Source organism: Microbacterium sp. 2MCAF23 (genome assembly GCF_052115565.1).
Classification (GTDB): Bacteria; Actinomycetota; Actinomycetes; order Actinomycetales; family Microbacteriaceae; genus Microbacterium.
Genome location: NZ_JBFRGY010000011.1, coordinates 1 through 57,671, shown reverse-complemented (window position 1 = coordinate 57,671; position 57,671 = coordinate 1). Strand labels below are relative to the sequence as shown.

The 57,671-nt window shown below is 70.3% G+C and carries 45 protein-coding genes and 1 pseudogene (1 of these 46 running past the window's edge); 28 read left to right on the top strand and 18 right to left on the bottom strand.

Annotation, left to right across the window (positions count from 1 at the left end; translation table 11 throughout):
• Together AB4078_RS12135 and AB4078_RS12130 are read right to left on the bottom strand one after the other, a co-directional pair.
• A protein-coding gene (locus AB4078_RS12135; protein WP_441977345.1) for an XdhC family protein crosses the window boundary here: on the bottom strand, positions 1 to 351 show its beginning. 963 nt of this gene lie to the left of the window's left edge; only the first 351 of its 1,314 coding nucleotides appear in the window; it begins with the start codon at positions 349 to 351; the stop codon falls past the left edge of the window.
• 336 nt (positions 352 to 687) lie between these two features.
• Positions 688 to 1,452 carry a class I SAM-dependent methyltransferase gene (locus tag AB4078_RS12130; protein ID WP_441977344.1) on the bottom strand — a complete coding sequence of 255 codons (765 nt, stop codon included), beginning with the start codon at positions 1,450 to 1,452 and terminating at the stop codon, positions 688 to 690.
• Between the two features lie 161 nt (positions 1,453 to 1,613).
• Between AB4078_RS12130 and AB4078_RS12125 the strand changes: the two genes are divergently transcribed.
• The 4 genes from AB4078_RS12125 (at position 1,614) to AB4078_RS12110 (ending at position 3,565) form a co-directional block, all read left to right on the top strand.
• Positions 1,614 to 2,327 (top strand): response regulator transcription factor, encoded by a 714-nt coding sequence (locus tag AB4078_RS12125; protein ID WP_440733122.1) that lies wholly within the window; start codon positions 1,614 to 1,616, stop codon positions 2,325 to 2,327.
• Entirely contained in the window at positions 2,324 to 2,614 is a 291-nt protein-coding gene (locus AB4078_RS12120; RefSeq protein ID WP_440733123.1) for a hypothetical protein, read from the top strand. The genes AB4078_RS12125 and AB4078_RS12120 overlap by 4 nt, the downstream gene beginning before the upstream one ends.
• Before the next feature lie 7 nt (positions 2,615 to 2,621).
• The gene (locus AB4078_RS12115) at positions 2,622 to 2,948 is read left to right on the top strand and encodes a DUF7882 family protein (protein ID WP_440733124.1); all 327 of its coding nucleotides are present in this window, start codon (positions 2,622 to 2,624) and stop codon (positions 2,946 to 2,948) included.
• 113 nt (positions 2,949 to 3,061) lie between these two features.
• Positions 3,062 to 3,565: a tetratricopeptide repeat protein gene (locus tag AB4078_RS12110; RefSeq protein ID WP_440733125.1), complete on the top strand. Its 504-nt coding sequence runs from the start codon at positions 3,062 to 3,064 to the stop codon at positions 3,563 to 3,565.
• A gap of 32 nt (positions 3,566 to 3,597) precedes the next feature.
• Here the strand turns inward: AB4078_RS12110 and xdhC are convergent, their stop codons facing one another.
• The 5 genes from xdhC to AB4078_RS12085 form a co-directional block, all read right to left on the bottom strand.
• Entirely contained in the window at positions 3,598 to 4,425 is an 828-nt protein-coding gene (gene xdhC / locus AB4078_RS12105; protein ID WP_441977343.1) for a xanthine dehydrogenase accessory protein XdhC, read from the bottom strand.
• Positions 4,426 to 4,502: 77 nt separating this feature from the next.
• Positions 4,503 to 6,905: a xanthine dehydrogenase molybdopterin binding subunit gene (xdhB, locus tag AB4078_RS12100; RefSeq protein ID WP_441977342.1), complete on the bottom strand. Its 2,403-nt coding sequence runs from the start codon at positions 6,903 to 6,905 to the stop codon at positions 4,503 to 4,505.
• On the bottom strand, positions 6,902 to 8,413 hold the full coding sequence (locus AB4078_RS12095) for a xanthine dehydrogenase small subunit (RefSeq protein ID WP_441977341.1): 1,512 nt from the start codon (positions 8,411 to 8,413) through the stop codon (positions 6,902 to 6,904). The genes xdhB and AB4078_RS12095 overlap by 4 nt, the downstream gene beginning before the upstream one ends.
• 279 nt (positions 8,414 to 8,692) lie before the next feature.
• Positions 8,693 to 9,448, bottom strand: a complete 756-nt coding sequence (locus AB4078_RS12090; protein WP_440733129.1) for an IclR family transcriptional regulator — start codon at positions 9,446 to 9,448, stop codon at positions 8,693 to 8,695.
• An 84-nt stretch (positions 9,449 to 9,532) separates the two neighbouring features.
• Complete coding sequence (locus AB4078_RS12085) at positions 9,533 to 10,435, bottom strand: aldose 1-epimerase family protein (RefSeq protein ID WP_441977340.1); 903 nt, start codon at positions 10,433 to 10,435, stop codon at positions 9,533 to 9,535.
• 281 nt (positions 10,436 to 10,716) lie between these two features.
• On the opposite strand from AB4078_RS12085, the gene AB4078_RS12080 reads away from it, so the two are divergent.
• A complete protein-coding gene (locus AB4078_RS12080; RefSeq protein WP_441977339.1) occupies positions 10,717 to 12,939 on the top strand; it encodes a DEAD/DEAH box helicase in 2,223 nt (740 codons plus the stop codon).
• Positions 12,940 to 13,058: 119 nt separating this feature from the next.
• Here the strand turns inward: AB4078_RS12080 and AB4078_RS12075 are convergent, their stop codons facing one another.
• Complete coding sequence (locus AB4078_RS12075) at positions 13,059 to 13,535, bottom strand: GNAT family N-acetyltransferase (protein ID WP_441977338.1); 477 nt, start codon at positions 13,533 to 13,535, stop codon at positions 13,059 to 13,061.
• Between the two features lie 241 nt (positions 13,536 to 13,776).
• On the opposite strand from AB4078_RS12075, the gene AB4078_RS12070 reads away from it, so the two are divergent.
• Positions 13,777 to 14,610, top strand: a complete 834-nt coding sequence (locus AB4078_RS12070; RefSeq protein WP_440733133.1) for a phospholipase — start codon at positions 13,777 to 13,779, stop codon at positions 14,608 to 14,610.
• An 82-nt stretch (positions 14,611 to 14,692) separates the two neighbouring features.
• Here AB4078_RS12070 and AB4078_RS12065 read toward each other — a convergent pair whose 3' ends face one another.
• The gene (locus tag AB4078_RS12065; protein ID WP_441977337.1) at positions 14,693 to 15,733 is read right to left on the bottom strand and encodes an Rv2578c family radical SAM protein; all 1,041 of its coding nucleotides are present in this window, start codon (positions 15,731 to 15,733) and stop codon (positions 14,693 to 14,695) included.
• Positions 15,734 to 15,830: 97 nt separating this feature from the next.
• Between AB4078_RS12065 and AB4078_RS12060 the strand changes: the two genes are divergently transcribed.
• From AB4078_RS12060 to AB4078_RS12030, 7 genes are all read left to right on the top strand, one after another.
• Positions 15,831 to 16,790, top strand: a complete 960-nt coding sequence (locus tag AB4078_RS12060) for a M15 family metallopeptidase (protein WP_441977336.1) — start codon at positions 15,831 to 15,833, stop codon at positions 16,788 to 16,790.
• A gap of 209 nt (positions 16,791 to 16,999) precedes the next feature.
• Complete coding sequence (locus AB4078_RS12055; RefSeq protein ID WP_441977335.1) at positions 17,000 to 18,163, top strand: acyl-CoA dehydrogenase family protein; 1,164 nt, start codon at positions 17,000 to 17,002, stop codon at positions 18,161 to 18,163.
• Positions 18,164 to 18,315: 152 nt separating this feature from the next.
• Positions 18,316 to 18,765, top strand: a complete 450-nt coding sequence (locus AB4078_RS12050) for a hypothetical protein (RefSeq protein ID WP_441977334.1) — start codon at positions 18,316 to 18,318, stop codon at positions 18,763 to 18,765.
• 195 nt (positions 18,766 to 18,960) lie between these two features.
• Positions 18,961 to 19,317 (top strand): PadR family transcriptional regulator, encoded by a 357-nt coding sequence (locus tag AB4078_RS12045; protein WP_440733138.1) that lies wholly within the window; start codon positions 18,961 to 18,963, stop codon positions 19,315 to 19,317.
• Position 19,318: 1 nt separating this feature from the next.
• A complete protein-coding gene (locus AB4078_RS12040) occupies positions 19,319 to 19,684 on the top strand; it encodes a DUF1048 domain-containing protein (RefSeq protein WP_440733139.1) in 366 nt (121 codons plus the stop codon).
• A 2-nt stretch (positions 19,685 to 19,686) separates the two neighbouring features.
• Positions 19,687 to 20,505, top strand: a complete 819-nt coding sequence (locus AB4078_RS12035) for an ABC transporter ATP-binding protein (RefSeq protein ID WP_441977333.1) — start codon at positions 19,687 to 19,689, stop codon at positions 20,503 to 20,505.
• Positions 20,502 to 21,266, top strand: coding sequence for an ABC transporter permease (locus AB4078_RS12030; protein ID WP_378804823.1), 765 nt, complete (start codon positions 20,502 to 20,504; stop codon positions 21,264 to 21,266). The genes AB4078_RS12035 and AB4078_RS12030 overlap by 4 nt, the downstream gene beginning before the upstream one ends.
• A gap of 99 nt (positions 21,267 to 21,365) precedes the next feature.
• On the opposite strand, the gene AB4078_RS12025 is transcribed toward AB4078_RS12030, so the two are convergent.
• The 6 genes and pseudogenes from AB4078_RS12025 to AB4078_RS12000 form a co-directional block, all read right to left on the bottom strand.
• Positions 21,366 to 22,241 carry a siderophore-interacting protein gene (locus tag AB4078_RS12025; RefSeq protein ID WP_441977332.1) on the bottom strand — a complete coding sequence of 292 codons (876 nt, stop codon included), beginning with the start codon at positions 22,239 to 22,241 and terminating at the stop codon, positions 21,366 to 21,368.
• An 85-nt stretch (positions 22,242 to 22,326) separates the two neighbouring features.
• Positions 22,327 to 23,067, bottom strand: a complete 741-nt coding sequence (locus tag AB4078_RS12020) for an energy-coupling factor transporter transmembrane component T family protein (protein ID WP_441977536.1) — start codon at positions 23,065 to 23,067, stop codon at positions 22,327 to 22,329.
• A gap of 516 nt (positions 23,068 to 23,583) precedes the next feature.
• A pseudogene (locus AB4078_RS12015) lies at positions 23,584 to 25,062 on the bottom strand (ABC transporter ATP-binding protein); the annotation flags it as partial.
• Between the two features lie 132 nt (positions 25,063 to 25,194).
• On the bottom strand, positions 25,195 to 25,737 hold the full coding sequence (locus AB4078_RS12010; protein ID WP_441977331.1) for an ECF transporter S component: 543 nt from the start codon (positions 25,735 to 25,737) through the stop codon (positions 25,195 to 25,197).
• Between the two features lie 51 nt (positions 25,738 to 25,788).
• The gene (locus tag AB4078_RS12005; RefSeq protein ID WP_440733145.1) at positions 25,789 to 26,730 is read right to left on the bottom strand and encodes a pirin family protein; all 942 of its coding nucleotides are present in this window, start codon (positions 26,728 to 26,730) and stop codon (positions 25,789 to 25,791) included.
• Positions 26,727 to 27,035: a GNAT family N-acetyltransferase gene (locus AB4078_RS12000; RefSeq protein WP_441977330.1), complete on the bottom strand. Its 309-nt coding sequence runs from the start codon at positions 27,033 to 27,035 to the stop codon at positions 26,727 to 26,729. The genes AB4078_RS12005 and AB4078_RS12000 overlap by 4 nt, the downstream gene beginning before the upstream one ends.
• Positions 27,036 to 27,308: 273 nt before the next feature.
• Between AB4078_RS12000 and recQ the strand changes: the two genes are divergently transcribed.
• The 3 genes from recQ to AB4078_RS11985 all read left to right on the top strand — a co-directional run bounded on the left by recQ (position 27,309) and on the right by AB4078_RS11985 (position 34,586).
• Positions 27,309 to 29,354, top strand: a complete 2,046-nt coding sequence (gene recQ / locus AB4078_RS11995) for a DNA helicase RecQ (RefSeq protein ID WP_441977329.1) — start codon at positions 27,309 to 27,311, stop codon at positions 29,352 to 29,354.
• Positions 29,355 to 29,629: 275 nt separating this feature from the next.
• Positions 29,630 to 32,317, top strand: a complete 2,688-nt coding sequence (locus AB4078_RS11990) for an aminotransferase class I/II-fold pyridoxal phosphate-dependent enzyme (RefSeq protein WP_441977328.1) — start codon at positions 29,630 to 29,632, stop codon at positions 32,315 to 32,317.
• Between the two features lie 196 nt (positions 32,318 to 32,513).
• Positions 32,514 to 34,586 carry an acyl-CoA dehydrogenase family protein gene (locus AB4078_RS11985; protein WP_441977327.1) on the top strand — a complete coding sequence of 691 codons (2,073 nt, stop codon included), beginning with the start codon at positions 32,514 to 32,516 and terminating at the stop codon, positions 34,584 to 34,586.
• A gap of 69 nt (positions 34,587 to 34,655) precedes the next feature.
• Here the strand turns inward: AB4078_RS11985 and AB4078_RS11980 are convergent, their stop codons facing one another.
• Both AB4078_RS11980 and AB4078_RS11975 read right to left on the bottom strand, forming a co-directional pair.
• Positions 34,656 to 35,615, bottom strand: a complete 960-nt coding sequence (locus AB4078_RS11980) for a nucleoside hydrolase (RefSeq protein ID WP_441977326.1) — start codon at positions 35,613 to 35,615, stop codon at positions 34,656 to 34,658.
• A gap of 42 nt (positions 35,616 to 35,657) precedes the next feature.
• On the bottom strand, positions 35,658 to 37,046 hold the full coding sequence (locus AB4078_RS11975) for an MFS transporter (RefSeq protein WP_440733153.1): 1,389 nt from the start codon (positions 37,044 to 37,046) through the stop codon (positions 35,658 to 35,660).
• 161 nt (positions 37,047 to 37,207) lie between these two features.
• On the opposite strand from AB4078_RS11975, the gene AB4078_RS11970 reads away from it, so the two are divergent.
• Genes AB4078_RS11970 through AB4078_RS11960 form a run of 3 tightly spaced genes read left to right on the top strand, consistent with a single transcriptional unit; the run spans position 37,208 to position 39,481 of the window.
• The gene (locus tag AB4078_RS11970) at positions 37,208 to 37,987 is read left to right on the top strand and encodes a GntR family transcriptional regulator (RefSeq protein ID WP_440733154.1); all 780 of its coding nucleotides are present in this window, start codon (positions 37,208 to 37,210) and stop codon (positions 37,985 to 37,987) included.
• A gap of 49 nt (positions 37,988 to 38,036) precedes the next feature.
• Positions 38,037 to 38,879: a PfkB family carbohydrate kinase gene (locus tag AB4078_RS11965; RefSeq protein WP_441977325.1), complete on the top strand. Its 843-nt coding sequence runs from the start codon at positions 38,037 to 38,039 to the stop codon at positions 38,877 to 38,879.
• Between the two features lie 35 nt (positions 38,880 to 38,914).
• Positions 38,915 to 39,481, top strand: coding sequence for a DNA-3-methyladenine glycosylase I (locus AB4078_RS11960; protein ID WP_440733156.1), 567 nt, complete (start codon positions 38,915 to 38,917; stop codon positions 39,479 to 39,481).
• 21 nt (positions 39,482 to 39,502) lie between these two features.
• Here AB4078_RS11960 and AB4078_RS11955 read toward each other — a convergent pair whose 3' ends face one another.
• Complete coding sequence (locus tag AB4078_RS11955) at positions 39,503 to 40,036, bottom strand: hypothetical protein (protein ID WP_441977324.1); 534 nt, start codon at positions 40,034 to 40,036, stop codon at positions 39,503 to 39,505.
• A gap of 209 nt (positions 40,037 to 40,245) precedes the next feature.
• On the opposite strand from AB4078_RS11955, the gene AB4078_RS11950 reads away from it, so the two are divergent.
• The 9 genes from AB4078_RS11950 to AB4078_RS11910 all read left to right on the top strand — a co-directional run bounded on the left by AB4078_RS11950 (position 40,246) and on the right by AB4078_RS11910 (position 57,430).
• On the top strand, positions 40,246 to 46,329 hold the full coding sequence (locus tag AB4078_RS11950) for an Ig-like domain-containing protein (RefSeq protein WP_441977323.1): 6,084 nt from the start codon (positions 40,246 to 40,248) through the stop codon (positions 46,327 to 46,329).
• A gap of 68 nt (positions 46,330 to 46,397) precedes the next feature.
• Positions 46,398 to 47,369, top strand: coding sequence for an AAA family ATPase (locus tag AB4078_RS11945; protein WP_441977322.1), 972 nt, complete (start codon positions 46,398 to 46,400; stop codon positions 47,367 to 47,369).
• 44 nt (positions 47,370 to 47,413) lie between these two features.
• Positions 47,414 to 48,682: a DUF58 domain-containing protein gene (locus AB4078_RS11940; protein ID WP_441977321.1), complete on the top strand. Its 1,269-nt coding sequence runs from the start codon at positions 47,414 to 47,416 to the stop codon at positions 48,680 to 48,682.
• A complete protein-coding gene (locus tag AB4078_RS11935) occupies positions 48,679 to 51,180 on the top strand; it encodes a transglutaminase-like domain-containing protein (protein ID WP_441977320.1) in 2,502 nt (833 codons plus the stop codon). Before AB4078_RS11940 ends, AB4078_RS11935 begins: the two co-directional genes overlap by 4 nt.
• On the top strand, positions 51,177 to 52,571 hold the full coding sequence (locus AB4078_RS11930) for an RDD family protein (RefSeq protein WP_441977319.1): 1,395 nt from the start codon (positions 51,177 to 51,179) through the stop codon (positions 52,569 to 52,571). Before AB4078_RS11935 ends, AB4078_RS11930 begins: the two co-directional genes overlap by 4 nt.
• On the top strand, positions 52,568 to 53,407 hold the full coding sequence (locus AB4078_RS11925; RefSeq protein ID WP_441977318.1) for a PP2C family protein-serine/threonine phosphatase: 840 nt from the start codon (positions 52,568 to 52,570) through the stop codon (positions 53,405 to 53,407). The genes AB4078_RS11930 and AB4078_RS11925 overlap by 4 nt, the downstream gene beginning before the upstream one ends.
• Positions 53,407 to 54,960: an FHA domain-containing protein gene (locus tag AB4078_RS11920; RefSeq protein ID WP_441977317.1), complete on the top strand. Its 1,554-nt coding sequence runs from the start codon at positions 53,407 to 53,409 to the stop codon at positions 54,958 to 54,960. The genes AB4078_RS11925 and AB4078_RS11920 overlap by 1 nt, the downstream gene beginning before the upstream one ends.
• Complete coding sequence (locus AB4078_RS11915; protein ID WP_441977316.1) at positions 54,957 to 56,687, top strand: serine/threonine-protein kinase; 1,731 nt, start codon at positions 54,957 to 54,959, stop codon at positions 56,685 to 56,687. The genes AB4078_RS11920 and AB4078_RS11915 overlap by 4 nt, the downstream gene beginning before the upstream one ends.
• Entirely contained in the window at positions 56,675 to 57,430 is a 756-nt protein-coding gene (locus AB4078_RS11910; RefSeq protein WP_441977315.1) for a hypothetical protein, read from the top strand. Before AB4078_RS11915 ends, AB4078_RS11910 begins: the two co-directional genes overlap by 13 nt.
• The last annotated feature ends 241 nt before the right edge of the window (positions 57,431 to 57,671 follow it).

Sequence of the window (57,671 nt, the reverse complement as noted above, 5' to 3'; positions counted from 1 at the left end):
GACCAGGTGCGTGCGGAACCGCGGGTCGACCGCGCCCAGCGTGCGCAGCGGCTGCACGAGCACGCGCACGTCGCCGCCGCACATCAGGCCGATCGACATGCCGTCATCGTCGGGGTAGCCGAAGGAGTGCAGCTCGGTCGCGCCGGACTCCAGGCACGTGAGCGCAGCATCGACGACGGCACCCTCGACGCAGCCGCCCGAGATGGACCCGATCGTGCGGCCGTCGTCGCGCACCGCCATAGACGTGCCGGCAGGGCGCGGGACGGATCCGGACACCTCGACGACCGTCGCGATCGCCCAGCGGTCCGGCTCGGTGAAGCACTCGCCGTATTCGTGAATGCGATCCAGCATGGGGCACCTCCCTCATCCAGGTGCCGGCCATCGGCTCCTGATCAGGCGGTGCATCGGGATGGTGCGGGAGGGGCCTGCACGGGGAGGAACTCCGGGTCACGATCCACGACGTCGCCGCCTGGGATGCCCGGTAGATGGTTCACTGTCGTAACCCGCCTAGGCCTGCGATGATTCTACGTCCCCGAGGCCCATCGTGCAAGACAAAAGTCCGCAATGCGGATTCAAGTTTCCGCTGTACGAACTTCGGCGATGCCTGGGGTCGGCGCGCCCGCCCGCTCGCACGGTGCGGTGTCGAACCTCGACCTCTGCGAACTGTGCGCCCGCGGTGCGGTGCGGTCAGATCCGCCGACCGCTGATGCTCATGGCGCAGCCGAAGAAGTGCCGGCGCACCTCGATGCGCAGGCCGGCCTCCGCACGGAACGCCTCGACGGCACGGGAACCGTCGCCGAAGCCGGCGAGATAGCGGTGCAGCATCCGGTACTCCGTCGGGTTCGAGAGCAGCAGGATCCCTGCAAGCGGCACGATGCAGCGCAGGTACGTCCGGTAGAGCATCCGCAGCGGTCCGCAGTCGGGCTCGGTGACATCGATGAAGGCGAAGGATCCGCCCGGCTGCAGCACTCGCGCGACCTCGGACGCCAGGCGCTCCAGCTGTGCGGCGTCGAACGTCTTCAGACCGTACGCGCTGACCACGACATCGACGGAGGCGTCCTTCGTCGACCCCGCCAGGGCGTCCTCCTGCCGCAGCCGCACACGCCCCCCGAAGCGGCCGCGACTGCGCGCCTCCGCCTGCGCCATCATCTGCGCCGAGAAGTCGACCGCGGTGATCTCCGCCTGCGGGAGCCGGCGCTCGATCTCGGCCCAGGTCTCGCCCCGTCCGCTCATCAGGTCGAGTACGCGACGGGGGGATCCGCTGGCGTGTACCAGGCCGAGCAGCTGTCGTCGCCACAGCGTCGAGAATCCCAGGGACAGGGCGATGTTCATCCGGTCGTAGGAGGCGGCCATGCGGTCGAACAGCTGGCGCACGTCCTCGGGATCGAAGAGCGGATCGGCGGGCGCGGGGCTGGTCGTCGCGCTCGTGGTGCTCTCCAGGATCTCGGTCATGGGTTGACGATACAACAGGAACTGAACATGTTCAATAATGACGAGGGTCGATTACACCCCTAGGGGTGAAGACAGCCGCCCGACCGATGAATAGCGTTGAGAGCGTTCAAGGCAGCGACTGGATCGTCTGACCGATCCCTCACGAGGAAGCGAGAGTGGAGATGAATCCTCTCCCGGTCGGAGATTCGAAGGCGTTGCGGGTCGCTCTGGTGAACGACTACGAAGTCGTCGTCCGCGGACTCGCCGCGATGCTGCACGCCTATCAGGACGTCGTCCAGGTCGTCGAGCTGGATCTGAACAAACCGGTCGCGGAAGTCGTCGACGTCGCCCTGTACGACACCTTCGCGTCGACGCAGGGTGACCGCGCCGATGTCCACGACCTCGCGGCGAATCCGCGAGTCGGGCGAGTCGTGGTGTACTCGTGGAACCTCGATGACGTGTTGATCAATGCCGCGATCACCAACGGTGCCGGCGGCTACGTGTCCAAGGGCGTCCCCGCGAGCCAGCTGGTCACCGCCCTGCAGCAGATCTGCGCCGGGGGCCCGCAGGTCTGGGTGGGCACGCAGGGGAGGCCCGCGATCACGGTGGGCGACTGGCCCGGCCGCGAGGAAGGGCTCACCGCCCGGGAATCCGAAGTCCTGGCGCTCATCACCCAGGGCCTGTCGAACGCGAAGATCGCCGACCGCACCCACCTGTCGATCAACTCGGTCAAGACATACATCCGATCCGCGTATCGGCGTATCGGTGCGACGTCCCGCACGGAAGCGGTCCTCTGGGGTGTGGAGCACGGCTTCCGGCCCGACCGGATGCGAGTCCGCCACCCGGAGGTCCCGTCATCGGACGACGGTGCCGAAGACGACGGGAGCGTCGCATGATGACGGCCGAGCTGCTCGAGCTGCACCAGATCACCGGGACGGAGTGGGTCATCCTCGACCGCCGCTACCCGGCTGATGACCCGCGGGCGACGGTCGCGAGCATCCTGCGGGCGGCCGACGGCGAGTGCGAGGTCACCTGGCTGGTCGACGTCGCGCTGCCCACCAGGTACGTCTGCCCGGCGAACGTCGTCGAAGACCTTCGCCGTGCGGTCACGCGCAGCGCGAAGCCGATCCCGATCCCTCATTTCGCGCCGGTCGGGATGCACCCTGCGCGGCGCTCGGGATAGGCGCCACGTGGGAACCATCTACTACGGCGGGTCGGCATCCCCGATCCACATCGAGGACCGCGCCCTTGCGCATCTCAAGATCGTGATCGCGACCAAGCTGCGCCGGGGCGAGAGCTTCACCGTGTCCTGGCCGCACTCGGAGGATCAGCCACCGGGGCGCAGCACGATCTGGTTGAACCCGGCTGTCGAGCTGAGGTTCGTCTTCGAGGAGCCCGAAGCACCCGAGCTGAGCCGGGACTATCTCGCGCAGCTGGCGAACTCCGCGAACTCATCGGGCGGCATACAGCTCACCGCCGAGGATGTCGGTCTCTGCGTGTGCTCGTCGCACCCGTGACGAAAGGAAGGGCGCCTGTCGATGATCTGCCGGTCGGATCCGGTGGCGCACGTGCCGGCGGGGAGACCGAGGGGAAGGCATCCGAGACGGCTAGCGTGGACGGAGGAGGACCCATGATCACCGACACCGTTCTGCGAACCCGACTCGACGAGATCTTCGCCGCCCGGGATCGCGGCCACATGGAGCCGACCATCGCGGCGTTCCTCGAGATCCTCGAGGAACATCCCGATGACCCTGCCGTGCTCTACGAGGTCGGCGGCGCCTATGACACCGACGGCCAGGAGGAGGTTGCGCTCGGCTACTACCGCCGGGCGATGGGGGCTGGTCTGGAGGGACGCTGGCTGCGGCAGTGCTATCTGCAATACGGCAGCACGCTGCGCAATCTCGGCCGCCTCGATGAGAGCCTGGCGGCGTTCGACGAGGGCATCGCGCTTTTCCCCGAATCGGAGTCGCTCGGCATCTTCCGCGCACTCACCCTGCACGCGATGGGCCGGCCCAGTGCCGCACTCGGCGCCGTGCTCACCGTGGTCGCCGACCGTTTCCCGACCGCGGAGGTGCAGCGCTACGAGGCGGCGCTCCGCGGCAACGCGGGCTACCTCGCGTCGCTCGACGACTGACCTCGTCGACCGCGGTGCTGGGCCGCGCGCTCTCAGTCCGTCGCGGCCGCCGCGTCGATGAGCTGCAGGATCCGGGCCGCGACGCTCACCGCGATCACCGCGGGCTGCTTGCCGGCGACCTCGGGGATCCCGATCGGGGTGGTCACCCGCGCGACATCCTCATCGGTCTGGCCCAGCTCGTGCAGCTTCTTCCTGAACCGCGCCCACTTCGAGGCGGATCCGATGAGGCCGACGGACCCGAGGCCCGGGGTGCGCAGCGCCTGATCGACGATCGCCAGGTCCTCGACATGGTCGTGCGTCATGACCAGGACGTGCGCGCCGGGCGTGAGGTCCGCCAGTGCGGCCTCAGGGACGGGGGCGTGCACGACGCGCACCCGCGCCACGGCGTCGCCCAGCGGACCCCGCTCTCCGGGGATCCCGATCCGCTCCTCGGCCAGCATCTCGGCGCGCGAGTCGACGAGCATGAGCTCCAGCTCGTGCCGGGCGAGGATGCGTGCGAGCTCGAGGCCGACGTGGCCGAGGCCGAACACGGCGACGGTCGGGGTGACCCGGATCGGCTCCAGCAGCATGGTGACCTCTCCTCCGCAGCATTGCACCCCGTACTCCGTCACGGCCTTGTCGCTCAGCGTGAGCGCGAGCAGCTCGGGCTCCGCGGATCCGTCGGCGAGCATGCGTCGCGCCTGGTCGATCGCGGTCTGCTCGAGGTTGCCGCCCCCGACCGTGCCGTGCACGGCATCGGGGGAGACCACCATCTTCGCGCCGCCGTTGCGCGGGGCGTGGCCGCGGACGGTCGCCAAGGTCACGATCACGGCGGGGATCCGCCGCGACCGCAGATCCTGGAGCGCGTCCAGCCAGTCCATGGTGTTCCTTCTCTTCGAGTCGTCCCCCTGAGCACGAGCCATGAGTCGTTCTCAGGGGGACGACTCGGAAGTGGGGGTCAGTCGCCGGCGGCGGCGACCAGGGGGCGCTCCGCAGCGGGCGTGGGGGCGGGCGCGGCGCCAGCCTCGGCGGACGCCGCCTCCTGTGCGGCGCGGACGGCCCAGAACACGGCCTCCGGCGTCGCGGGGGAGCCCAGGTCGACCGAGTGCCCGGCCGGACCGAAGGCCGCCACGGCGTCGCGGATCGCCTCGCGCGCGCTGAAAGCGAGCATGAACGGGGGCTCGCCCACGGCCTTGGACCCGTAGACGGCGCCCTCCTCTCGCGCGTTCTCGAACAGCCGCACGTGGAACTCCTCCGGCATCTCGGAGAAGCTCGGCAGCTTGTACGTCGACGCCGACTGGGTCTGCAGCCGGCCGCGGTGCGGGCCGTCGCTCTCATCCCAGCGCAGCTCCTCGAGCGTCAGCCAGCCCACGCCCTGCACGTAGGCGCCCTCGATCTGGCCGATGTCGAGCATCGGCGAGAGCGAGTCGCCCACGTCGTGCACGATGTCGACGCGGCGCACCCGGTAGGCGCCGGTGAAGGCGTCCACCTCGACCTCGGTCGCCGCCGCACCGTACGCGAAGTACTTGAACGGGGACCCCTGCATGATCTCCGGATTCCAGTGCAGGCCCTCGGTGCGGTAGTAACCGGCCGCGAAGAGCTGCACGCGCTGGAAGTACGCCGCCTTGACGACCTCGCCCCAGGACACGCGATTCACCGGCGCGCCGAGCGCGGTCACGAAGCCGCCGCCGAAGCGCACGTCGCGCTCGTCGACGCCGAGCATGCGTCCGGCGACCTTCGCGAGCCGGTCGCGGATCTGCTCGCACGCGTTCTTCACCGCGCCGCCGTTCAGGTCGGCGCCCGAGGACGCGGCGGTGGCCGACGTGTTCGGCACCTTGTCGGTGCGGGTCGGGGCAAGACGCACCTGCTTCAGATCGACGCCGAGCGCGGTCGCGGCGACCTGCAGCATCTTCGTGTGCAGGCCCTGGCCCATCTCGGTGCCGCCGTGGTTGATCAGGACCGAGCCGTCCTTGTAGATGTGCACGAGGGCGCCGGCCTGGTTGAACGCCGCGAAGTTGAACGAGATGCCGAACTTGATCGGCGTGATCGACAGGGCGCGCTTGACGTGCGGGCTGGTCTCGTTGAACCGAGCGATCTGCTCGCGGCGGGCGGTCACGTCCGCCTCGTCCGAGAGCTGGCCCCAGATCGTCTCGAGGCGGTCCGCGTCCTTCACGAGCTGGCCGTAGGGCGTGGTCTGCCCGGGCTTGTAGAAGTTCTTGCGGCGCAGCTCGAGGGGATCGATGCCGAGGACCGGGGCGACCCTTCCCAGGATGTCCTCGATGAGGAAGACGCCCTGGGGGCCGCCGAACCCGCGGTATGCGGTGTTCGAGGTCTTGTTGGTCTTCACGATCTGCCCGTAGGCGTGCACGTTGGGGATCCAGTACGAGTTGTCCAGGTGGCAGAGGGCTCGGCCGAGCACGGGCTCGGACAGGTCGATCGACCAGCCGCCGTCGCAGGTGAGGGTCGTGTCGAGCGCCTGCAGCAGGCCGTTCTCGTCGAAGCCCACCTTCCACGCGATGTGGAACGGGTGCCGCTTGCCGGTCATGGTGATGTCCTGCGTGCGGTTCAGGCGCAGTCGCACCGGGCGGCCGGTGAGCTTGGCGCCGAGGGCCGCGATCGCCGCGAATCCGTGCGGCTGCATCTCCTTGCCGCCGAACCCGCCGCCCATGCGCAGGCACTGCACCGTGATCTCGTTCGCGGGGATCCCGAGCACGTGCGAGACCAGGTCCTGGGTCTCCGTGGGGTGCTGGGTGGAGCACTGGATGAAGTACTGCCCCTCGGAGTCGCGGATCGCGAACGACGCGTGCGTCTCGAGGTAGAAGTGCTCCTGGCCGCCGAACTCCGTGACGCCCTCGAAGACGTGGGCGGATGCGGCGAGGCCCGCGGCGGCGTCGCCGCGCTGCACCGTGCGCGGGGTGCCCTGGAACGACTGCGCCTCGAGCGCGTCCTGGACCGTGATGAGGGACGGCAGCGGCTCGTACTCCACGGTCACCCGTTCGGCGCCGAGGCGCGCGGCCTCCTGCGTCTCGCCGAGCACCCACACCAGGGCGTGGCCGTAGAACATGGCCTCGCTCGGGAACAGCGGCTCGTCGTTGCGGATGCCGGCGTCGTTGAGGCCCGGCACGTCGTCGGCGGTGAGCACCCGCACCACGCCGGGCACGTCGTACGCGCCGGACACGTCGATCGTGACCTTGGCGTGCGCGTTCGTGGACTGCACCGGCCAGGCCGTCAGCACGCCGTGCGTCTGCTCCGCGATGTCGTCGGTGTACATCGCCGCGCCCGTGACGTGCAGGGCGGCGCTCTCGTGCGCGGCCCGCAGGCCGACGACGGGGTTCTCCGGGCGGTCGGCGAGAGTGCTCATGCCGACACCTCCTTCGACTCGATGACGGTCGCGCTGTAGAGCTTGAGCAGCGCGGTGTTGAGCATGAGCGAGCGGTACTCCGCGCTCGCGCGGTGGTCGGACATCGGGGTGCCCTCGCCGCGGAGGATCTCGGCTGCCGCCTTCACCGTGGCGATGTTCCAGGGCTTGCCGATCAGCGCGTCCTCCGTGGCGCGGGCACGCAGCGGGGTGGCGGCGACGCCGCCCAGGCCGATGGTCGCGCCGGTCACGATCCCGCCGGAGATGTCGAGCGCGAACGCGATGGCGACGCTGGAGATGTCGTCGAAGCGTCGCTTGGCGATCTTGTGGAAGGCGGTCGTCGTGGCGAGCGGTAGCGGGATCCGGACGGCCTTGATGAGCTCATCGGGGCGCTTGACGGTCTGCCGATAGCCGGTGAAGTAGTCGGCCAGGTCGACCTCGCGCTCTCCGTCGACCGACGCCAGCACGACGCTCGCGCGCAGGGCGAGCAGGGCCGGCGGGGTATCGCCGATGGGGGATCCGGTGCCGAGATTGCCGCCGATGGTTCCGCGGTTGCGGATGAGGCGCGAGGCGAACTGCGGGAACAGTTGTGCGAGCAGCGGGATCCGACCGTCGAGGCGCTTCTCCACCTCGGAGAGCGGAAGGGCTGCGCCGATCTCGACGTAGCCTTCGGCGCCGGTGGCGACCTCCTCGGCGATGGTCAGGGTGCGCAGCTCCGGCAGCTGCTCGATCGCGACGACGAGCGGGGCGCGGCGGCCGCGGATGTTGACCTCGACGCCGTAGTCGGTGGATCCGGCGACGAGCAGCGCGTCCTTTTCGTCGTGCAGGATCCGCAGAGCCTCGGGGAGCGTCGCGGGGCGCACGAAGCGCGCACCTTCGACCTCGGTGTCGGTCGCGACCGGCTCCGGGGCGGGCTGCGCGAGCCGCTGCTGCAGCGGGTCGTCGGCCTCCGGCGAGCCGAGCGTGTAGGCGGCGTCGCGGATCGGGCGGTAGCCGGTGCAGCGGCACAGGTTGCCGCTGAGCGCGTGCAGGTCGAAGCCGTTCGGACCGTGCTCGGGATCGTGGACCGGGCAGGCTTCATCGTCGGCGCCGGTCGTTGAGCCGGTCGAAGCGTCGTCCGCGGGGGTGCGATCGGCGCGGTAGTACTCGCCCGCCATGCTGCAGGCGAAGCCCGGGGTGCAGTAGCCGCACTGGGATCCGCCGGCCTCGGCCAGCTTCGCCTGCACGGGATGCAGGTCGTCGACCGATCCGAGGCCTTCGGCCGTGATGAACTCCTGGCCGTCGAGCGCATAGACGGGCACCAGGCAGGCGTTGACCGGAGTCCAGGCGGTGCCGCCGTCGACGGTGGGGGTGGCCAGCAGCATCGCGCAGGCGCCGCACTCGCCCTCCGCACAGCCCTCCTTGCTGCCGGAGAGACCGTTGTCGCGCAGCCAGTCCAGAGCGGTGGCGTGCGCGGGCGTTCCGGCGAGCGGACGCTGCTTGCCGTTGACGGTGACGGCGATATCGGTCATGCGAATCTCCTCGAATCCGGCGACAGTGTGCGATGCGGCTCAGGCCGTGCCGACTCTCTGTGAGACGGAGCCTAGGCCTGGAGACTGCCCTGTGGGGGCATTCTCCTGTTCAGGAGCGCAACGCTGTGTGGTCAGGCGTCGTCGCCTTGGCCTTACCGCCAGTAGATTCGCGCTGTTTCCGATATACGGAAACCGTGTTCCGAAAACATCGACAGCCTAAGACGACGGATCGGCATCCGTCAAGGCGCGGCGCGCCGAAGCGCGACGACCCGTTGGCGCTCAGATCGCGTTCGTCACGGCCGAGATGTCGGCCACGACCTCGCGCAGCACCGGGATCGCCTGCTCGGCGAAGTCCTCGCCGACGCGCGACATCGGACCAGAGATCGAGACCGCGGTGAGCACCGGCATGTTCGGCACCGCCATCGCGAAGCAGCGCACGCCGACCTCGTGCTCGCCATCATCGACCGCGTAGCCGCGCTCGCGGCTCAGCGCGAGGTCCGCGAGTAGTGCGTCGATCGTCTCGAGCGAGCGCGGAGTGGAATGCGGCATGCCCGCGCGGGCGATGATCTCGCGCACCTGGTCGTCGTCGAGCTGCGCGAGGATCGCCTTGCCGACGCTCGTGGAGTGCAGCGGCGCACGGCCGCCCACCTCGGTGAACATGCGCATCGCATGCGGGGACGGAGCCTGCGAGACGTAGACAACACTGTCGCCGTCGATCGTGGCCAGGTTCGCGGTCTCGCCGAGGCGCGCGACGAGCGACTTGAGCTGCGGCATAGCCATCAGGCCGAACTGGCGGTTCGCGACCTCGCCCAGGCGCACGAGCTTGGGTCCCAGGGCGTAGCGGCGGTTGGCGAGCTGGCGCGCGTAGCCCTCCGCGACCAGGGTGCGCAGGAGGCGGTGGATCGTGGGCAGCGGCAACTCGGCGGCGGTCGACAGCTGGCTGATCGTGGCATCGCCACCGGCATCGGCGATGAGCTCGAGCAGATCGAAGACGCGCGAGACCGACTTGACGCCGGTGGAACTCTCAGCGGCCATGCGGATCCTCTCCTTCGAGATCCGGGCGCGATTATCCGCATGCCGGAAAGATGATTCCCGAGCAGAGTATCCCACGCGATGCGCTCAGGCGGTGAGGGTCACACCCCACTGCACCCTCCAGGTCTCACCGGGCGCGAGACGGCGCAGACCGCGGCCCGAGTTGAACGCCTCGGCGGGGGCGGACATCGGCTCGAGGGCGACCACGAGCTCTTGTCCCGGATAGCTCGTGCTCGTGTACGCCTGCAGGTAGTCCAGCCCCGGGCCCTGCCAGAGCGTGACCACGCGACCGTCGGGGGCGGTCAACGTGCTGCGCACGCGCCCATCCTCTTCACGATGGAGCGTGGCGAAGCCGGTGTCGAGCTGCACGTCGGCGAGGCGCCGGGGCGCGCGCAGGTCGGTGCCGTCGGACACGGGAGATTCGCCGATCGGCAGCAGCCGGTCGTCGGTCTCGAAGAACGTCTCGGCGGGGATGCGCAGGAGGAGCTGTTTGGGATCCGCTCCCGAGACGGTGAGAAAGGGGTGCGTTCCCAGTGCGACCGGGGCCGGAGCCTCGGAGCGGTTCACGATCGTGTGCTCGGCGGTGACGCCGTCGGGGCCGAGTGTGTAGCGCACACTCGTCTCCAGCAGGTAGGGATAGCCGATCTGCGGCACCACGTTCGCGCGCAGCAGCACGCTCGCGTCGCTCTGCTCGGCGATCTCGTAGGCCGTGTAGCGCAGCAGTCCGTGGATCGCGTTGTTCAGCTTCGGCTCGGTGATCGCGAGCGCGCGGGTCTCGTCGCCGTCGACCCAGATGCCGTCGCGGATCCGGTTGGGCCACGGGACGAGAACGACACCGGAGCAGGAGGGAGCCGGACGGTCATCGGGGTAGGGCGGGACGACCGTGGTGTCGCCGACGACGAGGTGCCGGAGGGAAGCGCCGACCTGCGAGATCTGCGCGCGGACGCCGTCCGCCTCGAGGTGGACCTGGACGCCGGTCGGAGTGGTCATGCCGCCATCGTAGAGCGGCAGGGGCGCCGGGCGGGTTCCCAGGTGAATCCGGTAGAGTGGAAGCGTCGGCTTCGGGCAACCGCAGCCCCACGGGATCCCCGTCGGGCGCGGATGTGTGCGAACGTGTGAGCCCAGGGGCCGATGGTGAGTTCGGCGGACATCGCCGAGCGCTTCATCCATCACATGAATGGCCCCCGGCCGACGACTGCCCGGGTTTCCCCGCGCCCTACGAGGGCGGCGGGGTGCTGTTCTCGTGCGAGAACCAGACAAAGGACATACCCGTGCCCAAGAACCACAAGCCCAAGGGTGGACGCCCCTCGGCGAACTTCGAGCCGCGTTACGCGAAGAAGACCTCCTTCCACGATCGCCACAACCAGGGGCGCCCCGCCCGCGACGGCGAGTCCGGCCGCGGCGGATTCGATCGCGATGCCCGTCCGGCCCGCGACGACCGGCGCGTGGACTCGCGTCCCGGCAGCCGCTCCCCGAGCCACCGCGGCTACCGCCCCGAGCCGGCGGCGGGCGAGCGTGCGCCGAAGCAGCGTTGGTCTGCGCAGGAGCGCGCCGGCCGCGACGAGTCGCGCTCGATCCGCAACCGCGCCGAATCGGGACGCATCGACGCACCGCACCGCCGGGATGACCGCCCCCGCTTCGACCGGGACGACCGTTCCCGTCGCGACGACCGCCCGCGGTACGACGATCGCGCCGGCCGGACCGAGCGTCCGCGGTTCGACCGCGACGAGCGTCCGCAGCCTGATGACCGTCCGCGGTTCGACCGGAATGACCGTCCCCGGTCCGACGACCGTGCCGGGCGGACCGAGCGTCCGCGTTTCGACCGGAACGACCGTCCGCAGCGTGATGACCGTCCGCGGTTTGACCGGAGCGATCGTCCGCAGCGTGATGACCGTCCGCGGTTTGACCGGAGCGATCGTCCGCAGCGTGATGACCGTCCGCGTTTCGACCGGAGCGATCGTCCGCAGCGGGACGACCGCCCACGCTATGACCGCGACGACCGCACTCGCAGCGACCGCCCGCAGCGCGACGACCGCGCGGGTCGCCCGTCGTTCGACCGCCCGCGGTTCGACCGTGATGACCGCGCCCGCCGGGACGATCGGGCCGAGCGCCCGCGCTTCGACCGCACCGAGCGCCCGAGCCGCGACGATCGTCCGCGTCGGGACGACCGCCCTCGCCGTACCGACGGACCGAGCCGCAGCGACTGGAACCGCACCGCGGATCGCGGTCCGAAGCACGAGCAGGTCGAGGATGTGGTGCACGAGCGCCTCGAGGCGCAGACCGTGAAGGCCGAAGAAGTCGCGGACGTGACCTTCGGCGATCTCGGACTCGGATCGAACATCGTCGAGGTGCTGACGAACATGGGCGCGGCGACGCCGTTCCCGATCCAGGCGGCCTCCATTCCCGCCGTGCTCGAGGGGCGCGACGTGCTCGCCCGCGGGCGCACCGGATCCGGCAAGACCATCGCATTCGGCGCTCCTCTCGTGGAGAGCATCCTGAAGGCGCAGAAGGGCAAGAAGCGCGAGTTCGGTCGTGCGCCGCAGGCGATCATCCTCGCTCCGACGCGTGAGCTCGCGCTGCAGATCGACCGCACCGTGCAGCCGATCGCGCGCAGCGTCGGCCTGTTCACCACGCAGATCTACGGCGGCGTGCCCCAGGCGCGCCAGGTCGGCGCGCTGAAGAAGGGCGTCGACATCGTGATCGGCACGCCCGGCCGCATCGAGGACCTGATCAACCAGGGCAAGCTCGACCTCTCCGACGTGCGGATCGCCGTGCTCGACGAGGCCGACCACATGTGCGAGCTCGGGTTCGTCGAGCCGGTGCAGCGGATCCTCCGCGCGACGGGGGAGGGCAGCCAGAAGCTGCTGTTCTCGGCCACGCTGGACCGCGAGGTCGCCGCGCTCGTGGACGAGTTCCTCGTGGACCCGGCCGTGTTCGAGGTGGCCGGTGAGACGCAGGACTCCGGCACGATCGAGCACCGCGTGCTCGTGATCGAGCACCGGGACAAGGCGGAGATCCTCGCCTCGCTGGTCGACCGCGACGGACGCACGCTCGTCTTCTCTCGCACTCGCGCCTTCGCCGAGCAGCTCGCCGAGCAGTTCGAGGATGCCGGGATCCCCGCGGTCTCGCTGCACGGCGACCTGAACCAGGCCAAGCGCACGCGCAACCTGCAGAAGCTCACCTCCGGCCGGGTGAACGTGCTCGTGGCGACCGACGTCGCCGCGCGCGGCATCCACGTCGACGACATCGACCTGGTCGTGCAGGCCGATGCGCCCGACGAGTACAAGACGTACCTGCACCGCTCCGGCCGCACCGGCCGTGCCGGCAACGCAGGACGCGTCGTGACCCTGATCACCCGCCCGCGCGGTCGCCGCATGACTGAACTGCTGAACCGTGCCGAGATCGATGCTCCCTTCGAGGAGGCGCGCCTCGGCGACGACGTCATCGAGGAGATCGCCGGTCGCATGCCGTCGGCGGCAGACCTCACGTCCTGAGCGCCGCGCGGCCGCGCGCCGCGCCATCACATGCAAGGGCCGGGAGCACCGGGTCCGGATGATTCCGGAGCCGCACTCCCGGCCCTTCCGTGCACCCGGGGGCCCAGCCGGGGAACGTGTCAGAGCGCGAGTGCCCAGTCGTTGCTGAGCAGCTCCTCGCCACGGAACGGGAACCGCCGGGTCGCGCGCAGCGTGAACCCCGCACGGCGGCAGAGCGCGTTCGAGGGCTCATTGTCGACGGAGGGGTAGGCGTGGATCTCGTCGTGCCGGCCGTCGTCGCGGACGATGGCGAGGAGCTCCTGGAGCGCCAGCCCCGCGAAGCCGCGGCCCTGGTATGCGGGGAGCACTCCCCAGCCGGTCTCCCAGACGACCTCACCGCCCTCGAGGGTCTCCCAGTAGCCGATCGTTCCCACGGATTCGGATCCGTCGACGATCACGAGCATGCGCCCGGGCAGGTCGTCCTTCAGGTAACGGAGATGCCGCTGCTCCAGTTCCTCCGCGCTCTCGGTCGCGACGAGGTGCGCCGTCATCGCGGGCGTGTTGAAGGCGTCGAGCAACGGCCGGTCCTCGGGCTGCCAGGGGCGAAGCGTGACCATCCCGCGACGCTACTCGCAACCTCCGACACCACGGATCGAGCGGCCCGAGGGGCGGGTCGTCGGAGGAGATCGGCGACGAAATCGAAACCTGAGAATTCGGACAAAATATTCTGCAGGATCCCGGGATCCTCGGTGGGCTCCCAGGGACAGTGATGCAGGATCGTTATCTTGTACGCCCGACCCGAGGCGTTGACGTCGCTACCCGAGCGGCGCTGAAGACTTCAAGGATCGTTACTTCGTCATGTCAAGAAACCCGTTCTTCCGCTCTGCCCGCAGTAAGACCGTCGCCATCGTGAGCGCGACGGCCGTGCTCGGCGCCCTCGTCGTCGGCGGTGCCGTGCTCGTCGCCCCGACCGTCGCCGCCGCCTCTCCGGCCCTGGCGCAGGTCGACGACGTGACCGCCTACAACCAGCAGGCGCAGGTGCGCGCGGCTCTCGACACCGCCAAGACCGCGATGACCGACGCCGCCTCCGTGAACGCCGATGTGAAGGCCTCGGGCCTCGATCTCGGCCAGGCGCGCAAGCTCGTCGACGCGACCGGCCTGACTTCGGCGCACGAGGTGCTGTCGGACGCGGCATCGCACAAGGGCTCTGTGCACACCGCGCTCGCCGTGGCCGTCGCCGACTACTCCGAGAAGGTCGAGTCGCAGGTCGCCGAGGTCCGCACCAACCTGAACAACGCCGTCGCACAGAAGCAGGCGGCGGATGCCGCGGCTGCTGCGGCCGCCGCTGCCGCTCAGGCCGCCGCCGAGGCGCAGGCCGCGGCGAACACTCCGGACGGCGCCCGCGCCGCCGCGCAGCAGATCATGGCCAGTGACTACGGCTGGGGCGATGACCAGTTCCAGTGCCTGAACTCGCTGTGGAACAAGGAGTCCGGCTGGAACTACCAGGCCTACAACCCGTCCGGCGCGACCGGCATCCCGCAGGCGCTGCCCGGGGGCAAGATGGCCAGCGCGGGCGATGACTGGGAGACCAACGCCACCACGCAGATCAAGTGGGGCCTCGGCTACATCTCCAGCGTCTACGGCACCCCGTGCTCGGCCTGGGGTCACTCGCAGGCCACGAATTGGTACTGAGCCCGGTTCCACCTGCCGGTTCGGTACGGCCCTGAGTTCGCCGCGGCTCTGACCATGGCGCCGCTCTGAGCCGGCGCCGTGGTCAGAACAGGGTCGATAACGGCTCCGGGGCGCGCACTGCGCGCTCCGGAGCCGTTCTGCTGCCCCGCGCCGGGCGATCGTCGGAGTGCAGCGCCTCCAGCCCGTGCATCCGGATCAGTGGCTTGACTCGCCGTGCGAGCCACCGGCGATAGTCCTTCGGCGCCTCGGCCGCGGATCCGGGATACAGCACACGGTAGGACGACAGCAGATCGGGCCGGTGCTGCGACAGCCACTGCAGGAACCAGGGCTTCACGCCCTGCCTCAGGTGCAGTGCCCCGTAGATGACGTGGTCGGCGCCGGACTCCTTGATGCGTCGCAGTGCGTCGTCGATCGCGTTCACCGAGTCGGTGAGGTGCGGCAGGATCGGCATCAGGAACACCCCGACCCGGAATCCGGCATCGCTGAGCGCACGCACCGTGTCGAGCCGCGCCTGCGTGGACGGCGCCCCGTGCTCGATCGCCTCGCGCAACGTCTCATCGAACATCGCGATCGACAGCTGCACGTCCACAGGCACCCGGGCGGCGGCCTCCACGAGCACCGGGATGTCGCGGCGGATCAGTGTGCCTTTGGTGAGCACCGAGAACGGCGTCCCGGAATCGGCCAGTGCGCGGATGATCCCCGGCATCAGCCGGTAACGCCCCTCCGCGCGCTGGTATGGATCCGTGTTCGTGCCGAGCGCGACCGTCTCGTGCTTCCAGGATCCGCGGCGCAGCTCCTTCTCGAGCGTCTCCACCACGTTCACCTTGACCACGATCTGCGAGTCGAAATCGCGCCCCGCGTCCAAATCGAGATAGGTGTGCGTCCCCCGGGCGAAGCAGTAGACGCACGCATGACTGCATCCCCGGTACGGGTTGACGGTCCAGTCGAACGGCATCTTCGAGGGGCCGGGTACATGGTTCAGCGCCGACTTCGCGAGAACTTCGTGGAACGTCATGCCCGCGAACTCCGGCGTCGTCACGGTGCGGAGGAACCCCGTGCGGTTCTCCATGCCGGGCAGCGCCTGCGCGTCCGTCTCGTCGACCCTTTGCCCTTGCCACCTCATAGCAATATTCGAACATAACAACGATAGAGAGTCAAGAAGAGATCGTCAAAAACTTCGAATGTCGCGGATGTCCAGGTCCGCCGGTGAGAATGGACCCGTGGCAGACCCGCGGCACCCGACTCGCGCGCGCCGCATGGATCCGCGAGTGACGTTCCGGCTGTTCGTCATCCTCGGGCTGGCGGTCGCGCTGATCGGTGCGCTCTGGGCGCTTGCGGACGGCTCGGCCAAGGCCGGCCCTGGTGGGCACGCCGCGGCGGATCCGAAGCCGGCCGGGATCACGATGCCCGAGGCTGCCACGAGTCTCCCGTCCGTGCAGCTGCACGCGACGCCGGCGGCGAACCCCTGCGCGCAAGCTGGCGTGCAGCAGGCGCTGGCGTCCGGCGGCGATGACGCCGTGGTGACGGCATTCGGCGGCGGCGCGGCGTTCCGGGACGCGGTCGCCGCAGGCAACGCCCCGTGCATCGACCTGGCCGACCCGAGCCGGGACTGGGTCGTGGTGAACAAGACCCGGCCGCTCAACCCGGTGACCTACGCGCCGACTTCCCTCGGTGATCCTGCGCTCTCCGTCGACGGAGCGGGATCGCTGCGCTCCGACACGGCGCACGCCCTGGACCAGCTCTCCGCCGCGGCGGATGCGGCAGGCGTCGGCTCGATCGCGCTCGCCAGCGGCTATCGCTCGTACGACACCCAGGTGCAGACGTACTCGGGGCAGATCGCTCAATTCGGCCAGGCGCAGGGCGATGCCCTCTCCGCCCGCCCCGGCCACAGCGAGCATCAGACCGGCCTCGCCGCCGATGTGGTCTCGTGCGCGGGTGGCTGCGGCGACATCGACTCCTTCGGCAGCACGTCGGCCGGCGCGTGGGTCGCCGCGAACGGCTGGCAGTACGGCTTCATCGTCCGCTACGTCGCCGGCCAGACACCGGTGACCGGATACGATCCCGAGCCCTGGCACCTCCGCTACATCGGCGTACCCCTCGCGACGGCGTATCACGACGGGGGCTACGTCACGCTCGAGCAGTTCTTCGGGCTCGCCGCAGCTCCCGCGTACCTGGGCTGATCGGCATCGTCGGTCTGCGTTGCCGCGCCTGTTCGCGCGTCGGCGAAGGCGGGCCTCCAGCGCCCCTCGGCGCCGCTGGAGCGATCGCACAAATCGTGACACCGAGTCTCACCATCAGTGGGATGCATTCCCACAATTTGCGCCGAGATCCGCGATTTTCCGCATAGGATCGCGAGAGCGAAGACGCACACACGATCTGGAGGAGCGCGATGGAACGCGACATCTACGACGAGGACCACGAGGCATTCCGCGACCTGGTCAAGGACTTCATCAAGCGCCACGTCACGAACGAGGCCATCGAGCGCTGGGAGGCGGCCGGCGAGATCGACCGCGCGACCATGCTCGCGGCGGGCGAGGCTGGATTGATCGGGCTCTCCGTGCCCGAGGAGTTCGGCGGCGCCGGGATGCTGCAGGACTACCGCTTCCGCACCATCGTGATGGAAGAGGTCATCGCGGCCGGTGCGGGATCGCTCGCCGGCGCGTTCGGGATCCAGGACGATCTGGCCGTCCCCTACCTCGTGCACATGGGCACACCGGAGCAGAAGGCGAAGTGGCTGCCGCGCATGGCGACCGGCGAGGTGCTCGGCGCGCTCGCGATGACCGATCCGGGTGCCGGCTCCGACCTGCGCGGCATCAAGACCAATGCGAAGAGGGTCGACGGCGGCTACATCCTCAACGGCGCCAAGACGTTCATCTCGTCGGGGACCACGGCGGACATCGTCGTGACCTTCGTCAAGACCGGTGAGGGCAACCGTCCCGACGCCTTCAGCCTGCTGATCGTCGAGAAGGGCATGGAGGGCTTCGACCAGGGCAAGAAGCTCAGCAAGATGGGCTTCCACGGCTGGGACACGGCAGAGCTCAGCTTCACCGACGTGTTCATCCCCGAGGAGAACCTCATCAGCGGCAAGGAGGGGCAGGGTTTCATCCAGCTGATGATGAACCTGCCGCTCGAGCGCCTGTCGATCGGCGTCGCCGCGGCGGCTGCGGCTGAGGCGGCGACGAACTGGACCATCGCCTACACGAAGGATCGCGAGGCGTTCGGAGAGCGCATCGCCGACTTCCAGAACACCCGCTTCCGCCTCGCCGACATGGTCACCACCACCGAGGTGATGTGGGCGTACGTCGACCGCGCACTGCTCGCCTACAAGGACAGCAAGCTGTCGGCCGAGGACGCCGCGAAGGTCAAGTTCTGGACGACCGAGCGCGAGTGGGAGGTGCTCGACATGGGCGTGCAGTTGCACGGCGGCTACGGCTACATCATGGAGTACCCGATCGCGAAGGCCTTCACCGACGCCCGCGTGCACCGCATCTACGGCGGCACCAACGAGATCATGCGCGATCTCGTCGGACGTCAGATCGCTGGCAAGCGCTGATCGCCTGACGCGTGAAAGGAACGCCCTCGGATCTCCGGATCCGGGGGCGTTCTTTCGGTGATCGCCCTGCACAGGTGGGGCGCGCGCCGAGTTCCGCACCGGTTGCGCGAACAGGCCCGCAGGCGCAGTGCCGTCTCGCCAGGCTGGGCGGCATGAATCCTGAATCACTGCGCGAGCAGGTGCTCGAAAGCGACGACGACCTTCGCGATGCGCTGGAGCTGCTGCTCCAGCAGGCGAACCAGCGGCAGATGTGGCTGCTCTTCATCGACGGGAGAGGCCGGCTCGGCGAGCCCATCATGCCCATGGCCGACTACCCGAGCGATCCGCTCGAGACCGTGTTCGTGGAAGACCTCGGCGAGATCGGCCAGGCGCAGCTGCTCGCGCATCGAATGGGCCTGCTCCGGGAGCTCACCGGCAACGCCGCGGTCGTGCTGGTGTGGGAGCGGCCGGGCGGCGACGTCGTGGGTGGCGAGGAGGATGACGTCCGGATCTGGGCGCGGGCGATGCGACGTCAGGCGGCGGCGCTCGGGCTTGCGCTGCGGGCGCAGTTCTTCTTGCATGATCGCGGCGTGCGCCAGCTGCATGCCGATGACTGGGTCTGAGCGCGAGTCTCGACGGTCGGTATCGACGCCCCCGGATCCTCGGATCCGAGGGCGTTCTCCGTCTCTCGACCGGTGTCCTTCAGCCGTCGAAGGTTGGTTGAAAAAGATTGGTATTCAGTGTTGCTATGTACCGGTACTCAGTGTTACTGTCTACCGGTAGTCAACATCACTGAGTAGAAGAAGGAGGCGATCGCGATGGCGAGTCAGATGACCGAGATGCTCAAGGGCACTCTCGAGGGGATCGTCCTGGCGATCCTGGCCGAGCGATCGGCTTATGGATACGAGATCACCACGCGGCTGCGGGACGGAGGCTTCTCCGACATCGCGGAGGGCACGGTCTACGCGCTGCTGGTGCGGATCGAGCAGAGGGGCCTCGTGGATGTCGAGAAGGTCCCGTCCGAAAAGGGTCCGCCGCGCAAGGTGTACTCGCTCAACACGCAGGGGCGGGATCAGCTCGCCGAGTTCTGGAGGACCTGGAGCTTCCTCGCAGAGCACATCGAACAGCTCCGCCACACCGACAGCAGCACGACCGACACGAATGAAGGAGCCTGACATGGCCGCCAAGTGGATCGAAGCCCTCACCGGGTCCCTCGAACAGAAGAAGCAGTACCGCCAGTACAAGGCCCGCATCGAGGCCCTTCCCGAGCCCTACGGCACGGTCGCCAAGGCCACGGACCGCTACCTGATGATCGCCGGCGGCATCACCGACGGCGACGTCATGGTGACGATGCTCAGCGACCTCGCCGACCTCTGGGAGCGCGCGGCGGCCGACGGCACGCCGGTGCGCGACATCGTGGGCGACGACCCGGCCGAATTCGCCGAGACGTTCGCCCGCGCTTACAACGGCAAGGTGTGGCTCGACAAGGAGCGCACCCGCCTCAACAAGGCGGTCGACGACGCCGCCCGGAAGGAGAAGTGACCATGACCACCCTCACCGCCCCCGCGATCCGCGTGCAGGGCGTCACCAAGGCGTTCAAGGACCTGCAGGTCCTGCGCGGCGTCGACTTCGAGGTCGAGCGCGGCAGCATCTTCGCCCTGCTCGGCTCGAACGGCGCCGGCAAGACCACGCTGGTGCGGATCCTGTCGACGCTGCTGAAGGCCGATGGCGGATCCGCGACCGTGCACGGCGTCGACGTCGCCTCGGCACCGAACGACGTGCGCGACGCGATCAGCCTCACCGGCCAGTTCGCCGCGGTCGATGAGATCCTCACCGGCCGCGAGAACCTCGTGCTCGTCGCGAAGCTGCGGCACCTGAAGGATCCGGGATCCGTGGCCGACGATCTGCTCGCCAGGTTCTCGCTCACCGACGCCGGCGGACGCCGTGCGGGCACCTACTCCGGCGGCATGCGGCGCCGGCTCGACATCGCGATGAGCCTGATCGGCAATCCGCCGGTGATCTTCCTCGACGAGCCGACCACTGGCCTCGACCCGCAGGCGCGGATCGAGGTCTGGGACACCGTCAAGGAGCTCGCGAAGGGCGGCACCACCGTGCTGCTCACCACGCAGTACCTCGACGAGGCGGAGCAGCTGGCCGACCGGATCGCGATCCTGCACGAGGGCACCATCATCCAGAACGGCACGCTCGCCGAGCTCAAGCGCCTCCTGCCGCAGGCGAAGGTCGAGTACGTCGAGAAGCAGCCCACTCTCGAGGAGGTCTTCCTCGCCCTGGTCGGCCCGTCCACGGGCCCGGCCCCTGAGCCCGTCGAAGGGCCTGACACCAAGAAGGAGGCAGTGAAATGACCAGCCACGTCCTCAGCGACACCGGCACGCTCACCGGCCGTTCGCTCAAGCACATCCTGCGCAGCCCCGACACGATCATCACCACCGCAGTGACCCCGATCGCGCTCATGCTGCTGTTCGTCTACGTGCTCGGCGGGGCGATCCACACCGGATCCGACCAGTCGTACATCGACTACATGCTGCCGGGCATCCTGCTCATCACGATCGCCTCCGGCATCGCGTACACCTCGTACCGGCTGTTCCTCGACCTGCAGGGCGGCATCTTCGAGCGCTTCCAGTCCATGCCGATCGCCCGATCGAGCGTGCTCTGGGCGCACGTGCTCACCTCGCTCGTCGCGAACATCGTGTCCGTGGCGATCGTGGTCGGCGTCGCGTTCGCGATGGGCTTCCGCACCGGGGCCTCGGTCGGGGCATGGCTGGCCGTGGTCGGGATCCTCATCCTGTTCACCCTGTCGCTGACCTGGCTCGCCGTGATCGCGGGTCTGAGCGCCAAGACCGTGGACGGCGCGAGCGCCTTCAGCTACCCGCTCATCTTCCTGCCGTTCATCAGCTCGGCGTTCGTGCCCACCTCATCGATGCCGGGTCCGGTGGCCTGGTTCGCCGAGTACCAGCCGGTGACGTCGATCGTGAACACCATCCGCGCGCTTTTCAACGAGCAGCCGGTGGGATCCAGCATCTGGATCGCCCTCGCCTGGATGGTCGGGATCCTCGTGGTCGCCTACGGCTTCGCGATCGCCATCTACAAGAAGAAGATCAGCTGAGCGGGCTCGATGCCTGAGTCCGCTGCCGGTCCGAACCGGATCGAACCGCCTTCGGCGCCCCATGCGCCCGGAGGCGGTTCGAGGCGGTTCGGGAGGGAATCAGCCCAGCGGTTCCGCCGCCGTCTCGCGCGCCGCGCGGGAGGCGGGCGAGGACGAGCCGATCCGCCAGTAGCCGCAGAAGCTGACCTGCCCCTTGTCGACGCCGCGCTCGCCGACCAGAAGCTTGCGCGCACCGGAAGCCAGTGCCTGCTCTCCCGCGGCATAGGCGTGGAACGGCGTCTCGGGGAGAGCCAGATCGCGCAGTGCCGCCAGAGCGAGCACGCCGGGCCGGTCGGAGGGGGCGCGCACGAACCACTGCACGTCGATGCCGTCGGGGTGCGGGAAGTCCAGCGCGTCCTCCGCGGACGGCGCCTCGAGCAGCACGGATCCGGTCGCATCCGTGGGCAGCGACGCGCAGATCCCGGCGATCGCGGGCAGAGCAGTCTCATCGCCGACGAGCACCACCCGGTCCGTGCCGCGCTCGGGGTTGAAGGTGAGGCCCTCATCGATCACGAGCACGTGCTCGCCCGGACGGCAGGTCTCGGCCCACCGTGAGGCCGGGCCCGCGGTGCCGTCGGCGGCGGAGCCGTGCAGCACGAAGTCCACGTCGAGCTCTGCCCCGGCCTCGGCCGCGGCAGGGCGGAACGCGCGCACGCTGTAGTTGCGCATGACCGGGCGCACGCCGTCGGGGATCCGGAGGAACTTCAGGTACCCCAGGGTGTGGTTGGCCTTGGCCGGCACTCGGCTCAGCGCCGCCTCGCCGCCGACAGGCAGGAAGAGCCGGAACCACTGGTCGAAGCCCATCGGCGTGAACCGTTCGATCTCGCCGCCGCCGAGGGTGACGCGGATCCAGTGCGGGGCGAGCCGCTCGGTCCGCAGCACGGTGAGGGGGACGAGCCCGGCCGAGGCCGGCTTGACCATCTTGCTGTATGCCATCGGAAACCTTTCATCTGTGTTTCGAAGTGCACAAATGGCTCCGAAATCGCGGTGCATGGAGCCATTTGCGCGCTTTGAATCCGGATCACGTCAGGATCAGGAGAGCCGCGGTGGCGGCGAGCATCAGGACCAGGAAGACGACGTCGCGCGCGCGGAACGGCACCTCGTGCCGCTCGGTGCGGGTGGGATGCGCGCCGAAGGCGCGCGAGTCCATGGCCAGCGCCACTCGCTCGGCATGCCGGATCGCGCTCGCCAGCAGCGGCACGATGTACCCCCAGCCGCGCGCGATCCGGGCGAACGGCCCGCGCCCGCCGTGCGTGCCGCGCACCCGGTGCGCCGCACGGATCACGCTCAGCTCGTAGCCGAAGCGCGGCACGAACCGATACGCCGCGAGCGCCGTGTAGCCGATCCGGTACGGGATCCGCAGCTGCTGCACGCCCGCACGCACCACGTCCGGCCCGGTCGTGGTGAGGCCGGAGATGAGCGAGAGCGCGAGGATCGCCGCCAGCCGCAGTCCCGTCGCGAACCCGGCCTCGAGCGCGCCGGCGTGCAGCTGCCATGCGCCGATCTGCAGCACGGCGGGGGTCGCGGCGACCTGTGCCGGATCCGTCCACAGCGCCATGGACAGCCCCAGCACGAGGATCCCCGCGGGGATCGCGAGCAGCAGCACCGCCCAGATCCGCGCGGTCAGTCGCGCGCCCGTCAACAGCACCATGTAGGCGAGCACCAGGAATGCGACCGGCGTCGCGAGGTCCCGCACGAACAGCAGCAGCGCCATCGCGGGCAGCACCGCTCCGAGCTTGGCGAGCGGGTTCAGGCCGTGCAGCCAGGCGCGCGCCGGTGCCGACGGCTGCTCGGCGTATGGATCCGGCGGGTTCGGAGGCGTGTCCGCGACGCCCGCGGTGACAGGCGGATTCGGGTCCGGGAGCACGTCGTCCCGCGGATCAGCACGTGACGCAGGAGATGACGAAGTGTCGGAGCCGAGGCTTGCGTCGGATACCCGATGCGCCCGCCTCGCGTCCAGCGGGCGCGAGGCAGTGCCGGTCTCGTCGGCCACGACCGATGAGACAGCGCGCTCGTCGTTGAGCAGTCCGCGCAGCGCTGGCGGGACCGCCGCGTACGCCGTCGGGAGCGGGATCAGGCCATCGCGCACGAGCGCCGGGGTGGGGCCGGCGGCGGCGACCGCACCGTCTTCGACGAGCACCGTATGGGTCGTGTGCCGCACCACCAGGTCGAGGTCGTGCGTCACGAGCACGATCGTCGTGCCGTCGGCGCGCAGCTCTCGGAACAGAGCGAGCAGCTCGTCGGTGCGGCGCAGATCCTGTCCGAACGTCGGCTCGTCGAGCACGAGGATGCGGGGGCGCGTGATGAGCGCGGTTCCCACCGAGAGCCGGCGCTTCTCGCCGCCCGAGAGCAGGTACGGGTGCGTGGCGGCCTTGTCTGCGAGGCCGAACCGATCGAGCATCGCCCCGATGCGCTCGGCGATCTCCGCGGGTGGGGTACGGCGCAGCCGAAGGCCGTGCGCCAGCTCGTCGAACACCGTGTGCGCGATGAACTGGTGCTCCGGGTTCTGGAATACGAAGCCGACGTGCGCGGCCAGCGTGCGTGGTGACGCGGTCGCCGGGTCGATACCCAGGAGCCGGACGGTCCCGCGCGGCGGTGGCACCACTCCGGCCAGCGCCTGCACGAGCGTCGTCTTGCCCGCGCCGTTCGGCCCGATCACCGCCGTGATCGACGCGGGCGCGATGTCGAGGTCGATCCCACGCAGGATCGGCGTTCGCCTGCGGACGACGTCCAGGCCGCGCACGGCGATGACCGGCTTCGGCGCATCAGCCGGACGAAACTCAGTCGATTCGGTCGGTTCCGCGTCGAAGAGGGCGCCAGCGGCCCGAATCGACTGAGTTTCGAACAGCGATGCGTCCACACCCACGCCGCGAAGGGCGCCCGCGAGCTCCGTCGCTGTGAGCGGAAGCGGGGCGATCGGATCCACCCTGAGCGACGGCAGTCGGTCGTTCAGCCGCCGCGCGGCGAGGGCGGCCGTCGGCAGGCGCACCCCGAGGGCGATCAGCTCGTCGGCGTGGTCGCGCAGCACCTCCGCGGCGGGGCCGTCGAAGGCGACCCTTCCGTCGTCGTCGAGCACGATGGCGCGCGTCGCGAAGCCGGCCTCGACCGTGCTCCGCGGGCTCAGGAACCACTCCGCGTCGAGGTCGTGCTCGACGAGGACGATCGCGCGCGTCGGCCCGGCGAGGCTCGCAAGCGCCGCATGCACCTCGGCGGTGCCGGACGGGTCGAGGTTCGCCGTGGGCTCGTCCAGGATGAGCACCGGGGCGGACGTCGCGAGTGCGGCGGCGATCGCCAGACGCTGCTTCCCTCCGCCGGACAGACGGTCGGGATTCTCGTCGCGGCGCTCCCACAGACCCATGCGGCGGAGGGCGTGCTCGGTGCGTTCCAGCACCTCGTCCACGGGCAGGCACAGATTCTCGAGCGCGAACGCCGTTTCGTCCAGGACGGATCCGGTGACGATCTGCGCATCCGGATCCTGGAACACGGTGCTGACATCCCGGCTCAGCTCTGCGACGGGCGTGGTGGCGGTCTCATGGCCGCGGACCGCGACGGTGCCGGTGATCTCGGCGTCGAGCGAGTGCGGGATCAGCCCGCCGAGCGCGAGCGCGAGCGTGGACTTGCCGGATCCGGACGGGCCCAGGAGGAGTACGACCTCGCCGGCGTTCACATCGAACGAGACGTCGCGGACCGCGGGATCGCCCGCGCCGCGATGCGTGACCGTGAGATCGCGCACGCGCAGAAGCGGGGCGGAGGGCATGGGGTTCCGTTCGGGAAGGGCTGCTTAGGCAAGCCTAACCTAGTGGGGCTGGAACCCTCGGGGTGCAGGGCGTCGGCCAGCGACGTCGGCGAAAGGTCGACGCCGTGCGGGGGCGCTCGCGAGGGGGCGCGCTCAGTGCGGGGCGACGCCGGCGCGACGCAGCGAGATGCCGATGCGCAGGCCGACCGCGGTCCAGGCGATCGGACCGAGCACTGCCAGAGGAAGGTAGACGATCCGCGCCCAGAGGGGCAGCTTCTCCAGGTCGACGGCGAAGAACACCACCACCGCGATGATCACGCCGATGATCGCCGCCGAGACGAAGAACCGCCACGCGCCCCAGGCGCGATAGCGCGTGAGGGCGGCGACGCCCTCCTGGATGAGGCCGAACAGCAGCGCGGTGCCGAGGAAGCGCGGGAACCAGATGGGGTTGAACGCGCTCGCGACGAGAGCCGCGAGCACGTGCGTGAGCAGCGCGACCAGTGGGCGGCGCAGCACCTCCTGCGCGATGATCCCCGGCAGCACATGCGAGCCCAGCACCAGGCCGTAGGCGAACGGCGCGCCGGCGATCACGGGGATCGTCACCCAGCCGGCGGCGGCGCCGAGCAGGCCCGTGGCGACCCCGATGGCGGCGCAGACGAGCAGGATCCGCGTGGGCAGCGGGGAGCGGGCGGGCACCCGTCCAGCGTACCGGCGCTCCCGGGCGGATCGGTCGGGAGCGATCCCCGGTCAGATCCTCCGGCGCCGTGGCATGAGGTGCACGGGCGGGATCGGCGGAGCAGGCACCCGCTCGTCGCCGTGACCGGCGACGTGACCGAACCGGTCGGATCCGGCTTCCCAGTCCTCGCGCGCCTGCGCGATCTCCTCGTGGCTGCGGGCGGCGAAGTTCCACCACATCACGAGGTCCTGTTCGAAGGGCTCGCCGCCGAGGAGGAAGAGCAGCGCCCCGCTCTCGCTCGACACGGTGACGTCCTCGCGGGAGTCGCCGAGGAACAGCACGTCGTCCGTGGAGAGCGCGGTCTCGGCCAGGTCGGATCCGGAGACACGGGCGTCGCCCTCGACGAGCAGCAGACCGTGCTCCCAGGCCGGATCGAACGGCAGCACGACGGATGTGCCGCGCTCGAGGCGGATCTCCGCGCCCACGATCGGCGTATAGGCCGTCGCGGGGGAGTCGACGCCTGCATAGGAGCCCATCACCACGGTGACGTCGGCGTCGGATCCGGTCTCGGCGGGAAGCGTTAGACCCGGCAGCGACAGGTGCTGTTCGAAGCCGGGCGCACCGGTGGCGGCGCCGTCGGGCAGCACCACCCAGAGCTGCAGCGCGTCGAGCGGGCCGGCCTCCTCGCCCACCGAGTACTCCGAATGCGCGATGCCGTGCCCGGCCGTCATGAGATTGAGCTGCCCGCGGCGCAGCACGACATCGCTGTCGATCGTGTCGCGGTGCCGGATCTCGCCGACGAGCGGCCAGGTCACGGTCTGCAGGCCGATGTGCGGATGCGGTTCCACACGCATGCGCACCTCGGCGGGGCCGAACCGGTCGAGGAAGCACCAGGCGCCGATCGTCGGTACATCTTTGCTGGGCAGCACACGCAGCACGTTCATCGCACGCACGCCACCGAGCGGAACCTCGCGCGCCTCGAGCACCGCTGCGCGCGGCCCGTGCAGGCTCATGCGGATCCGTCCGGGGCCGTCGGGAATCGCACCTTCGCGCCAGGGACCTCGTGCGTGCGGAGGTACTTGTTGATGTAGGGGCAGTACGGCACGATCGTGTCGCCCGTGGCCACCGCGTCGGCCAGCGCGCCCGCGGCGAGCTGCGCGGCGAGGCCCTGACCCTGGAACTCCGGATCCACCTCGGTGTGGATGAACAGGATCATCCCCGGGCGCCGCTGGAACTCGGCGAACCCGGCGAGTGCGCCGTCGCTGGTGATCTCGTAGCGCGACTCGGCCTCGTTCAAGCTCACGGCGATCTCGGGCATCGTGCTCCTTCGTGCGGTGTCGTGCGTCCAACATATGCCCGGACTGAGACACCCGGGGCGGGCGGAGTCGTCGTCCAGCGCCACCGGCTCGCAATTTCGAAGGATAAATGCATCTCGACAGGAAGAATCGCGGATCCGGATCCTGCGGAATTGCATTCATCCTTTCGAGTTGAGGGCAGGGCGGGCTGGAACCCGGGGGCGGGCGCAGTTGGGGCCGGGCGAGACCTGTGGACAGCGGCCTCCGGTGTCGGCACCGCTCGTTACGCTGGTTGCATGCCCCAGAACGATCCGCGCGACCCCTATGCGGATCTGCCGTGGTCCGATGCGCCCCTGGATGACCCCTACGCCGACATGCCGTTCAGCGACGAACCCTGGGATGCGGCGCCCCCGCCCGAGGAGGGCGATTGGGCGGGAACGCCGGGCGCCGTTCCGCAGGGGAGCTTTCCCGCGCCCGCTGCTGTTCGACAGGCTCAGCGACCGGCGACGCCGGCGCCGAGCCGGTACGCCACGGCTCTGGCCGCGCTCACCGCGGTCTACGGCTACGACGCGTTCCGCGGAGACCAGGCCGCGATCATCGACCAGGTCGTCGGCGGCGGCGACGCCGTGGTGCTCATGCCCACCGGCGGTGGCAAGAGCCTCTGCTACCAGATCCCCGCGCTCGTCCGCGAGGGCACGGGCCTCGTGGTCAGTCCGCTCATCGCGCTCATGCACGACCAGGTCGACGCCCTGCGCGCCAACGGCGTGCGCGCCGCGTACCTGAACTCGACGCAGACGGCGGCCGAGCGGGCAGAGGTCGAGCGCGCGTATCTGGCAGGCGACCTCGACCTCGTCTACGTCGCGCCCGAGCGGCTCTCGAACGCGCAGACCCTGGGGCTCCTGCAGCGCGGATCCCTCAGCGTCATCGCGATCGACGAGGCGCATTGCGTGTCGCAGTGGGGGCACGACTTCCGGCCGGACTACCTCGCCCTCGGCGGGCTCGCCGAGCGCTTCCCGGGCGTTCCCCGCATCGCACTCACGGCCACCGCCACCCGTGAGACGCACCGCGAGATCACCGAGCGGCTGCACCTGCCGCAGGCGAAGCACTTCGTCGCGAGTTTCGACCGACCCAACATCCAGTACCGGATCGAGCCCAAGGTCGACGTCCGCAAGCAGCTGGTCTCGTTCATCCGCACGCAGCCCGAGGGATCCGCCGGCATCGTCTACGCGCTCAGCCGCTCCTCGGTCGAGCAGACGGCCGAGTACCTCAGCGCGCAGGGCCTGGACGCGATCCCGTACCACGCAGGTCTCGACGCCGGCACACGCGCGGCGCACCAGTCCCGGTTCCTCCGCGAGGACGGCGTGATCGTCGTCGCCACGATCGCGTTCGGCATGGGCATCGACAAGCCCGACGTGCGCTTCGTCGCGCACGTCGACCTGCCCAAGTCCGTCGAGGGCTACTACCAGGAGACCGGTCGCGCCGGCCGCGACGGCGAGCCCTCGGTCGCGTGGATGGCCTACGGCCTCGGCGACGTGGTGCAGCAGCGCCGCTTCATCCAGCAGGGCGAGGGCGACCGCGCGATCAAGCAGCGGCAGAACCAGCACCTCGACGCGATGCTCGCGCTGTGCGAGACCGTCGACTGCCGGCGGCAGAACCTGCTCGGCTACTTCGGGCAGGACTCCGGGCCGTGCGGCAACTGCGACACCTGCCTCACCCCACCCGACAGCTGGGACGGGCTCGTCCCCGCGCAGAAGCTGCTCTCCACGATCGTGCGACTGCAGCGCGAGCGCCGCCAGTCGTTCGGCGCCGGGCATCTCATCGATATCCTCCGGGGCGCCTCCACGGAGAAGGTCCGCAAGTTCCGGCACGACGAGCTCGCCACCTACGGGATCGGATCCGATCTCGCCGATGCGCAGTGGCGCTCCGTCGTGCGGCAGCTTCTCGCGCAGGGCCTCATGCAGGCGCAGGGTGAGTACGGCACGCTCGCGGTCAACGAGGCGAGCGGCGGGGTACTGGCCGGGACGACGCCGGTGAAGCTGCGCCACGACGTGGTCACCCGTGCCGGGTCCTCCGGGGGCGGGCGCTCCGCGAAGAGGAGCGCCGCGGAGGCGCTCGCCGAGGGCGACCGCGACTTGTTCGAGGCGCTGCGCGCATGGCGGGCGCAGACCGCTCGCGAGCAGGGCGTGCCCGCGTACGTCGTGTTCGGCGACGCCACGCTGCGCGCGCTCGCCGAACACCGCCCCGCGAAGGCCGCGGATCTGGTCGGCATCAGCGGTATCGGCGAGAAGAAGCGCGAAGCATACGGCGAGGCCGTGCTCGAGGTCATCGCGGCCGAGGGCTGATCCTCACCGCCGGCCGCCGCTGCACCGACCATCTCGGATCCCAGACGAGCGGCTCGACACGGGGCGATCGGATCCGCTTGCGGAGTGGCACGATGGGAGTCCGGCAGGGCCCGCACCACGGATCCTGCCCGCACCACACGTCGCGGTCGTCGCCGATCGCGACGGCTCGCCGCATCCCGGCGGGACCCCAGCAGCCGGTTCGAAGACGACCTCAGCGATCCGGGCCGCCGTTGCCCGCGCCGCCCTCGGCGCTCCCGCCGGAAGGGAATCCGCCGATGACCAGCACGATCGACACCGCGCACGCACCAGGCATGCCGGCGAGCACCTGGCGGCTGCGCAGCGACGCCTGGGAGTTCCTGCGCTTCGCGGTCAAGCGCCTCGCGGTCGAATCCGACGCCCGTGACGCCGTCGCCAACCGCGACGAGATCCGGCGCTCGCTGCGGGCGCTCGAGACGATCGAGCTGTACTGGGCCGGTTTCGGGCAGCGCTACGTGCGACACATCCGGGAGCTGATCGAGCAGGGCGACGCGGCCACCGCCCTGGAGCGCATCGGGCGGGTGGTGCATCGCCTGCGCGGCACGTCCGTGCCGGGCGGGACCGATCCGGTGCTCGACGAGGCCGATCTCGCCGAGCAGCAGGACGATGCCGATCCGCGCACGCGGTTCGAGGTGCTGCTCATCGACGAGACCACCCCGGCGGATCGTGACGCGATCCTGTCCGAGGGGCGACGACTGCGCACCGATGCGGACGACTTCATCTACGACTTCGTGATCGTGCCGTCGGCGGACGACGCGATCGCGGCGCTGCTCACGAACCCGAACATCCTCGCCTGCATCGTGCGGCCGGGGTTCAGCGATCGCAGCCACCAGGTGCTCAGCGGTGACCTTCAGGAGACGATCGCGCTCGCGCACGAGCAGGCGGCGATCGCGCCCGCCGCGGCGCGCAGCTCGATCCCCTCGGTGCAGCGGGTGCTGCGTCTCGCCGACACGCTGCACGCCCTGCGGCCGGAGGTCGATCTGTACCTGGTCGCCGGCGCGCACATCGAGGATCTGGCGGGAGCTCTCACGCATCGGTTCCGCCGGGTGTTCCGGCGCGAGGATCAGCTCGAGCTGCATCTGTCGCTGCTGCGCCGGGTCTCGCACCTCTACGACGCGCCGTTCTTCGCGGCGATCCAGAACCACGCCCGCCGCCCGGTCGGGGTGTTCCACGCCCTGCCGGTGGGACGAGGCGGATCCGTCGTCACCTCGAAGTGGATCCGTGATCTCGCCGACTTCTACGGCATGAATCTCCTGCTCGCCGAGACCTCGGCGACATCCGGAGGATTGGACTCGCTGCTCGCACCGACCGGCGCGATCAAGAAGGCGCAGGATCTGGCGGCGCGGGCGTTCGGGGCGCAGCGCACCTTCCTCGTCACCAACGGCACGTCCACGGCGAACAAGATCGTGCACCAGGCGCTGGTGGAGCCGGACGACGTGGTGCTCGTCGACCGCAACTGCCACAAGTCGCACCACCATGCGCTCATGCTGACCGGCGGACGCACCGCGTATCTCGAGGCGTATCCCCTCGACGACTTCGCGTTCTACGGTGCGGTGCCGCTGGAGCGGATCAAGCGGCTGCTCCTCGACTACCGTGCTGCAGGCCGGCTGCACGAGGTGCACATGATCACACTGACGAACTGCACGTTCGACGGCATCGTGTACGACCCGGCTCGGGTGATGTCGGAGTGCCTCGCGATCAAGCCCGACCTGGTGTTCCTGTGGGACGAGGCGTGGTTCGCGTTCGCGGCGTTCCACCCGGTGACCCGGCAGCGCACGGCGATGGCCTCGGCCAAGCGCCTCGAAGAGCGGCTGCGCTCGACCGCGCACGCGGCGGCGTACCGCGCGCAGCGTGCGCGGCTGTTCGACGCGGAGACCGGCGAACCGCAGGACGACGAGGCGTGGATGCGGGAGGAGCTGATCCCCTCGCCCGACGCGCGGATCAGGGTCTACGCGACCCAGTCGACGCACAAGACGCTGACCGCGCTCCGCCAGGGATCCATGATCCACGTCTACGACCAGGACTGGGCGCTCGAAGCGGAGTACGCCTTCCACGAGGCGTTCATGACGCACACCTCGACCTCGCCGAACTACCAGATCCTCGCCTCGCTCGACCTCGGCCGACGCCAGGTCGAGCTCGAGGGCTTCGAGCTCGTGCAGCGCCAGCTCGACCTCGCGACCAGCCTCGCCCAGTCCGTCGCTCGGCACCCGCTGCTGCGTCGCACCTTCCGCGTGCTCACGATGCGCGATCTGATCCCGCCGGAGCACCGTCGCACCACCCGGCCGATGCCGCTGCGCGACGGTCTCGCCGCGATGTGGCGGGCCTGGCGCGATGACGAGTTCGTGATCGACCCCAGCCGGGTCACGATCGAGATCACGCGCACGGGCGTCGACGGCGACACCTTCAAGCACACGCACCTCATGGATCAGTACGGGATCCAGGTCAACAAGACGAGCCGCAACACGGTGCTGTTCATGACGAACATCGGCACCTCCCGCAGCGCGATCGCCTACCTGATCGAAGTTCTGGTGAAGCTCGCCGAGCGGTTCGAGCGAGATCGTGCGACGCAAGGCCTTCCCGAAGTTCGCGCCGAGGACGATCCGATGCCGCCGCTGCCGGACTTCAGCGCGTTCGCGCCGGCCTATGCGCACCCCTCGGGCCTGCCGGACGGCGATCTGCGCGACGCGTTCTACGACGGGCAGCGGCGCGGTCTGATCGAGTACGCGACGCCCGACGATCTGCGCGAACGGGTCGCGCGAGGGGAGCAGCCGGTCTCGGCGGGCTTCGTGACGCCGTACCCTCCCGGATTCCCCGTGCTCGTGCCGGGCCAGATCGTCACCGCGGAGGTGCTCGAGTTCATGGCCGCGCTCGACACGCGGGAGATCCACGGCTTTGACGCGGCTCGCGGCTACCGGCTGATCCGCTGACCGCTGACCGCTGACCGCTGACCGCCGACCGCTGGTCCGCCGGGAACGGCGTCGGCGGGTCGCGACCTGTGGAGTCGCCACAACCGCCTGGATCCTCGTCGGCGGCATCTGTTAGCAGAAGTCCACAGCCGCCTTCGCCCCACGTTGTGCCAGACCTACCATGAAGACATCCCCGAAACCTCACGAGAGGATCCTCATGGTCGACGCCGCCCTTCGGACGAACGCCGCGAACAGCGCTGACAACAGCTCGGACGACTCCACGTCGCGCATCGACGTCGACGCGGTCGGCGACCTGCTGCTGGGCACCTGGGCGGACACCCGCCGCGAAGCGCGCGAGATGATCAAGGACCCCGCGTTCTGGCGCGATGACTCGCTCGGCAAGGACGAGCACCGCGAGCGTGTGCTGAGCCAGATGCACCTCCTGGTGCAGAACAAGGCCGTGCACCGCGCCTTCCCGAAGCGCCTCGGCGGCGAGGAGAACAACGGCGGCAACATCGCCGGGTTCGAGGAGCTGGTGTCCGCCGACCCCAGCCTGCAGATCAAGTCGGGTGTGCAGTGGGGCCTGTTCGGATCCGCGGTGCTGCAGCTCGGCACCGCCGAGCACCACGACGCGTGGCTCCCGGGCATCATGAGCCTCGAGATCCCTGGCGCCTTCGCGATGACCGAGATCGGGCACGGATCCGACGTCGCCTCGATCGGCACCACGGCGACCTACGACCCGGCGACTGAGGAATTCGTGATCAACACGCCGTTCCGTGCGGCGACCAAGGAGTTCCTCGGCAACGCGGCGCTGCACGGCATCGCCGCGACCGTGTTCGCACAGCTGATCACGAACGGCGTGAACCATGGCGTGCACTGCTTCTACGTGCCGCTGCGCGGCGAGGATGGAGTGGATCTGCCCGGCATCGGCCGCGAGGACGACGGCCTCAAGGGCGGCCTGAACGGCATCGACAACGGCCGGCTCAGCTTCGACCACGTGCGGATCCCGCGCACCAACCTGCTGAACCGCTACGGCGACGTCGCGGCCGACGGCACCTACTCCAGCGCCATCGACAGCCCCGGCCGCCGCTTCTTCACGATGCTCGGCACACTGGTGCAGGGCCGCGTCTCGCTCGACGGCGCCGCTTCGTGGGCCTCGGCGCTCGGCCTGGACATCGCGATCACCTACGCCACCCAGCGCCGCCAGTTCAACGGCGCCAGCGGCGAGGAGACCACGCTGCTCGACTACGGCAAGCACCAGCGCCGCCTGCTGCCGCGCCTCGCGACCACCTACGCGCAGCTGTTCGCGCACGACGAGTTCCTGCAGAAGTTCGACGGGGTCTTCTCCGGGCGCACCGACACCCCGCAGGACCGCGAGGACCTGGAGACCCTGGCCGCGGCGCTCAAGCCGCTGTCGACCTGGCACGCCCTGGACACCCTGCAGGAATGCCGCGAGGCCTGCGGCGGCGCCGGCTTCATGTTCGAGAACCGCTTCGTGGGGCTGCGCGCCGACCTCGACATCTACGTCACCTTCGAGGGCGACAACAACATCCTGCTGCAGCTCGTCGGCAAGCGCCTGCTCACCGACTTCGCCCGGCAGTTCAAGGGCGCCGACGCCAAGACGCTCGCGAAGTACGCCGTCGGCCAGACCGCGGGCCGGGTGTTCCACGGCGCGGGGCTCCGCCAGTTCGGGCAGGCCGTCGCGGATCTCGGATCCACGGCCCGCTCGGTCGAGAACGGCCTGCGCGCCGAGCAGCAGCACGAGCTGCTCACCGACCGCGTGCAGCAGATGGTCGCCGACATCGCCGGGCGTCTGCGTGCGGCCGGCAAGGACAAGGTGCTCGGCGAGAAGCTGTTCAACGAGAACCAGGCAGAGCTCATCGAGGCGGCCAGGGCGCACGGCGAGCTGCTGCAGTGGGAGGCGTTCACCGACGCTCTGGGCCGCATCGAGGATGAGGACAGCAAGGCGGTGCTCACCTGGCTGCGTGACCTGTTCGGCCTGCAGCTCGTCGAGAAGCACCTCGCCTGGTACCTCATCAACGGCCGCCTCTCAGCACAGCGCGCGGCCTCGGTCTCCCGCTACATCGACCGGCTCTGCGCACGCCTGCGTCCGCACGCGCTCGACCTGGTGAACGCGTTCGGCTACGAGCCCGAGCACCTGCGCGCCCCCCTCGCCTCCGGCGCTGAGCAGATCCGCCAGGACGAGGCCCGCGCGTACTACGCCGAGCTCAAGGCCTCGGGCGAGGCGCCCGTCGACGAGAAGGCGCTGAAGAAGGCGCGCCAGCTGTAAGCCCGGCGCACGCAGAAGAGGTCCGGATCCCGGGAGGGGAACCGGACCTCTTCGCATGACTTCTCGGCGTCAGGCCCCAGCGACGCGCTGCGCCAGGTGGTCCGCGAGCGGAGCGTCGGTGCCGAGCACCACGCGCACGGTCGCGCCGTCGTGGTCGCGGACGCCCTGGCGCTGGCCGCGCAGGTCGAACACGGTCTGACCGCGGCCGGGGCCGCCGGTCGTGTCGACCACGGCGGGAACCGCGGGCGCGACCGTGGGGAGCACGCGGCCGACCGCGATCGCCGCAGCAAGCGGGTCATGCAGGGCGCTGCACCGGCGGCCGTAGGTCGCGCGGTAGAACTCCATGTAGAAGTCGAGCATCGCGGCGACGGCGCGCGCGACGGGGGATCCGGATGCGGCGAGCTGCTCGCGGTGCGACTCCTCGAACACGTTCTCCATGGTCACGTCCAGCGGCACGACCACGACCGGCCAGCCCGCAGCGAACACCGTGTCGGCGGCCTCGGGATCGTTGCCGATGTTCGCCTCGGCGACCGCGGTGATGTTGCCCGGTACGAGCGCCGCCCCGCCCATGAGCGTGACCCGGGCAACACGGGAGGGAAGGGTCGGATCCTGCTCGAGGGCGGCGGCGAGGTTGGTCAGCGGGCCGACCGCGAGCACCTCCAGGGATCCGGCGTGTTCGTGCGAGAGCCGGATGAGCAGCTCCGCCGCCGTGACGTCCTCGACTGCGCGGGCGGGTTCGGGCAGGGCCACTCCGCCGACGCCGTCGTCGCCGTGTACGTGCGGCGCCCCACCGTCGTACTCGTGGGTGAGGAAGTCGTGCCGCCCCACAGCCACCGGAACATCGTCGCGCTCGGCGAGGGCGAGCAGGCCCAGGGTGTTGCGCGCCGCCTGCGCGGCGGTGGTGTTGCCGCTGACCGTGCCGATGCCGCGGAGCGCGATCTCGGGCGACGCCAGCAGATACGCCAGGGCGAGCGAGTCGTCGATGCCGGTGTCGCAGTCGAAGTACAGCGGGGCAGGGGTGTCGGTCATCGGATCCTCCTCGGGATGCGGATGCGGGGCGGGTGGAGAGAGTCAGTCGGTCTTGGCGATCAGGAACAGGCTCGCGACGAGGGCGAGCACGCTGATCCCCACCGAGATCCACAGTGCCAGGACGACGTTGCCGGACACGACGAACGGCGCAACGATCGCGATGCCGAGGCTCGCTCCGAAGCCGAACGCGGCGCCGTTCATGCTCGGCAGGATCGCCGGAGCCTCGCTCGGCGACTGCAGCACTCCGAGGCCGTTCGCGGTGGTGAGCACGACCCCGTTGTAGGCGACTCCGAGCACCGTGAACATGGCGAACACCGTCCACGGGCTGAACGGGAACAGCGCGACCACGACGAGCGCCGCGATCGAGAGCACCAGGCCGATCCGCAGCATCGGGATCCACCCGAAGCGGCCCGCGAGCCAACCCGAGAGCGGGGCGGCGGCGAGGCCGATCAGCGCGGGTGGGGTGAGGTACAGCAGGGCAGAGGTCGATGCGTTCAGGCCGTAGCCGACGGTCTGGTTCTGGCTGAGGATCACGATCGTGAAGTTGATCACGGCGAACACGCTCGACAGGGTCAGCACGGTGACGGCGAGCACCGGCCACACCTCGCGCGAGCGCAGGTGCTGCACGGCGACGAGCGGGGTAAGGCGGCGCTTCTCGATGGCGACAAAGGCGAGCAGCGCCACGACGGTGCCGGCGAGGAAGAGCAGCGTGAGCGGGGCGAGCCAGCCCTGGCGGGATCCGGTCGAGACGAAGTAGGTGAGGCAGATCAGGCCGAGCGAGAGCGCGCCAGCGCCCCACCAGTCCATGCGCCCCGTCGAAGACGGCTCGCCATCGCGCGGCACGGCGAGGGCGACGCACGCGATCGCGACCACGGCGACCACCAGGATCACGACGAACAGCGAACGGAATCCGAAGGCGTCGGCGAGGAGGCCTCCGATCCAGCCGTCCACTCCGCCCACGCCGCCGTTGATCGCGGTGAGGATCCCGAGCACGGTCGGGAAGACGGCGGCCGGGAGGGTCTCGGCGAGGATCACGTAGGAGATCTGGAACGCGGCGCTGGAGGCTCCCTGCAGCACCCGCCCCAGCAGCAGCACCGGCAGGTTCGGCGAGACAAGGCAGAGCACCGTGCCGAGCACGATGAGCGCGAGCACGATCAGCAGTGCGCGCTTGCGGCCGATGAAGTCGCTCCAGCGCGCCAGCACGATCCCGCCGACGGCGCCGGCGAGGAAGAACAGCGAGGACACCTGCGAGACGGCGTCCATCGGCGCACCCAGTTGCTTCGCGATGTCGGGCAGGGCGGGGCTGATCATGCTCGAGTTCAGCTGGAACGCGACGACCGTGAGGATCAGGGTCGCCACGAGCAGGACGGATCGGCCGCCGCGGATCGGCTCCGGACGGTCGAGCGCCGCAGGCGCGGGAGAGAGCTGCACAGTGACTCCTTTGTCGGGGCGAGGGCTCGGTGTGGTCGACCCTCAGGTTATATGATGTTATACCTCTCAGGTAGAACATCTGCAAGCGTGACAGGTTCATGCTTGAATGAACGGCGAGCACGGCCCGATCGCGGCCGGAGACGCGCGGTGGAGGAGACCCGATGACGGATGTCGAGCAGTTCCTGGCCCGGCCGCTGACCGCCCCCGTGGGTCAGCCGCTGCGCGTCGCCGTGTACTCGCGCTTGGCCGACGGCATCAGGTCCGGCGTCTTCTCCCTGGGGTCGGCGCTGCCACGGGAGACCGAGCTCTGCGTATCACTGGGGGTGTCGCGCACGGTCGTCCGCGAGGCCCTCATGCTGCTCGAGGAGGACGGCCTCATCACCACCCGGCGCGGAATCGGCCGCTTCGTCGCGGAGGACCTGCCCAGGGTCGGCCTGGAAGAGCTGCGACCCCTCGAGGCAGCGCTCGCCGAGGGCGGCGAGGACATCAGCGTCCGCCAGCTCGAGTTCGTCGTGCAGCCCACCACCGACTACGTGTCGGGGCACCTTGGTCTCGACGACGCGGCGAACACCTGGTTCCGCGAGAGCGTGATCGAGCGAGGCGGCGAGCCGATCGCGATCCTGCAGGAGCACCTGCCCGCGGGCCGCTATCTCACCGACGCGAGTCCGCAGATCGCGGCCGTCGTCGAAGAGGCGGCGGCGGATCCGTCGAGCCTCATGACCGCCCTCGCCGCGCGCGGTGCCGTCTTCGGATCCGGCGTATGCGGGATCACCGTGAACGTGGTGGGCCGCTCGCGCGGCGCGCTGCTGGGGCTCAAGCCCGGCGATCCCGTGCTCATCCTCACGCAGACCGCCTCGACCGGCGGCGTCCCCGTCTACCTCGCCAAGTGCATCGTGTCAGGCAGGGCCGGCATGCTGTCGGTCGTGCAGACCGCGCAGTGACCGGGCGCCCCCTCCTCGCGATCCTCGCCCTTCCGGAACTGGAGTCCTCATGACCGCGCCTCTCGCGCTCGCCGTCGTCGGCAGCATCAACGTCGATCTCACGGCCCGTACGGCCCGCCTCCCGGAGCCGGGCGAGACCATCGGCGGAGGGCGGCTGTCCCGCGAGGCCGGAGGGAAGGGGGCCAATCAGGCCGCTGCGGCCGCGCGCCTCGGCGCCGCGGTGCGGATGGTCGGCGCGGTCGGCCCCGATGCCGACGGCGCGTGGATGATCGACGAGCTGGCCGCGGCCGGCGTCGACACGAACGCCGTGCGCCGCGGGGAGGAGCCCACCGGAGTGGCGCTCATCGTCGTGGACGCGGCGGGCGAGAACCAGATCGCCGTGTGCGAGGGCGCCAACGGCGAGGTGAGCCTGGACGGTGTCGTCTTCGGATCCGACGAGGCGGTGCTCGCGCAGCTGGAGATCTCGATGGACGTGATCGTCGCGCTCTCCGCGGCCGCACGCGGGTACCTCGCCGTCAATGCGGCTCCGGCGCTCGAACTCCCCGCCGCCGTGATCGGGCGTGCCGATCTCATCATCGTGAACGAGACCGAGTACGCGCTGCTGCCCGCGCTGCGCACCGCCCGCCGAGTCGCCGTGACCTATGGCGGCGAGGGCGCGAAGCTGTTCGAGCGCGGTGAGCTCGTCGCCGCGGCGCCCGCGGTGAAGACCACGGTCGTGAACAGTGTCGGCGCCGGCGATGCGTTCTGCGCCGCCCTCACGATCGGGCTCGCCTCCGGCGTCGACCCGCAGCGCGCCCTGTCGGCGGCCTGCGCGGTGGGTGCCGCTGCCGTCGCGGATCCGCGGTCGCAGCCGCTGCTCGCCGCACTCGGGGAGTACCTGCCTGCGGAGTGAGTCCGAGTGTCGGCGCCCGCGCCTACCCTGGATCCATGACGACGCCCCTCGCCGATGACCGTCCGCGCTGCGCATGGGCGGGGGACGACCCCGAGTACCGCCGCTACCACGACGAGGAATGGGGCCGGCCGCTGCACGGCGACCGCGCGCTGTTCGAGAAGATGTCGCTGGAGGGGTTCCAGGCGGGGCTGAGCTGGATCACGATCCTGCGTAAGCGCCCGCGGTTCCGTGAGGTGTTCGCGGGCTTCGATCCCGCCGTGGTCGCCGATTTCGGTGAGGATGACATCGCCCGGCTCATGGCCGACGCCGGCATCATCCGTAATCGCGCGAAGATCGAGGCGACGATCGGCAACGCTGCCCTCGTGCGGGAGATGGCCGACGGCGAACTCGACGCGCTGATGTGGTCGTTCGCCCCGTCGGCCGCCCGCGCGCGCCCTCGGCTCATGTCCGAGATCCCCGCCGTGACCCCCGAGTCGGAGGCGATGAGCAAGACCCTCCGCAAGCGCGGGTTCCGCTTCGTCGGCCCCACCACGATGTACGCGCTCATGCAGTCGGCCGGCATGGTCGACGACCACCTCGAGGGGTGCTGGCGCGCGGCATGAGAGCCGCTGCCGCGGCGCGGGTCAGGAAGCGGGATCCGCTGCAGCGTCCGGCTTGCGGTACGCCTGGCGCATGTGGTCGCTGGTGAGGAAGTCGGCGACGCCGATCATGATGAGACTGAACACGATCTGCTCGGTCACCATCCAGGCCGGATACAGTCCGGGGATCGCCGCCATCACGAGCGTGATGACCGGGAAGATCTGGGCGAACAGCCGCAGCCGCTGATACGCCCAGCGCCATCCCAGCGCCGCGCGCCAGGCGAAGTAGAAGAGTGTGACGGTCATCGCGAGCACGATGAGCGCGCGCATCCACACGGCGAACGGCACCGCGCCGATCGAGCCCGCCTGCGCGGCGATCACGACGGCGACGATGACCGCGGCGATGCCGATGAGCAGCTCCACGGCGAGCAGCCAGAACACCCAGCGGAACGCGCGGACCGTGCGGTGATGGTCGCGGTCCGATTCGACGATCTTCTCGTGCGCGTTGCGGCCGCCGGCCAAGCGGTCCACGCGCAGCAGCAGCGGCTCCACGCGGCGCAGCACAGGGTCGAGGAACATGCCTCGAGCGTACGGTCCCGGCCTATGCGGACAGCCGGATCCAGGCCTGTCGGCGAGGAAATCGATCGAAGGATGGATGGGGATTCCTCCCCATCGCGCCTCCCAGGATCCCGACATACACTCTTACAGTCCCCTGACAGTTACGCATGGGACAGCTGTGCTTGACGTTCGGGGGGAAAACCGTGGTGAAGTCGTTCGCGTGGTTGCGGATGCGACCGAAGACCCTCGCGTCCGCCGCCGGAGTGACCGCCGCGGCGGTCGCCGTCGCCGGCATGGCGTTCGCCTACGAGGGCAATCCCACCGCCGAGGTCGATCTGCACGACGGCGGCGTCTGGCTCACCAAGACCTCCAGTCTGCTGGTCGGCCACTTCAACAACGAGTCCCGCGTGCTCGACGGCGGCCTGCGCACCGGCAGTGAGAACTACGACGTGCTGCAGTCCGGCGGCACCGTGCTCGTCGACGACCGCTCCGCCTCCACTCTGACCAGCATCGACCCGGCGCGCGTCGTGCTCAGCGACGCCGTGCTCATCCCCGGTGGAGCGAAGTCGGTGCTCGGCGGCACCACCGTCGCGATCCTCGACCCCAAAGAGGGCAAGCTCTGGGTGCGCGCAGCCTCGTCCCTGAGCGGGTTCAAGGCCGCAGGCACGAAGCCCTCCGCCACTCTCGGCGCCGGCGCCGACGTCACCGTGGGCAAGGACGGCACGGTCTACGCCGTCTCTGCCAAGGACCGCAGCATCGTCACCGTGCACGTCGACGGGCAGGGCGACGCGCAGCCGCCGTCCACTGAGAAGATCGACCTGGCAGACAAGGCGAAGCCCACGATCACCGTCGTCGGCAGCACCCCCGTCGTGCTCGACGCCGACGCCAAGACCGTGTTCGCGGGCGGGCACCGCACCGAGCTCAGCGGCTCCGAGGTGAAGAACCTCGATGCCGCCGTGTTGCAGCAGCCGTCGGCCGAGAACGGCTCCGCGGTGCTCGCGACCGCCGACGCCCTGATCTCCGTGCCGCTGGACGGATCCGCGCCCTCGGTGCAGGATGCCGGCGGCACCGGGGCTCCCGCGGCGCCCGTCTTCCTGAACGGCTGCACCTACGGTGCCTGGGGCGGATCCGCGAAGTTCGTCCGCGACTGCATCGGATCCGGCAATGATCTGACCTCCTCGATCGAGGGCGCAGAGAGCAGCACCACCCTCGTGTTCCGCGTCAACCGCGACGTCGTCGTGCTGAACGACACCGCGAGCGGTGCGGCCTGGATGGCCACCGACAACCTGCAGCGCGTGGACAACTGGCAGGACATCGTGCCGCCGGAGGGCGACACCGAGAAGCAGGACGAGACCAGCGACGACCAGGTCGAGACGACGCTGCCCAAGCGCACGCCCGAGAACACGGTGCCGATCGCGCACGACGACGACTTCGGCGTGCGCCCCGGCCGCACCACGCTGCTGCCCGTGCTCGACAACGACACGGACGCCGACGGTGACGTGCTGGTCGCCTCGCTCGCGCAGGAGCAGCCGTCGCTCGGCGATGTGCAGCCCATCAACAACGGCGGGGCCCTGCAGATCGCGGTGCCCGACAGCGCGACGGGATCCGCGTCGTTCCAGTACCAGGCCGACGACGGCCGCGGCGGCAAGGCCACGGCGAACGTCGCGGTCAGCGTGCACGACTGGAGCGTGAACGCCGCCCCCAAGCAGAAGCGCACGCCCGGCCTGCTCGTCGAGGCGGGCGGTGCGGTCACCTACAACGCGCTGCCCGACTGGATCGACCCCGATGGCGATGACGTGTACCTGAAGGAAGTCGAAGCCGCCCCGGGCGACGAGGTGGATTACACGCCGGACGGCCAGCTCACCTACCGGGCCGTCGCCAGCCTGCCCGGCCGCAAGGAGATCCGGATCCAGGTCGCCGACGCGATGGGAGAGCTCACCAGCGGCGTCATCCGCCTCGACATCCGGCCGGCCGGCACCACGGCGCCGAAGACCAACGCCGACCACTACCAGACCCGTGCCGGCGAGCAGGTCACGGTGTCGCCGCTGCTGAACGACTCCAGCTCCGGCAAGGAGCAGCTGCGCCTCACCCGGGTCGACGAGACGCCGGGCGCCGTGATCACGCCGAACTTCGGCGAGGGCACCTTCACGTTCCAGGCGGAGCTGCCCGGCACCTATTACATGCAGTACCTGGTGAGTGCCGGCCCGAATGCGGTGCCGGGCCTCGTCCGCGTCGATGTGCTGGACAAGACCGCCGAGGCGGCGCCGCCGATCGCGGTGCGCGACGTCGCCCTGCTGCCGAGCGGCGGCGACGTGCTCGTGGGCGTGCTGAACAACGACGAGGACCCCGCCGGCGGCATCCTCGTCGTGCAGTCGGTCACCGTTCCCCCGCACAGCGGCGTGGCGGTGTCGGTGCTGAACCATGAGACGCTGCGGATCACGGATCAGGGCAACCTCGACCAGGAGGTGCGGATCAAGTACCGCATCTCGAACGGATCCAAGTCCGCCGACGGCGACGTGATCGTGATCCCGATCCCGGCACCCGCCAAGCTGGATCCGCCGACCGCGAACGACGACACGGCTGTCGTGCGCGCCGGTGACGTCGTGACGATCCCCGTGCTGGACAACGACAAGCACGCGCCCGGCACGACCCTGCACGTGGCGCCGAAGCTGATCGAGCCGCTGGTCGATCCGAAATTCGGCGAGGCGTTCGTGTCGCAGGACACCGTGCGCTTCCGCGCCGGTGACACCCCGCGCACCGTTTACGCGACCTACGAGGCGGTGGACTCGAACGGACAGAAGGCCGCCGGGTACATCACGATCCAGGTCCTGCCCGTGGACGAGAAGACCAACACCGCGCCCCGCCCGCACGACCTCACCGTGCGCGCACTGAGCGGCACCAGCGTGCGCATCGCCGTGCCGCTGGACGGCCTGGACTCCGAGGGCGACTCGGTCGAGCTCGTGGGTCTCGACTCCGCGCCGAAGCAGGGCAAGGTCACCGAGGTCGGTGCGAACTTCCTCACCTACCAGGCCTTCGACAAGGCCAGCGGCATCGACAGCTTCACGTACAAGGTGCGCGACCGGCTCGGCAAGGAGGCGACCGCGACGGTCCGCGTCGGCATCGCTCCCGGGGCGAACATCAACCAGGCCCCGTACGCCGTGAAGGACTCGATCGTCATGCGGCCCGGTCGCACGGTCGCCGTGGCCGTGCTGACGAACGACTCGGATCCCGACGGCGACACGATCGGCCTGGTCAAGAACGGCATCGAGACCGCCGCGGGCGTCGATGGGCTGAAGGCCACCGTCTCCGGTGACCGCGTGCTCATCACTGCGCCGAACCGGGCGCTGCAGACTTCGGTGCAGTACACCGTGGCCGACTCGAAGGGTGCGACGGCCACCGCGCCGGTGCAGATCACGGTCGCCGAGGACGTGCCGCTCGTGGCGCCGATCGCGCGCGACGATCGCATCCAGGCCTCCGACGTGAAGGGCGAGAGCCTGCAGGTCGAGGTGCCGGTGCTGGACAACGACGAGGATCCGGACGGCACGGTCGACGCCCTGAAGCTCGGCGTCTCCGACGCCACCGCGAAGGTGCTCCCGAACCGCAAGATCCAGGTCACCGTCACGGACAAGCGCCAGCTGGTGCAGTACTCGATCACCGATCAGGACGATCAGACCGCCTCGGCGTTCATCTTCGTGCCTGCGCTCTCCGAGCTCGCGCCGGCCCTCCGCTCGACCAAGCCGGTCGAGGTGAAGAGCGGCGAGACCATCGACATCCCGCTCTCGAAGTACGTCGCCGTCGCCGGAGGCGGAGAGGTGCGGATCACCGAGGCAGGCAAGGTCAGTGCCGTCAACAGCAACGGCTCCCCGCTGCTGAAGGACGAGCACACCCTCGTGTACACCTCGAAGCAGGGCTACTTCGGTGACGACGCACTGACCTTCGAGGTGACCGACGGCACCGGCCCCGACGACCCCAAGGGACGCAAGAGCACGCTGAGCCTGCCGATCAAGGTGCTGCCGCCGGACAACCAGCCGCCCGCGTTCACCAACGCGCAGGTGTCGGTCGCACCGGGTGAGGAGGCGCAGAAGGTCGACCTCGCTGCGCTGACGAAGGATCCGGATCCGGGCGACGCGAAGAAGATCAGCTACAAGATCACGAAGCAGCCGGAGAACGGCATCAAGGCGAACCTGGACGGTTCGACCCTGAAGGTCGAGGCCGACTCGTCCACTGCCAAGGGCAGCGGTTCGACGGTGCAGCTGAGCATCACCGACGGCAAGTCGGATCCGGTCACCGGCACGGTCTCCGTGACGGTCGCCGCGTCCACCCGCCCGCTGCCGGTCGCGAACGAGGACACGGTGCCGCAGGCCGACCAGGGCAAGGCGGTCACGATCCCCGTGCTGGAGAACGACGTCAACCCGTTCCCGGACAAGCCGCTGAAGATCCGCTCCGTGAGCGTGCAGACCGGTGATGCGAACGCCTCCGTGCAGGGCGACAAGATCGTGGTCACGCCCGACGCCAAGTTCGTCGGGCAGGTCGTGGCGACCTACCGGGTGCAGGACGCGACGAAGGATCCGGACCGCGAGGTCGACGGCCGCATCATCGTCACGGTGCAGGGTGTTCCCGACGCACCGGGCGCTCCGCAGGTGACCAGCGTGCAGGACCGCACCGTGGTGCTGAACTGGAGCCCGCCGTCGAACAACGGCGCCGAGATCACGGGTTACACGGTGCGCGCGTCGAGCGGCGGCAGCTACACCAAGGCTTGCGCATCGACGACGTGCACGCTGGACGGGCTGACGAACAACGTCGAGTACACGTTCGCGGTGACCGCCACGAACCGTGTGGGCGAGGGCAAGCCGTCGCCGACGTCGGCCGTGGCGCGTCCGGACGCCCGTCCGGACACCCCGAACCCGCCGACGCTGAAGTTCGGCGACAAGTCGCTGGACGTGTCGTGGACCACGCCGACGACCCCGGGATCCCCGGTGTCGTCGTACAACCTGGAGATCTCGCCCGCTCCGCCCAGCGGCGTGGCGACGAAGACCGGCGTCACGGGCAACAGCCTGAAGTGGGACGGACTGGAGAACGGCGCGAACTACCAGGTCCGCGTGCAGGCCGTGAACCGCGCCCCGGAGCCCTCGAGCTGGTCGGGCTGGTCCGCCTCGGAGATCCCGGCAGGCCCGCCGACGGCGCCCGGCACCCCGCAGGCGCAGAGCGCGCCGTCGGTGGGCAGCCAGTCGCAGATGACCGTGACGTGGTCCCCGGCTGGGCCTAACGGCGACGCGATCTCGAGCTATGACCTGCAGGTGATGCGGGGAGGATCCGTCGTCAACACCGTCAAGGTGGCCGGCACGGCCAACTCGCAGACGGTGACCGTGGACAACTCGTCCTCGGACTACACGTTCCAGGTGCGGGGCAGCAACAAGGCCGGGGCTGGCGCATGGTCCGCAGCGTCGAGTCCGCGGCGCGCGTTCGGCCAGCCGGGTCAGACGACGATCACCTCCTGGAAGGAGGGGAACAACAACATCTGGGTGGACTACTCGCTGTCCGGCACGAACGGTGCCAGCGGATCCGAGGTCCACTACGAGTACTCGACCGGCGGCGGTTGGAGCCGAAGCTGGGATGGCCACAACATCCCTGCGGCCAACAACGGCACCTACACGGTGTCGGTGCGCGCGTACTCGGTCGTCGGCGGGCAGGAGTCGCAGCCCGGAGCGGCGGGCTCGAAGGGCGGTTTGCAGCCGTACGGGCCCGTAGGCAACCCTGGAGCCCGGGCCGTCAACAACGGCCAGAGCGTGACGCTGAGCTGGTCCGCCCCGGCGCGGAACGGGCGTGACGTCTCGATCAAGATCAGCGTGGACGGCGGAGGGTGGCAGTCGGTCGGCGACAGCGGATCGACCTCGGCCGGCAACGGTTACAACCAGACCCACTCGATCAGGGTGCAGGCCTTCGACACGGCAGGGCAGTCCTCGGGCATCGCTCAGGATTCGGCCACCACCGACAGCCCGCCCCCGCCGCGCGTGTGGGTCACTCAGGGCGGTGACGCTCCCACCAGCTGGACGAACGGTAAGTGTGTGAACGGTCCCTGTCAGAAGTTCAAGGTGAATTTCCAAAACCTCTCTCTGGGAAACAGGACTGTCACGTGTCACTCGAGTGTCGACGGTCAGATCGGAGGCACTTACACCGTCAACTTCGATGGCAACGGCTCTCAGCTGATCGATTGCGCGAAGGGACAGGACGGTGTCTCCGTGTGGATCGACATCCTCAACTGGGGCGGTGGAGTTGACACCGAGAAGAACTTCTGGCCAAAGGGACACTGGTAAAACCAACTCGTGACGACCACCGATACTCCGGCTCACGCTGAGCCATCATCTTTGAGGAACAGACAGACATGACGATGACCCCCGAACAGGCGGCCTGGTTCCAGGGCACCTTCACCCGCCTCACCGACAACATCGACCGGGCGGTGCAGGGCAAGCGCGACGTGGTGAGCCTGGTGCTCGCCTCGATGCTGGCCGAGGGCCACGTGCTGCTGGAAGACGCCCCCGGCACGGGCAAGACGAGCCTCGCCAAGGCGCTCGCCGCGACCGTGCAGGGCACGAGCTCGCGGATCCAGTTCACGCCCGACCTGCTCCCCTCCGACGTCACCGGTGTGACGATCTACGACCAGAACGCGCACACGTTCGAGTTCCACCGCGGCCCGGTGTTCGCCTCGATCGTGCTCGCGGACGAGATCAACCGCGCTTCGCCGAAGACGCAGTCGGCGCTGCTCGAGGTCATGGAGGAGTCCCGTGTCACGGTCGACGGCGTCCCGCACGAGGCGGGCCGCCCGTTCCTCGTGATCGCCACGCAGAACCCGATCGAGCAGGCGGGCACCTACAAGCTGCCCGAGGCGCAGCTCGACCGCTTCCTCATCAAGACCTCGATCGGCTACCCCGACCTCGAGGTCACCGCGTCGATCCTCGCGGGCGCCGCCGACCGCAACCCCTCGGCCAAGCTGACCCCCGTCATCACCACGAGCGCGGTCGCCGACATGGCCGACCTCGCCGCCGCGGTGCATGTGGAGCCGGCTGTGCTGCGCTACATCGCGGAGCTCGTCGAGGCGACCCGCGACGACACGGCGATCCGCCTCGGCGTCTCGGTGCGCGGCGCCCTGGCCATGGTCCGCATCGCGAAGGTGTGGGCGGCCGCGCACGGACGGCATTACGTGCTGCCCGACGATGTGAAGGCGCTCGCGCGCCCGGTGTGGCTGCACCGCCTTCTGCTCGACCCCGAGGCCGAGTTCGCCGGCACCACGTCCGAGACCGTCATCGCCCGCGTGGTCGAGAAGGTCGCCGCGCCGCAGGCGCGCGCCGCCGCCTGAGCCGACCCCGGCTCAGGGACCGATCCACGACAGAAAGCACGAGCATGACAACGACCGCACCCGCGCGCGGCACCGGCCGCCCGGCCGGATCCGACCGCGAGGCCGGATGGCGCGACATCGCTGCGCTCGTGCTCGCGCGCATCGGCGCGCGCCTGCGCCTGATCGCGTCCGCCGTGCGTCCGCTGGCATGGGTGCTCGCCGCGATCGCGCTCGCGAGCATCGTGATCGCGCTGCCGCTGGGCTGGATCGAGGTCGCCGTGATCGCCCTCGTGCTCGCCGTGGTGCTGGCCGTCTGCGCGCTGTTCCTGATCGGGCGCACCGCCTACGACGTCAGCCTCGACCTCGCCCGCACCCGGGTCGTCGTCGGTGAGCGCGCCGTGGGTGCGCTGACCCTGGCCAACCGGGGTTCCAGGGCGATCCTGCCCTCGCGGGTGGTGCTGCCGGTCGGCGCCGGCCGCGGCGAGTTCGGCATCAAGCGCCTCGCCCCGGGCGAAGAGGCGGAGGAGCTCTTCGCGATCCCTACGCACCGCCGCGGCGTCGTCTCGGTCGGGCCGGTCAGCGTGGTGCGCGGCGATCCCCTCGGACTGTTCGAGCGGGCGCATCGCCGCGACGACCCGATCGACCTGTTCGTGCACCCCCGCACGATCGTGTTCGACGGGCAGTCGCTCGGGTTCCTCCGCGACCTCGAGGGGCTGCCGGCGTCGGATCTGTCCCGCGACGACGTCTCGTTCCACGCGCTCAACGAGTACCAGCCCGGCGACGACCTGCGCCGCGTGCACTGGCGCTCCTCCGCCCGCACCGGCGTGCTCATGGTGCGCCAGTACGAGGAGACCCGCCGCTCGCACTTCGTGATCGGGATGAGCCGCAACGCTGCCGAGTACGCCGAGCCGGACGAGTTCGAGCTCGCGATCTCGCTGGCCGGATCCGTGGGCCTGCGCGCGATCCGCGACTCGCAGCACGTCGACCTGCGCGTGCAGGGCAGGGCGCTGCCGTCGGGGACCGGCAAGCAGCTGCTCGACTCGCTCGCCGCGGTCGAAGAGGGGCGCGCCAAGGACGGCGGCCTGGCGACGCTCGCCGGAACCGTCGCCGCGCACATGCCCCTGTCCAGCGTCGTCGTGCTCGTGGCAGGCAGCCGCACCACGCCGGAGGAGCTGCGCACCGCATGCGCCCGGCTGCCCTTCGGCTCGCGCGTGCTGGCCATCGTCGTCGATCTCGGCGAGGCGCCGTCGCTGCGCCGGATCGGCGACGCCGATGTGATCACGGTGGGGGCGCTCGAGCAGTTGCCGCTCGCCCTCGGGAAGGTGCTCGCATGACCGCGCCCGCAGAGACCCGCTCCAGCCGCCGGGACAAGACCCCGAAACCGCCGCGCGCACCGAAGGCGCAGGCCGCCGGCCTCCCGCTCTCCCCACGACGCGTGCTCATCGACCTCGTCGCGGTCGCGCTGCTCCTCGGTGTCGGCATCGTGGGCTGGTGGCCCTCGTTCGCCGGGGGCTCCTACCTTCCGGCCGCGATCGGAGGGTTGCTCCTCGGCCTCGGCGTCGCCCTCCTCTGCGCCTGGCGTCACTGGGGCATCCTGGCCACGGCCGGGCTCACGCTGGTCGCGTACTTCCTGTTCGGCGGTGCGCTCGCGCTGCCGCAGACGACGCTGCTCGGGTTCGTGCCCACCGGGGAGACCCTTGGCGCGCTGTCGGCCGGAGCCGTCACGAGCTGGAAGGCCATGCTCACCACGGTGGCCCCCGTCGCGGTCGGCGACGGCTACGCGCTGGTGCCGTTCCTGTCCGCCCTCGTGTTCAGCGTGGTGGCGGCCGCGCTGGCGCTGCGCCTGCGTCGCGTCGCGTGGGCGCTCATCCCTGCGGCCGTGCACCTCATGCTCGTGATCGCGATGGGCGTGCCGGATCCGGCGGCTCCCCTCGCGCAGGGCGTCGTGTTCGCCCTCGTCGCCGTCGCCTGGCTGGCGCTGCGGGGTCTCGGGGAGTCCGCCGACGCGGTCGTGTCGGTCGCCGCCGACGGGTCGCACTCCTCCGCGCTGCGCCGTCGTCGCCTCCTCGCCGGCGCCGCGGTGCTCGTCGTGGCCGGCCTCGCCGGCACCGGCATGGCCGCCGCGACCACGCTCGCCGAGCCTCGTCACGTGTTCCGCGACGTGGTGCTGCCGCCGTTCGACGTGCACCAGTACGCGAGCCCGCTGCAGTCGTACCGCGGGTATGTGAAGGACCACCGCAAGGACACCCTGTTCACCGTCAAGGGACTGCCCGCGGGGGCCAGGATCCGCGTCGGCACGATGGACGCGTACAACGGCGTCGTGTACGACGTGTCGGACAAGGGCATCGGATCGTCCGGCGCCTTCAGCCCGATCCGCGACAACATGTCGGCCGACGCGACCGGATCCCCGGCGACGCTGAACTTCACGATGGACCAGTACAAGGGCGTCTGGCTGCCCGATGCCGGCCGGGTGAGCAAGATCACCTTCGGCGGATCCGACGCCGACGCGCTGCGCCGCGGCACCTACTACAACGAGTCCACGGGAACGGCCGTCGCGATCCCGAAGGTGCAGAAGGGCGACGCCTACACCGTCGACACCACGATCCCGAAGACCTGGACCGACAAGGAGCTCGAGGACCTCGACTTCGGCGCGGTCGCCATGCCGAAGCAGGCGGAGGCCCCGGAGAAGCTCGCCGCGCTCGCCTCGGACGCCGTCGCCGACGCGAAGACCCCGATCGCGCAGGTGCGGGCGCTGGTGAAGAAGTTCTCCGAGGAGGGGTTCTTCAGCCACGGCCTGGAGGGCGAGGCGCTGAGCCGCGCCGGCCACACCGAGGAGCGCATCTCCACGCTGATCGGCGAAGAGCAGATGATCGGCGACGACGAGCAGTATGCGGTCGCGATGGCGCTCGCGGCGCGCTCGCTGGGGATCCCGGTCCGCGTCGTGATGGGCTTCTACCCCGACAAGGGTCAGAAGGGCACGTTCTCGGCCAACGGCGACAACCTGCACGCCTGGGTCGAGGTGAACTTCGAGAAGGCCGGCTGGGTGGCCTTCGATCCGACCCCGCCGAAGGACAAGGTCCCGCAGGACCAGATCACCAAGCCGAAGGTCGTGCCCAAGCCGCAGGTGCTGCAGCCGCCGCCTCCGCCGCAGGAGCCGGTGGATCTGCCGCCGAGCGTGCCGGACCAGCGCGGCAACCAGGACGGGCCGGACAACCTGCTGAGCATCCTCGGCATGATCCTCGGGATCGCAGGCGGTGTGCTGCTCGTGCTCGCGATCCTCGCCGCCCCCTTCATCGTGATCGGTGCGTGGAAGGCGGCCCGGCGACGCAAGCGTCGTGCGGCGGCGCTCGCCGCGGACCGCATCAGCGGCGGCTGGGATGAGCTCACGGACCGCGCCGTGGACTACGGCGCCCGGATCCCCGTCGGCGGCACCAGGGCCGAGGAGGCGCAGACCGTGGCGACCGCGCTCACCGTTCCCGCCGTCACCGCCCTCGCCGACCATGCGGACGCGCAGGTGTTCGGTCCCACCGAGCCGACTGCGCAGGACGTGGAGGCGTTCTGGACCGAAGTCGACGGGATCGTCGCTGGCCTGGGCAGCCAGGCCAGCTGGCGGCGACGGATGCTCGCGCGCCTCAGCCTGCGCTCCCTGCTTGGCGGCTCGCGGCTGTCCACCGGGGTCCAGGGCCTGCGCGATGCAGCGGCGGAGCGCATCCGTCGTCCGGGCAGCGGCTCTGGCGCCGCTACGGGCGGAACTGGCACGATCGAGAGCACTGCAGCCAAGGCGGGCGGTACCCGAGCCGCACGCCCCGGATCCGAGAGCGAGACCCCATGACGAACGCCCCGACCGGGACAGGCTCCGCCGCCGCGCCTGTCGCCCCGATCGCGCGGCGCGCGATCGCCTACGTCATCGATGCCGCGATCGCCGGAGTGCTCTGGATCGTCGGGACCGTGGTGACCTACGTCGTGGCGGGTTCCAGGGCGGACGGCCTGTCCGCGCTGTTCGCCGCGGTCGCAACGGGGCTCGGCATCACCGCGGGTGTGCTGCTCGTGTGGCTCCTCATCTACAGCTTCCTGCAGGGATCCGGAGGATCCGTCGGGATGCGGATCATGAAGCTGAAGCTCGTGCGCGACGGCAGCGAGGCGCCGCTCGGCTTCGGGCGAGCCCTGCTGCGCAACGTCGTGTTCGGGTTGAGCGCGACCATCATCGTCGGCTACTTCACGCCGCTGTTCGACGGTTCCGGCCGGTTCCAGGGCTGGCACGACAGCGCGGCCGGCGCCCTCATGCGCGATGTGCGCACGGCGACCCCCGCCCCTGCCGGTTCGGCTCCCGCCCCGGGCGGTGCACCCCTCCTTCCCGCCGCACCGGCCGGCCTGTTCGTGCCGGGCGCCACGGCACCGGCGGCGGCTGCGCCCGCGTCCTTCGCGTCGCCGCAGCAGGGCGCGCTGTTCCCGGCATCGGATTCCGGATCCCTGTTCCCGTCGGCGGCACCGGTGGGCCCGCAGGACGGGCACACCGGCTTCACGCTGCCCGGTGCGCCGGCTCCTGTTGCATCGGCCCCCGCGGGCGGATCCGAGCCTGCGCTCGCGGGAACGGCCGCGCCCGGGTCGCCCGCCGCGGCCGAGGTCGACCCGCACGACGTCACCGTGCTCTCTCCCGCTGCCCAGGCGGCAGCCGCCGCCGCGCACGAGGGCGCCATGATCACGATGGTGCCGGGCGTCAGCCCGTCCGTGCCCGCGCCGGCGCCGGCTCCCGTCTCCGGACCGGAGACCGTGGCGCCCGCGCGGCCCCCGGTGCCGGCGGCCGCTCCGGCATCCGTGGAGGCGGCGATGGCGCTGCCTCCGGTCGCGCAGCCGGCCGAGGACGATGAGGACCTGGAGGAGACGCGGATCTCGATCCCCGGTCATCGCCTGCAGTTCGTCTGGGACGACGGCGCCCGCGCCACGGTCTCCGGGCGCACGCTGTTCGGCCGCAATCCCGCGCCCGAAGCCGGCGCCATCGTCGTGGTCGTGCGCGACGAGACGCTCTCGCTGTCCAAGACCCACTTCGAGGCGGCCGCCGAGGCGGCGGGCGGCTGGGTCATGGACCGGCACTCGACCAACGGCATGACGATCGTGCGCGACGGTGTGCGGATCGCGTGCCCGCCCGGCGAGCGGGTGCGGATCCGTCTCGGCGATGCCATCGAGATCGGCGACAGGATCGTGACCGTGGGAGGCTACGCGTGATCGGGCCGATCGTGGCCCGCGCAGGAGAGTCCACGCACACCGGGCTGCGCCGTGCGCTCAACGAGGACGCGCACCTCGCGCAGGCGCCGCTGTTCCTCGTCGCGGACGGGATGGGCGGGCACCAGGCCGGAGACGTCGCCAGCGCCACCGTGATCGAGGGCTTCGCCGCCCTGCACGGCCGTGCGGCGCTCACCATCGACGACATCAGCTTCACGCTGGCCCGCGTGCGCGCGGCGGTCGACGCGATCGCCGGGGTGACGCTCGCGAACGGCGGGGTCTCGAAGGCGGGCACCACTCTCAGCGGCGTCGTGATCGCGGCGGTCGACGGGGTCGGCTACTGGCTCGCGATGAACATCGGGGACTCGCGCACCTACCGGCTCTCCGGCGGGGTGCTGGAGCAGATCTCGGTCGACCACTCCGTGGTGCAGGAGCTCATCGACTCCGGCGAGCTGCTCGCGGCGGATGCGCAGCGTGACCGGCGCCGCAACATCATCACCCGTGCGATCGGGGCCGGCAGCGCCGGGGAGGCGGATTACTGGATGATCCCCGCCCGTGTCGGCGACCGGATCCTGGTCTGTTCCGACGGTCTGAGCAGCGAGGTGGGCGACGACGAGATCCGCTCCCTGCTCACCGTGCACGAAGACCCGCAGACCGCCGCGGATCGCCTGATCGAGCGCGCGCTCGAGCACGGCGGACGCGACAACGTGACGGCTGTCGTCGTGGACGCGATCCACGTCAGCACCCGTCCGGGCAGCGACGGCACGACCGGCATCGACGACGAGGACATCGACTCCGACACGCGACCGCGTGCCGAGGCCATGGGAGGGATGCGCTGATGAACACCGTCTACCGCGCGGGGTCCTGGTTCGCTCTGATCGGCCCGGAGGCCGTGGTGGCGCTGCCGCCGGACTCCGACGCCGCTCTCGTGGAGCGGTTGTGGGAGCGGGTCGCGAGGCCCGAGGTCGCGTTCTCCGATGTGGTCGACGCGCTCACCGCGGCCGGCGGCGGATCCTTCTCCGCCATCCCGCCGTTCGTCGCCGTCGTGCGGGAGGGCGAGAGCGCACGCGTCGCCGTGCGCGGGCGTGTGCGGGCGCGGGTGGTCGGCGCCGGTGCCGAACGCGAGATCACGGGCGCCGAGGTCACCACCTGGAGCGAGCGGTTCGTGCCCGCGATGACTGGCGTCGAGATCACGGTCGAGGAGGGCGGCGAGGAGCCGCTGCTGCCGATCGTCGCCGGCGTGGTCCGCGCCGCGAGCATCCTCGTCGGCTCCGTGGCTCTGCCGGGGTCGTCGAGCGACGACGCCGAATCCGACGCCGTCCCTGGATCGTCGACCGAGAACGCCGGATCCGGCTCCGTCCCGGGGTCGTCGACCGACGACGCCGAATCCGACGCCATCCCGGGATCGTCGACCGACGACGCCGAAGGCGACTCTCGTCCGGGGTCGTCGACCGACGAAGCCGAATCCGACGCCGTCCCGGGGTCGTCGACCGACGAAGCCGAAGGCGACTCCGTCCCGGGATCGTCGACCGACGACGCCGAAGGCGGCTCTCGTCCGGGGTCGTTGAGCGAGGACGCCGAAGGCGACCGAGACGAAACGCCGCTCTCTGAGCCTGCTCCGATCCCTGAGCCTGTCGAAGGGACCACCACCCAGGATCCCGCACCGTCCTCCGCCGACCTCGACGATCTCGGCGACACCGTGCTCAGCGTGCCCGCGCCGGTCGAGACCATGCTTCCGCCGGCCGACACCATCGCCGCCCCGCTGGGCGGGCACACGCTCGACTTCTCGCCGGCGCCCGCACCGGCGCCGGCCCTGATCGCGCAGTCCGAGGACGACGGCGACCACGACGGCGCCACGATCTCGCTCGCCCAGGCCCGTGCGATGCGCGGCGGCCTCGCCTCCGACCTGCCGGAGCCGGCCGAGCCCGCCTCGACCGCGGCAGACCTCGCCGCACCGATCTCGGCCGCGCCGATCGCCGCGGTGCCGGTCTCCGTCGTGCCCGGCACCGCGGAGGAACCGGGAGCCACCACAGCAGCGCCGGCGCCGACCACCGGCCCGTGGATCCGGCTGTCCACGGGGCAGGTCGTCGCCCTCGATCGCACCGTCGTGATCGGCCGCCGCCCCCGGGCGACGCGCTCCAGCGGCGCCACTCTGCCGCACCTCGTCGCCGTCGACAGCCCGCAGCAGGACATCTCGCGCAGCCACCTCGAGATCCGGCCGGAACCCGATGCGGTCGTCGTGCTCGACCTGCACACCACGAACGGATCCACCCTGCTGCGCCCGGGGAACGATCCGATGCGCCTGCACCCGGGCGAGCAGACCATCGTGGTCACCGGTGACGTGATCGATCTCGGCGACGGCGTCACCGTCGCCTTCGAGGAGCTCCCGTGAGCCGGCCACCGTCCCCGCCGCCGCTGCTGGACGGATTCGACTACGTCGAGCCGCTCGGCACCGGCGGCTTCGCCGATGTCTTCCTGTACGAGCAGCAGCAGCCGCGCCGCCGCGTCGCGGTCAAGGTCCTGCTGGCCGACCGGCTGGCATCGGGTGCGGCGCAGGAATTCGCCGACGAGGCCAACGTCATGGCGATGCTGTCCACGCATCCCGCCATCGTCACGATCTACCAGACCGGTGTCGCCGCCGACGGGCGACCCTACCTGGTCATGGAGTACTGCCCCCGGCCGAACCTGCAGCAGCGCGCCCGCAAGGAGCCGTTCAGCGTCGCCGAGGCGCTCCGGGTCGGCGTGCAGGTCGCCGGCGCCGTGGAGACGGCGCACCGTGCCGGAGTGCTGCACCGCGATATCAAACCCGCGAACATCCTGGTGACGGCGTACAACCGGCCCGCGCTGACCGACTTCGGCATCGCCTCGACCACGGGCGCGGTGAGCGAAGCCGCCGGCATGTCGATCCCTTGGTCGCCGCCGGAGTCGTTCGGCGACCCGCCGCAGGGCGGCGTGCGCTCGGACGTGTACGCGCTCGCCGCGACGCTCTACACGCTGCTCACCGGCCGCAGCCCGTTCGAGAAGCCCGGCCAGCGCAACAGCGGCGCCGATCTCATCGCGCGGATCGAGACCGAGCCGCTGCCGCCGCTCGGGCGTGCCGACGTGCCGGAGAGCCTCGGCCGGCTGCTCGAGCGGGGGATGGCGAAGAACCCCGAGGACCGCTTCGCCAGCGCGGTGGCGTTCGCCCGCGCGCTGCAGAAGGTCCAGATCGAGCTGAGCCACTCGGTCACCCCGATCGACATCGTCGACGACCATCAGACCGAGCCCGACCATGACGATGACGACGACGGCCTGACCCGGGTGCGCGAGGTCGTCAGCATCGACCCCAGCCACACCGCCACCCGGCCGTCGGCGACGACCAGCCCGATGCTGCCGCCCGTCGGCGCCCCGGCCCCGGGCCCGCGCTTCGAGGCCGCCCCGGCGCCGACGACGGATCCGTCCGCCACCGATCAGACCGTGATCCGGGTGCCCCAGGACGCGACCGCCGCGCCGGCGTCCGCTCCGGCCGCGCCGGCGGGCTCCGGCCCGGTCGCGGACCAGGACGACGCCCCGACCATGCTGCGTGCCCCGCGCACGGTCAGCCCGGTGGCCGGCGCCCCCGTCGTCAGCGCCCCGGTCGGCGGCGACGCCGGTCCGGCGCTCGTCCCGGGGGCCTCCGGCACGGGCACGCCGCGAGCGGAGGAGACTCCCTCCGGCCGTGGATCCCGCAAGGGCCTGCTGTGGGGCCTCGTCGCCGCGGTCGCCGTGGTCGTCCTCATCGGCGGATCCGTCGTGACCGTGAACCTGCTCAACGCGAACCGTGTACAGCCGAAGCCCAGCCCGTCCACGGCGGTCGACCCCGTCGATCCGCTCGGCGACATGACGGCGTCCCCGAAGGACGTCGTCGGCACACCCGACGGCGCCGGTGCGGTGCGGTTCACGTGGACCAACCCGAGCCCGAAGCAGGGCGACTCCTTCCTTGTGACGGTGGTCACGCTCGCCGGGGACGGCGAGATGAAGAAGGTCGACAAGCCCGAGATCACCATCCCGGCGCAGGCCGGAGGGAAGACCTGCATCGACGTCGTGCTGCGGCGCGAGAACGGCTCGGGATCGTCCACGGTGAGAGGATGCACGCCATGACTCTGGATCCGGAGACAACGCAGGATCCGTCCCGGGCACGCGTGACGGTCGAGTTCGCCGGGGAGTACTTTCCCATCCACCCCGGCGGGCGCTTCGTGGTGGGGCGCGAGGGCGACCTGTCCATCGACGACAACCTGTTCCTGCACCGGCACTTCCTCGAGATCGCCGAATCCGGCGGCCTCTGGTGGCTGGCGAACATCGGAGCGCGGCTGCAGGCGACGGTGACGGATGCGACCGGCGGCGTGCAGGCCTGGCTCGCGCCCGGTGCGCGCCTGCCGCTGGTGTTCGCGACCACGAGCGTCGTGTTCTCCGCGGGTCCGACGACCTACGAGTTCACGATCCACTCCTCTGAGCCGACCTTCCGCGAGACCCGGCGCGAGCGCGACGTCGAGGGGGACTCCACGATCGGCGAGGTGCCGCTCACGCTCAGCCAGAAGCAGCTGCTGCTCGCCCTCGCCGAGCCGCTGCTGCGCCGCGACGGCACCGGCATGAGCGCCATCCCGTCCAGCGCAGACGCCGCCGCGCGGCTGGGGTGGACGGTGACGCGGTTCAACCGCAAGCTCGACAACGTCTGCGACAAGTTCGACCGCATCGGCGTGCCGGGCATGCGGGGCGGGGCGGGCGGGTCGGCCACCAATCGGCGCGCGCGCCTCGTCGAGCACGTCATCGCCTCGCGCCTGGTCGCCAAGGCGGACCTCGTGCTGCTCGACGTCGCAGAGGCGGATCCGGTCGACGCGGAGTGATCCGGCCGGATCGGGCACCGCGCAAGGGATGGGGAATCCTCCCCATCGACGGGGTTGTGGCGGGGTTGTTAGCGTTGCTTGTGTCGGGCCGGGGTGGTCCGGTCCAATCGATTACCGGAGGTGGATGATGGCCGATTTCGGTGCGTCTTATGCGGAGATGGAGCAGGTGGCGTCGTCGCTGTCGCAGGCTCGTGATGACATTCAGGGTCAGCTGGAGAAGCTGAAGGGGCAGGTGGACAAC

What these genes read in the sequence shown, in the direction of transcription:
- AB4078_RS12130 (WP_441977344.1), bottom strand. Translation starts at nt 1,452, where the DNA reads ATGACCGAGATCCTGGAGAGCACCACGAGCGCGACGACCAGCCCCGCG.
- AB4078_RS12125 (WP_440733122.1), top strand. Translation starts at nt 1,614, where the DNA reads ATGAATCCTCTCCCGGTCGGAGATTCGAAGGCGTTGCGGGTCGCTCTG.
- AB4078_RS12120 (WP_440733123.1), top strand. Translation starts at nt 2,324, where the DNA reads ATGATGACGGCCGAGCTGCTCGAGCTGCACCAGATCACCGGGACGGAG.
- AB4078_RS12110 (WP_440733125.1), top strand. Translation starts at nt 3,062, where the DNA reads ATGATCACCGACACCGTTCTGCGAACCCGACTCGACGAGATCTTCGCC.
- xdhC (WP_441977343.1), bottom strand. Translation starts at nt 4,425, where the DNA reads ATGGACTGGCTGGACGCGCTCCAGGATCTGCGGTCGCGGCGGATCCCC.
- xdhB (WP_441977342.1), bottom strand. Translation starts at nt 6,905, where the DNA reads ATGAGCACTCTCGCCGACCGCCCGGAGAACCCCGTCGTCGGCCTGCGG.
- AB4078_RS12095 (WP_441977341.1), bottom strand. Translation starts at nt 8,413, where the DNA reads ATGACCGATATCGCCGTCACCGTCAACGGCAAGCAGCGTCCGCTCGCC.
- AB4078_RS12090 (WP_440733129.1), bottom strand. Translation starts at nt 9,448, where the DNA reads ATGGCCGCTGAGAGTTCCACCGGCGTCAAGTCGGTCTCGCGCGTCTTC.
- AB4078_RS12085 (WP_441977340.1), bottom strand. Translation starts at nt 10,435, where the DNA reads ATGACCACTCCGACCGGCGTCCAGGTCCACCTCGAGGCGGACGGCGTC.
- AB4078_RS12075 (WP_441977338.1), bottom strand. Translation starts at nt 13,535, where the DNA reads ATGGTCACGCTTCGCCCCTGGCAGCCCGAGGACCGGCCGTTGCTCGAC.
- AB4078_RS12070 (WP_440733133.1), top strand. Translation starts at nt 13,777, where the DNA reads ATGTCAAGAAACCCGTTCTTCCGCTCTGCCCGCAGTAAGACCGTCGCC.
- AB4078_RS12065 (WP_441977337.1), bottom strand. Translation starts at nt 15,733, where the DNA reads ATGAGGTGGCAAGGGCAAAGGGTCGACGAGACGGACGCGCAGGCGCTG.
- AB4078_RS12055 (WP_441977335.1), top strand. Translation starts at nt 17,000, where the DNA reads ATGGAACGCGACATCTACGACGAGGACCACGAGGCATTCCGCGACCTG.
- AB4078_RS12050 (WP_441977334.1), top strand. Translation starts at nt 18,316, where the DNA reads ATGAATCCTGAATCACTGCGCGAGCAGGTGCTCGAAAGCGACGACGAC.
- AB4078_RS12045 (WP_440733138.1), top strand. Translation starts at nt 18,961, where the DNA reads ATGGCGAGTCAGATGACCGAGATGCTCAAGGGCACTCTCGAGGGGATC.
- AB4078_RS12040 (WP_440733139.1), top strand. Translation starts at nt 19,319, where the DNA reads ATGGCCGCCAAGTGGATCGAAGCCCTCACCGGGTCCCTCGAACAGAAG.
- AB4078_RS12035 (WP_441977333.1), top strand. Translation starts at nt 19,687, where the DNA reads ATGACCACCCTCACCGCCCCCGCGATCCGCGTGCAGGGCGTCACCAAG.
- AB4078_RS12030 (WP_378804823.1), top strand. Translation starts at nt 20,502, where the DNA reads ATGACCAGCCACGTCCTCAGCGACACCGGCACGCTCACCGGCCGTTCG.
- AB4078_RS12025 (WP_441977332.1), bottom strand. Translation starts at nt 22,241, where the DNA reads ATGGCATACAGCAAGATGGTCAAGCCGGCCTCGGCCGGGCTCGTCCCC.
- AB4078_RS12005 (WP_440733145.1), bottom strand. Translation starts at nt 26,730, where the DNA reads ATGAGCCTGCACGGGCCGCGCGCAGCGGTGCTCGAGGCGCGCGAGGTT.
- AB4078_RS12000 (WP_441977330.1), bottom strand. Translation starts at nt 27,035, where the DNA reads ATGCCCGAGATCGCCGTGAGCTTGAACGAGGCCGAGTCGCGCTACGAG.
- recQ (WP_441977329.1), top strand. Translation starts at nt 27,309, where the DNA reads ATGCCCCAGAACGATCCGCGCGACCCCTATGCGGATCTGCCGTGGTCC.
- AB4078_RS11990 (WP_441977328.1), top strand. Translation starts at nt 29,630, where the DNA reads ATGACCAGCACGATCGACACCGCGCACGCACCAGGCATGCCGGCGAGC.
- AB4078_RS11985 (WP_441977327.1), top strand. Translation starts at nt 32,514, where the DNA reads ATGGTCGACGCCGCCCTTCGGACGAACGCCGCGAACAGCGCTGACAAC.
- AB4078_RS11980 (WP_441977326.1), bottom strand. Translation starts at nt 35,615, where the DNA reads ATGACCGACACCCCTGCCCCGCTGTACTTCGACTGCGACACCGGCATC.
- AB4078_RS11970 (WP_440733154.1), top strand. Translation starts at nt 37,208, where the DNA reads ATGACGGATGTCGAGCAGTTCCTGGCCCGGCCGCTGACCGCCCCCGTG.
- AB4078_RS11965 (WP_441977325.1), top strand. Translation starts at nt 38,037, where the DNA reads ATGACCGCGCCTCTCGCGCTCGCCGTCGTCGGCAGCATCAACGTCGAT.
- AB4078_RS11960 (WP_440733156.1), top strand. Translation starts at nt 38,915, where the DNA reads ATGACGACGCCCCTCGCCGATGACCGTCCGCGCTGCGCATGGGCGGGG.
- AB4078_RS11955 (WP_441977324.1), bottom strand. Translation starts at nt 40,036, where the DNA reads ATGTTCCTCGACCCTGTGCTGCGCCGCGTGGAGCCGCTGCTGCTGCGC.
- AB4078_RS11950 (WP_441977323.1), top strand. Translation starts at nt 40,246, where the DNA reads ATGCGACCGAAGACCCTCGCGTCCGCCGCCGGAGTGACCGCCGCGGCG.
- AB4078_RS11945 (WP_441977322.1), top strand. Translation starts at nt 46,398, where the DNA reads ATGACGATGACCCCCGAACAGGCGGCCTGGTTCCAGGGCACCTTCACC.
- AB4078_RS11940 (WP_441977321.1), top strand. Translation starts at nt 47,414, where the DNA reads ATGACAACGACCGCACCCGCGCGCGGCACCGGCCGCCCGGCCGGATCC.
- AB4078_RS11935 (WP_441977320.1), top strand. Translation starts at nt 48,679, where the DNA reads ATGACCGCGCCCGCAGAGACCCGCTCCAGCCGCCGGGACAAGACCCCG.
- AB4078_RS11930 (WP_441977319.1), top strand. Translation starts at nt 51,177, where the DNA reads ATGACGAACGCCCCGACCGGGACAGGCTCCGCCGCCGCGCCTGTCGCC.
- AB4078_RS11920 (WP_441977317.1), top strand. Translation starts at nt 53,407, where the DNA reads ATGAACACCGTCTACCGCGCGGGGTCCTGGTTCGCTCTGATCGGCCCG.
- AB4078_RS11910 (WP_441977315.1), top strand. Translation starts at nt 56,675, where the DNA reads ATGCACGCCATGACTCTGGATCCGGAGACAACGCAGGATCCGTCCCGG.